Raw genomic sequence first — 50322 nt, 5'->3', positions numbered from 1 at the left:
ATTCAGCAACCTCAGTCTGGCCTCAGACCCGGTCGCTATCCACTCCCCATGGAATCTTCGCTGCGCTCGCAATGACGTGGATGGAGCCGAAGCCTACTTCTTCTTCGCTCCAACCCTTTCGATCCGCTCGATCTCCAGCGGCGGGCAGCCGCTCTTCTCCGCGATCTCGCGGTCCTGCTCCCTGATGAAGCTGCGCGCGGGTTCGTCGCCGTCGAGGCCGCCGAGCAGCTCGGAGGGGACACGGCGGTTGGAGCGTTGGTTTGAATATGTTGAGCAATTAACCTGGTAGGCGCGAATGTCGGCTTCCCACTTCACCGTCTGGTACAACACCCGCTGCCCCGTCTGCGATGCCGGCATCGACTGGCAGCGCAACAAGCTGCTCGCGCTGGTGCGGGCGGGCACGGTCGAGTTCAGGGACATCAATGAACAGCCCGATGCGCTGGCGCGCTTCGGCGCCTCGCTCGACGACATCAGGCGGCGCCTGCACGCGACCGATGAAGCCGGCCGGCTCGTCGTTGGCGCGGATGTCGCGATTGCGCTGTGGCAGTTGACGCCGGGCGAGAGGTGGCTTGCGGCGCTGTTCGGCAATTGCGTGGCGCTGCCGTTCACGCGGTTCTTCTATGACCGGTTTGCCGATCTGCTGTTTGCCTGGAACAAGTGGTGCGGGCGCTGGTGAGCGCCGGTCGATGTCTGCCTATTTCTTCTTCGCCCCCACGCGCTCGATCCGCTTGATCTCAAGCGCCGGCCGGCCGGACTTTTCGGCGATCTCGCGGTCCTGCTCTAGGATGAAGCCGCGTGCGGGTTCGTCGCCATCGAGGCCGCTGAGCAATTCGGCAGGCACGCGGCGGTTGGAGCGTTGGGAATCGTCTTCATAGACGACGTTGAAGAAGGCGAATTCGCCTTTGGGGTTAGTTCCGGGTTTTTTGGCCATGGCGGCTTGTCGTCGATCACCGCGCTATAGTCAAATGGCTTTGCGGGCTGCAGGCGGTGAGCGCGGCGCCCGTGGCCGCGCCATCGATCGACGAAACTGCTTGCAAGATGGAAGCGTCAAACGCCGCGTAAGGTCTGGTGCGGCCCTCAGCCTCAATAAACGGCGGGCCGGAAAGCCCGCCGTTTATTTTTGGTCTTCAGCGTCGCCCGGGGCTGGCAGGGACAACAACCTAAAATAGAACTCTATCGCCTGATCGATGTGTTGGCAAGATAAAATTGTGACAGGGCGATGTCGCAGGGAGTGCAACCCACATAAGTTAATCGCCATTCGCGTTTTACGTTTGATTCGAACGAACTTCGCCTCTTGAGCTATGCTGATCACAACGCCGCGATTGGAACTCGCTGCGATTGTGTAGGGCGGCAGCGAACTGCATCAGTTCCATCGCACGTCAATGGTGCATTCGGCTACGTATGCACGCTAACGCACCTCGTCGATCAGCTTCTGCGGTGCCAGGTGCAGCTTTCCGCCGCCGCCTCCGCCGTCATTCTCCTTGCGTCCTTGCGCCATGATGGCGGTCCCCATCGCGGCCGAGCCGAAAGTGACGAGGAAGGAGCCGAGCAGGAGGAGAATCGCGACGACCGGCGAACTGTCGGCGACGATGAGATCACGTAAGTGCGCGGGATTGATGAGCAGCAGCCCGCCGACAAGCAGCGTCGCGGCACAGGCGCCGATCGCGAGGTTGATGGCGAGCAGGCGGAACAGCGGCGCGCGCAGGAGCGCGGGGCGGGTTGGGTGAGCAGGTTGTTGGTCGTTGGGCATGACGTACAGCTTTGTCTGCACCGGTGGTTCGAGGTTAGCACCGGCGCGCGAAGCATCAAGCCGTTAGAGGCAGAGTTTCGCGCTCGCCATTCCGGGGCAACCCGAAGGGCCGAGCCCGGAATGACGAGAAAGTCGGTCGGTTTTCATGGCGCCACCAGCTCCACGCGGCGATTGAGGGCGCGGCCGGCGTCCGTCGCGTTGGAGCCGACTGGCGCGAGCAGTCCGACTCCTGCCGTGCGCAGCCTGGTCTGCGCGATACGAAAACTCTTCACGAGCTCGGCCGCGACCGCTTCGGCGCGGCGGCGTGACAGATCGAGATTATAGTCGTAGGCGCCCTGGCTGTCGGTGTGCCCGACAATGAACACGTTGAGCTGCGGCTGGCTGGTCAGCAGCTTTGCAATCTGCTCCAGCGTCGGGCGGCTTTCGGGCTTGAGCACGGCCTTGTCCGTATCGAAATAGATGCCGTAGAGCGCGATGTGTCCGGCCTCGCCAAGGCCCTTCGCCATCGCGGCGGCATCGACCATCTTGTTCTCGATTGCCCCCAACTCTGCGACAGTGAGCTGTGCGAAAATTTCCTGGTTGTTCTGGCTGACGATCACGCTGGCATAGATCTCGCGGCCGGCGACGCTCTTGTGGCCTGCATAATAGTGGTAGTTGAAGCCGTCGACCCACATCTGCGGGACCGGCAGCGTATCGATGCTTTCCGTGAAGGGAATGGCGCCGCAGGCATCGGTATCGCAGGCGAGCAGGGTCTCGAAGCCGGCCTTTGCAAGTTGCGTTTCGAAATTTCGGGACACTTCCAGGATCGAGGGGCCGGGACTGGTGCGGTAGGCGATGCGGACGACGCGGCCATCCAGCCGCCGCGCGTCGGTGGGCTGGCCGTCCCTGAATGCCGCTGCCTGCATCCGCGTCGCGTCGAAATCCTTTGTTACATAGCCCGTGATCACACTGCCTGCGAACCGGCCGACGCCGGGATAGTCTCGGGCACCCGTGACATCGCGCGTCTGCGCGTGCGTCGCGCCGGACATGCCGAGAGAGAGAGCAGAACAACGACGGCAGGCAATCCGAACGTCTGGCGCGGAATGGGCATGGGCATCTCGTGCGGTTTTGGAGGGCGGGTGGAAGCGCAATGCATTAGTCGCAGCCGCAGCGCGATTGGTTCTGGCGCGGAGCTGGTGCGCCGCTTTGACGCAAGTCCTGTTCCCGGGCATGATCGCGCGCTGCTTCGCGCGAAGATGAGAGGAATCTTTCAACATGCTGAGACTGGGCCTGGCCATCGCATCCGTTGTTCTCGTGGCCGGCGGTTCGGCTAAGGCCGCTCGCTGCGGCGGCGATTTCAACAGCTTCGTCGCCAGCATGGCATCGGAGGCGCAGGCGGCCGGCGTTTCGCCGAGCGTGACCAGTGCAGCCTTCGGCGGGGTGACCGAGGACGGCGCGGTGCTCGCCTTCGACCGGCGCCAGCGCTACACATTCAACAAGAGCTTTGAGCAGTATGTTTCGACCCGCGTCGGTCCCGGACGCATCAATGGCGGCCGCGCGCTGCTCCAGCGCCACGCCGCGCTGCTTTCGCGCATCGAGCAGCAATTCGGCGTGCCCCGGCAGATCCTTGTTGCGATCTGGGGGCTGGAGAGTGATTTCGGCAAGGGTGATATGGGCAAGCTGCCGGTGATCCGCACGCTCGCAACTCTCGCACATGATTGCCGACGCACCGAGCTGTTCCAGGGCGAACTGCTCGCTGCGCTCAAGATCGTGCAGCGCGGCGACCTGCCGCTGCGCGATCTGATCGGGGCCTATGCCGGCGAGATCGGGCAGACGCAGTTCCTGCCGTCGTCCTATATCAAGTACGGCGTCGATTTCGACGGCGACGGTCGCGTCGACCTCCGCCACAGCGCCGCCGACGTGCTCGCCTCGACCGCCAACCTGTTGCACACCAACGGCTTCAAGATGGGCCAGCCCTATGGCGAAGGCACCGCCAATTTCGAAGCCATGCGCGAGTGGAACAGGGCGCTGATCTATCGCAAGACCATCGGCTATTTTGCCGATCGGCTGATGGGGCAGTGAGGGCGCAGCTAGCCTCAACCACCATCATTGTGAGCGCAGCGAAGCAATCCAGATTCTTTCCGCGGAGTTAGTCTGGATTGCTTTGTCGCTTTGCTCCTCGCAATGACAACCTTGTGGCAAGCGACATCCACGAGATTAACTGTCATCGCCCGCGAAGGCGGGCGATCCAGTATTCCAGAGCGGTGACTGATACGGCGAAGCCGCGGCGTACTGGATTCCCCGCTTTCGCGGGGAATGACAATGGTGCGTGTGGCACTATCGTCGCGCCACTCGCTCACTTCCCCTGCGCCATCTTCTCCAGCCTTCGTTGCAACGGCTTCCAATACGTCCCCGGCCGGAAGCGTTGCAGGAGATCCATGAAGCGGGCGTCGTTGCCGATCAGGATGCGCCGCTCGTTGCGCTCGATGCCCCTGATGATCCGCAGCGCGGCGGCTTTCGGTGTCGTCTTCGCGGCATTCTCGAACCACTCGATCGACTGCGCGCGGCGGGTATTGTCGGTGACGCCAACGCCGGTGCGCGAATTGCGTACGATATTGGTGGCGATGCCGCCGGGGTGCACCACCGACAGCTTCACTGGGCTCCCCGCGACCTCAAGCTCATGGCGTAGGCTCTCCGAAAAGCCGCGCACCGCGAACTTCGCTGCCGCATAGGCCGATTGTCCCGGCGGGGCGATGATGCCGAAGCTGGAGGACAGATTGACGATATGTGCCTCCGGTCTTGCCTTCAGATGCGGCAGGAAGGCGCGCGTGCCGTGCACCACGCCCCAGAAATTGATGTTGAACAGCCACTCCATCTGCGCCTGGTCGATCTCCTCGAACCAGCCCAGCAGCGCGACGCCGGCATTGTTGACGAGGATGTTGAGCTCGGGGTGCGCCGCGACCGCCTCGATTGCAAACAGCGCGATCTCGCTCGGCTCTGCGACATCGACGCGATGCACGCTGATCTTGCTTATGCCGCCGATCTCGGCGGCCAGCGCCTTCAGTCCGGCCTCGTCGCGGTCAGCAAGCGCGAGATCGCAGCCGCGCTCGCAGAGCTCGATCGCTAGCGCGCGGCCAATGCCGCTCGCAGCTCCCGTGATGGCGGCGGCACCGCGGATCGCAGTCATGGTGGGCTCCATGGGTTCAAAGAAGGGAACACTACTTACAATATTTGGTCCGGAGCCGAACCAATTCGCGGTTCCTCTTTTAACCTACGATACTTAGGCCCATGACCAGCAATATCAGGAGCAGCCTATGGGACAGGCCCGGCCATTTCGTGCAGTGGCGCTGATTGTCGAGGATGATGCCATGCAGCGCGAGATGCTCAGCCTTCTCTTGGAAGAGAGCGGCTATCACGTCATCCAGTGCGCAAGCGGCGAAGATGCCCGGCACGTTCTCGACGTGGCGGCGGGTACGCTGTGTTTCCTGATGACCGACGTGCAGCTCGCCGGCCGCACAGACGGGGTCGAGCTTGCCCACATCGCGAAGGAACGCAACCCGGGACTGGACGTCGTCGTCACCTCCGGACGTCCGCTGACGCAGTCCTTGCCGGATGGTGCAAAGTTCTGGGCGAAGCCCTGGGCACCGCTCGACGTGCTGCGCGAGGCCGAGATCGCCCAGCTCTCCTGACGGCCGTTCAGGCGTCGTATTGTCACCGTCAGCCGCGGTGATAAGGTCGGGCCATGACCTGGCCCTTCCTGCTCACATCCCTGATCGTGGTCGCTTCGCCTGGCACCGGCGTGCTCTACACGCTGGCTGCGGCCCTGACACGCGGCTCGCGGGCGAGCGTCGCTGCTGCCTTCGGCTGCACGCTCGGCATCGTGCCGCATATGACGGCGGCGATGCTTGGGCTCGCCGCCGTGCTTCACACCAGCGCGCTCGCCTTTGCGACGCTGAAATGGTGCGGGGTCGTCTATCTGCTCTACATGTCCTGGCAGGCTCTGCGCGAAACCGGGGCGCTGGCGGTGGAGGGGCGGATCAAGGAGCGTTCGAGCTGGCGGGTGATTGTCACCGGCTTTTTGATCAACATCCTCAATCCGAAGCTCTCGATCTTCTTCCTCGCTTTCCTGCCGCAGTTCATTGCTGCTGATGAGGCGCATGTGCTGGCGCGGATGCTGGAATTGAGCGGGGTCTTCATGGCGATGACCTTTGCCGTGTTCGTGGTCTACGGCCTGTTTGCCGCCTCCGTCCGCGAGCGCGTCATTTCCCGCCCTCGTGTGATGGCCTGGCTCCGCCGCAGTTTTGCCGCCGGTTTTTCTGTGCTCGGCGCGAGACTGGCGTTCGCGGAGCGGTAGCGCTTCGCCTTTCCTTAGGGAGAAGGGAGCGAAGCAGCCGACGCTTAGCCAATGAAAAAGCGGGCCTTGTGCCCGCTGTTTTTCGTCTCGTCCGATCTGATGCCCGGGCGGAGCGAGGCTCCACCCGGGCAGAACAAGAAGTAGCGTTACTTCTTCTTCGCCTTCTTGGCCTTCTTCGCCTTCTTCGCCTTCTTCGCTTTCTTAGCCATAGTATCCTCTCAAGGGTTAATGGTGGAACGCGACACGAGGGATGCTCGGCGGAGGGCCAGCCTCGCAACATCCTCGACGCCAAACTCAGCAGATTCGCGGGCGCCTGCCCCGCGCTGTCACGCCGCTGTCATTACGTTATCCACAGCTCAAACGCTCTTATAGGTGATTTCCGTCCGCGAATCCGCCTGCAACCGTCCGCCAGATGCCCGCACGGCATGGCTAACGATCCGCCAACGCGCGCGGCGTTCATCAATCCAAAACCAAGGGCGCGCTTTCGCAGATCGCGGTGAGACTCCGTTAAGCGCGCCGCGCGCATTGTCCTCCGTAACAAGACGGGGATGGTCATGGACGGACGGCTGCCAAACGGAGAGGGCGAGACGACACGTGTCTCGCAGTCGCCATGCTGAGCGTGTCGACACTCTGGATCGTCATCGTCATCAATTTCCTGGCGCTGGGCCTCATCTGGGCCTACGTGGCCAACGCCTATCCCAAGTTCGAGGCGGCACGGTTCTGGACGGCGGCCGCGGTGCTCGCGGCGGTCGGTGCCGGCATCACCATGCTGCGCGGCGTGATGGATCCGCGCTTTCCGTTGATTGCCGGCGGCGGGCTGATGATCTTCTCGTCCTGGCTCGCCTGCATGGGCGTGGCGCGATTCTACAACAAGCCGGTGGCCTGGCGCACGGCGATCGGGATCTCGCTGCTGACCACGGCCGGCCTCGCCGGATTCCTTGTCGTGATCGACTACATGCCCGCGCGTGTCCTGATTTATTCATTGGGACAATCGACGCCGATCGTGATGGTGCTGCCGCTTCTCCTCGGCAAGCAGGATGGCCGGGAAAATCCCGGCGCGCGGCTCGCCGCGATCGTCGCCTTCATGCTGCTGTCTGCGCATCTGATCCGCTCCGTTGCCGCGCTGCTCGGCTTCGGCGGCGCCATCACCGCGATCAATTTCAACGGATTGCAGGCCGCGTTGATCCTGGTGCTGGTATTCCTGGCGATGGCCTGGAATTTCGGCTGCCTGTTGATGGCAATCGAGCGCCTGCGCAACGAGGTCGCCGATCTCGCGCTACTCGACGATCTCACGGGTGTCGCCAACCGGCGGCACCTGTTGCAGCGCCTCACCGAAGAGTGTGCCCGCTCGGAGCGCAGCGGCAAGCCGTTCTCGCTGCTGGTCATCGATCTCGACGGCTTCAAGGCCATCAACGACACCCATGGACATGCTGCGGGCGATGCCTGCCTGCAGCATTTCACCTTGATGGCGCAGACGCGCCTCAGGCCTGGCGACATGCTCGCCCGCACCGGTGGCGACGAGTTCTGTATCGTGCTGCCGTCCTCGACGCAGACCGAGGGCGCGCTGATTGCCCGCCGCGTGCTGGACGTTTGCCGCAGGGATGCCGAGACCTGCGCAGGAGGCGAGATTCCGATCGCGGTCTCGATCGGCATCGCGCAGTGGGAGCGCGGCATCGGTCAATTTCCCGACCGGCTGATGGCGAACGCCGATCATGCGCTCTATGCCGCCAAGAAAAGCGGCAAGAACGATTTCGCGATCTACGATCCAGCGCCACCGCTCCAGCCGGATGCGCTGCAGCTGCTAACGGAAGCGGCACGCAAATTCGCCTGACGCATGTTAGGCTGGAGACGCAACGGACCGCCCCGCCTCATGCTTTCCCGCTTTCTCGCGGCGCTGCTCGCCGCGCTTGCACTGCTGGCTCCGGCCGCCGCAACCGACCCCGACCTTGCCAGACTGGCGCGCTCGTCGGGCACGCCGACGATTCCCGGCCTGAACATGGTCTGGCTCGCGCCCTGGGGCGACGTCGCGGCAGCCCATGCTTGGCACAACATCATCGTGCACCAGACCGAGGGGCCTGCGGGATCGGCCCGCATGGGTGCCCTTGCGCAATCGAAGAACCCGACGCGGCGCGGCGTCACGATATGGGTCGAGACCGACGGAACGGTCTATTGGGCCGTCCCTGAGAACCTCGTTCCGACCCATGGCGATGGCGCCAATCGCAACGACAACACCTTCATCGACAACTCCGCGACTTACCATCGGGTCGTGCGCGACAACTCGATCGGTGTCGAGTTCGCCGGCAATTTTCCGGATGTGACGAGGGGGCCGACCGAGGCGCAGGTTGCGGCATGGCGCATCCTCGTGGCCGTCCTGCGGGCACGCTACGCCATCCCGCTCGACCACGTCTATGCGCACAACTGGATCGACTTCAAGGACGCCCGCTACTGCGAAGGCTGCCGGCTCGCGACCCTGGCGAGGGAGTGGGGCGAATAGGGACCAGCTTCGCGCGTTTTGTTGAGCGCAAGTAACGCCATCATCGCCTGGCTTGATGGCCCGGCGGGCGGGTCCGGACCAAAATGTCGAAAACAACCCCATGCAAAGTAGCCCGGCCGTCGCCGGTGGGGAGCCGCTGAGCGCACCGAAGAGTTTGACCTGTCGCGCAAATAGCCGCGATGGACGCATGGTCGAGCGTACTAGGCGGCGCCAGTGCAACTGGCGACGCCGGGCGAGGTGGACTCGCTCGCGGAGTATTTCCAGGCATTTTACTAACCACAATCACCGCCGTCATCGCCCGGCTCGACCGGGCGATCCAGTACTCCGAGACGGTCGTGATTGAATCGACAAGCCGCGGCGGCCGCGGCGTACTGGATGCCCCGGTCAAACCTGGGCATGACACCGCGAGATTGGTCGCGTTCCACCACACACAAAAAAGCCGGCGTTGCCGCCGGCTTTTAGGTCTCTTCGATCCGCCAATTTCTGGCGCCGGAAAGTCTCGCGCTTAGTGCGCGGCTTCCAGCGCTGCTTGTTCCTGCTTCGCGATGGTGCCCTTGACCGCGGCCTGCACCTTCTCGAAGGCGCGGACCTCGATCTGGCGGACGCGCTCGCGCGAGACGCCGAACTCGGCCGCGAGGTCTTCCAGCGTCATCGGCTCGTCCGCAAGGCGCCGCGCCTCGAAGATGCGGCGTTCACGCGGGTTGAGCACGCCCATGGCGCCGTTCAAGGCGTCACGGCGATGATCGTATTCCTCGTGTTCGGCCATCAAGGCTTCCTGGTTGGGCGAGGTATCGACCAGCCAGTCCTGCCATTCGCCGGCCTCACCGTCGTCGCGGATCGGTGCGTTCAGCGACGCGTCGCCGCCGAGGCGGCGGTTCATGTCGATGACGTCCTGATCGGTGACGCCGAGGCGGCTCGCGATCAGCTTCACCTGGTCGGGGTGCAGATCACCCTCGTCCAGAGCCGAGATCTTGCTCTTCGCCTTGCGCAGGTTGAAGAACAGCTTCTTCTGGTTCGCGGTAGTGCCCATCTTCACGAGCGACCAGGAACGCAGGATGTACTCTTGAATCGACGCCTTGATCCACCACATGGCGTAGGTGGCGAGACGAAAACCCTTTTCGGGCTCGAATCGCTTCACCGCCTGCATCAGGCCGACATTGCCTTCCGAGACGACCTCGGAGATCGGCAGGCCGTAGCCGCGATAGCCCATGGCAATCTTGGCCACGAGGCGGAGGTGGCTGGTGACGAGTTGATGCGCCGCGTCCCGATCGTCATGCTCGCGCCAACGCTTGGCGAGCATGTACTCCTGCTGGGGTTCCAGCATGGGGAATTTGCGGATCTCGGCGAGGTAACGGGAAAGGCCGGATTCTCCATTCAGAACCGGCAACGTAGCTGCACGGGCCATACTTGCGCCCTCCAAAGGTTCAGGCCCCCGATAGCGGCGGGCCAGGCAGACGACCGCTTGGTTAAAGCCAGTCGAGCTGCGATGTTCCGCGTCGATCTTTCAACGCAGGCGCAATATACCTCATCGGGAGGCAATTAGGGAAGGATTGTTGACGTCACGTCCCCGTGTGGCTGCTATAACTTTTTGTAATGTAAAGGTTTTCTGAAGTCGCCTGCGTCATAGCGCCGCTTTTAGTCTCCCTTCGAGGAGAAGCAAATCCTCCGGCAAAGGCTGTTCCCAGTGAAGGAGTTCTCCGCTTCGCGGGTGCTGAATTACCAGCAGATAAGCATGCAGGGCCTGCCGGCCAAGGCCGGCGAGGGCGCCTTGCGATTCCGGCCCGAGCTGGTTCGCCTTGGTCTTGAAGTGCGGGCTGTAGACGGCATCCCCCATCAGGGGGTGGCCGATATGGGAGAGGTGGACGCGGATTTGGTGGGTGCGCCCAGTCTCGAGCTCGCAGGCGAGCAGCGCGGCGACCGGCTTGCCGTCGCGTCCGGTAAAGCTCTCCAGGATCTCCCAATGCGTCACCGCTACACGGCCGCTTTGCCTCACCGCCATTTTCTCCCGCGCATGCGGGTGACGGTCGATCGGCGCATCGACCGTACCGCGCTGCCGGTTCGGCACGCCCCAGGCAAAGGCGAGATAGCCACGCCGCATTTCGCCGGTGCGACCATGGTCGGCGAATTGCGCCGATAGCGACTGGTGGGCGAGGTCGTTCTTGGCGACCACCATCAGCCCGGTAGTGTCCTTGTCCAGCCGGTGCACGATGCCGGGCCGGCGTACTCCGCCGATGCCGGACAGCGAGGTGCCGCAATGGGCGATCAGCGCGTTCACCAGCGTGCCCGTCTCGTGGCCGGCGGCCGGGTGCACGACGAGGCCCGCCGGTTTGTTGATGACGATGATGTCGTCGTCCTCGAACACGATATCGAGCGCGATATCCTCAGCCATGGGCTCGGCGGGGGCGGCTTCCGGCACGTCGATTATGATCGTATCGCCGGATGCGACGTGGTAAGCGGGATCGCGGATCGCGGCGGCTTTGAGGCTCACCGCGCCCGCCAGAATCAGGGTTTTCAGCCTTGATCGCGACAGCTCCGGCAGGCGGGCGGCCAGCACCCGATCGAGCCGGGCCGACCCCTCGTCGCCGGCGACGACAACCTCCAACCTTTGCGCTGACCCAGAGCTCTGCATGACGACCGAAACCGCTGTTCCCGAACCGACCTCCGAGCAAGCCGCGCTGTTCGCGCGGGTGCGGCGGATGATGCTGATCGCGGGGTTGACCACGGCGCTGGCAATCTGCGCCGTCCTGATCGCGGTGGGCTACCGCCTTTTCAAGTCCGAGGGAAGGGCGACCGAGGCGTTGAGCGACGTCACCGCCACCGTGCCGAAAGGCGCCAAGATCGTGTCGACCGCGGTTGCCGGCGATCGGCTGGTGGTGACGCTCGATATCGGCGGGGTCACCGAAATCCGCACCTTCGACGCCCACACGCTGAAGCCGGTAGGACGGCTTAAATTTGCCAACGAGCCGTAAGGCGAGCTCGCCGCTGCCGGCCAAGGCAAGCTCGAGAAGCGGCCACATCCTCAAACCGTCGTCCCGGGGCGCGCAAAACGCGCTCTCGTAAAGCGAGATGGTCGCCTGGGATTTGCCGCAACAATGTCTAGCCCGGGTAATCGCGACGAGCGCAAGCGCTCGCGCGGGGGTCCTGGCTTTCGCCAGAACGACACCGAGAAATTAAGCCCGTTCCAATCCGAGTTTCGCAAAGTCGCCCAATCACGCTTGCCGCCAGCGGAATTCGCGGCTATGTCCTGTCCCTCACGCTCCCTTCGTCTAGCGGTTAGGACGCGGCCCTCTCAAGGCTGAAACAGGGGTTCGATTCCCCTAGGGAGCGCCAGCGATTTCAACCGCTTATCTGATTTTTTGAGTTGCTGGCCCCCGGCTTCTCCAACTTTTCTCCAACTCACACCTGCTTCGCGACGTGGGGCAACTCCCCAAGCAGATGTGGGGTCCGGAATGCGGAGGCTCCGCACGAGGGTCTCTGTTCTCATGGTGGATACCTAGGGACGCGGCGGTTCGTGTTTGGATGCCCTGCCCGCGCGAAGGGCCCGTAGAAATTGGAAAACAAAAGCGCCGTATGGGCGGGAGCGCAGCGGAGGGTCCGCGCTGCGATCGCGTCGTGACGACGCATGATTCACCTTGTGGTGGTGTGGAACCGATCGTTGGGATATGCTGGTTGTGCATGCCGTCGATTTTCAGGGAGATGACGTGAGCTAGGATCTGTTTGCTTGGGGAGGACTGTCGTGCAGCCACGTCAAGAGCGTCAGATCGACAAGAGCCGAGAACTTTCCTGGTACGAACATCTGCTCGTGCTCTTGCAGATGGGGGCGTCGATCGAGCATGCCCTCATGGTGCAATATTTGTACGCGGCCTATTCGCTGCGCGACGATGTCGAGCAGGCGCGGCGCTGGCGCGAGGCTCTGTTGCTGATCGCGCGTGAGGAAATGGGGCATCTGCTGACGGTGCAGAACGTTCTCGCGCTGCTTGGCGGCCCCATCAACATCGACCGCGAGGACTACCCCTTTCACACGCCGTTCCAGGCCTTTCCGTTCCAGCTTGAGCGCCTGACCCACGGCTCCCTGGCCTGCTATTGCTATGCAGAAATGCCCGTGGGTTTGGAAAAGGAGCGCCGTGCAGAGTACGATGCAATTCGCGCGGCCGCGGAGACGCACGTCAAGGAGCACGGAGAAAACTTCGGGGACGAAGTCAAAGGGGACGAAGTCAAACACGTCGGGGAGCTTTACCACCGGATCGTCGGGATTCTCGGCGATCCCGAGAAAATCCCGGACCACTGCTTTGTCGATGCCGCTTTCGGCCAAATGAGTTGGGATGACTGGGGGCGCAGCTACCGCGGCGAACCTGCACCGAAGACGACAACTCCAGAGTTCGCAGCGCAAACAGGCTCCGAACGGGCCACCCTCTTCATCAGCAAAGTCACGACTCGAGAGCAGGCCATTCTCGCTCTCGCGGAGCTTTCCGAGCAGGGCGAAGGCCTCGTTGCGGTCGACGAATTGATGGGAGGCACCCCTATCCTGCGAGCGATCCGCCCCAGTATTCATAAGGTAAAACCTGAAGACAGCCATTACGGGCGCTTGCGCGCGATGTACGAGGAGCTTTGCAACTATAAGGATGCTAGTGAGTTCAGCTGGAACGTTCCGTACAACCCGTCGAGCGACTATTCGGAAGACCGCCCTTCGGCGCAGGGCACAACTGCAAGCAGCACCAAGATCGAAAGCAGGCGGTCGCGCCGGTGGGCGGGGCTTTTCAATGTTCGATATCGCATGCTGCTGACCTGGCTGCTGCACGCGCTCACGCTGACCAGACGGCATCCGCCGCCGGCGACGGCGCATCTGCGCGGACAAATCATCCACCGCGTGTTCGGCGAGATGTACAACATAAAGGCGATTTCAGAAATTCTCGTCAAGTCGCCGTTGAAAGACGATCAAGATCTGAGTGATCTGCAAGATCCGAAAAGTCCGCGCGCCGGGCCCCCGTTCCAGATGCCTTCCCGCCTGACGCTTCCGCCCAACGAGCGCGATACCTGGCGGATTCACAGGGAGGCGATCGCAACATCGCAGGAGCTTTGCAAGAAGCTGCTCAGCGACAAGAAATATGCATTCTCTGTGGAGACCAGACCCGCGGCGAGAAACTACCTCGCGGCATTGATGCAAGCCGACAGGGACGCGCTTAAATGGATCAACACCGTTTTTGAAGGGCTCCGGTAAACTTGGGGGGCTAGTTCGATGACGATCAAAAAAATTGCGATTCTGCCGCCTTTAGCTTTTGCGCGTTTTGGCTCGCACCCGGAACCGGTCGACAATTACACACTTGAACCGCCGAAGGCGGACGATGACCCGCTCGGGTATCGCCGCATCGTACCCGAGCCGACGTTCCAGGTTTCGGCGAACGGTGAGATCACGGGGGATAAGACGCCGGAGACGATCATTTTCAAGCAGGACGGCAAGGTCCGCCCGGTGGCCCCGTTCTTCGAGCTGTGGGGCGAACTTGATGACGGCCGTTTTGTCCACCTCGATCAAGACATGTTGAGGAAAGCCAAGCTGGAATGGCGCATCGAGGTCGAAAATCGCAAGGTGTTCCGGCGCACCAACAATGAACGGGATAAAGTCAAGGCAGAAACCAAATGGTTTTCAGACCATGCGGTTCAGAAGCTTGAGGGTAAGTGCAAGAACTTTGTTGCCGGCGCTTCGATCGGCTTCGGCGAGGTGCGCTACATCAAGCCCAACAGGAGGTATCCCCACATCCGCTTGCGCTTCACGCCGGCGGCGGGGCGCATCTACGGCCCCGAGCAGCCCGCGGGTGACCACCTGGACGAAGAGTTCCTGGCAGCGCGCGTCTACAAATACCCGGGTCAGAATGCCAAGCCAAAGTCCAACTCCAAGGCCAAGTCTTGGGTGCGCTGGGAGCATGAACCCCAGAACGAGAAAGAACATGATATCGATACCGTGCCCCCCGATCTGTTCGCGATCATTCCGCCTGCGCCGCCATGGCTCAAGCAGGAGAAGGCCGAGAGTCGAGGCTATTTCGATGATGCCTGCGACGGGTTCGTGCGAGCGAAACTCACAATACCCGGCAAGACTCTACACGCAAAGGCGCGCATCGGCGTCGCGCCGCCGCATTACGCGCCCGACACGTTGTTTGTTCGCAATCTTCTTGATGAGCTCGAACAGGCGCGCGAAGGCGTCGAGATCGAAGGCGATTCGCGCGAGCGCGCTTTGGAGATCGTGCGGCGGGCGTTCGAAACCGTCCGCTTCATGAACGTCGCCGTCATGAACGGCAATCCGTTCAGAGGTCGCGATGGCATCGATCTCGATACCATGCCGGCCGAAGAGGCGTTCGGCAATCAACGCCCGCTGCGGCCGGTGTTTTCGCCCCCGGCGGCGGACACGCGGGCCATCATGGCATTGCATCAACGTGTCTTCGCTGCGGTGACGAGCGGGACCGCCGCCTGGTTCGCAAAGCTGCTTCGGCAGCCCGAAGAGGTCGCCGATCTGACCGACGACGGACGGCGCAAGATGCCGGCGCTCATGTGTGGCGCCGACAGTAATTATCTCGCTCTGACGCGCCGACAGATCAGGGCGCTCGAAAAGATCGGGCCGCCAAAGATGGTTCCGCCCGCGTCGAAGGGGTCCACGCAGGAGCCTGGTGCGCCGCCAAAGCAAGAGCCGCCTCCACCTCCGCCGTTGCAAACAATCGACGCGGATAAGCTTGTCCGGCTGCGCCCGGTGAACAAGAGCGCAGAGCTGCTGTACAAGGCGGCGGGCAATCCAATCAGTTCACATCCGATCACGGCCATCGGCAACTGTTGTCCGGGTCTCGAGTTCGATTTTCGTGCGGTCTGGCGCCGGCTGTTTGTTGGAATCACGCTGGTCGAGCACGACAACCTGGTCGTCGACGCCGATCATCAGTTTCGGCAATTGCGGGGACGTCGGCTGCTCAAGATCGACGGTCACAAAGTGGTCACCAGGATCAAGGGACCAAAAACATCGAACCCGATCGGCTCCGCCGTCGAAACCAACGAGGACAACCCGCAGGGCGTAATATGCATGGAGTGGTCGAACAGTCTTGCGCGCATTCTGACCAAGGCGGGTGAGAAGGTTACCTGTATTTTTAGTGACGAAAAGTGGGGCCCACGCACTGCTCTCGGCAAATATCCTGAAGGTGATCCCGATGAGACCGAGGACTCCGAGGAGACCGAGAATCCCGAATATCGGGTGAAGACAATCAAGCAGCAATTGGAGATCCGCGATTTCTTTGAAGACGACTCTGCGGTCGTCTCGGAAAGGCTGGCGGAAGCAGGCGAATTGACCCAGGGCTTGTGCTCGCCCTGGCAGAACGATTTTCGCGAATGCTCCTGCTACTACTGGGCCTCCAGCCGGCCCGACTATGTCAATGTCACCATCGGGCCGGACGGGACGAGCCGCGGCGACAATTGGCTGCAGAAGAAACGCAACGGCGACTACCTTCCGGACGATTACCAGGACTCGCGGCTCATCCTGTACGACGATCTGTTCAAGGAATGGGAGCGCATCCTCAAATTCCAGGTGGGGGGATGGGACTACGAGCCCGATGAGGAATCCGAGCACGCCGACGAGCTCCCGAAGAAAAAGTGATCCCCATGGGCATGGACGCGTTTGCAATGCCCTCACCCGTCGCGATGCGTTTCATGGCCGCCGGCGCGCCGCGCTCACCCGACATCCATTTGCTGGAAACCGAGGCTGGCCATCATCTGTTCGTGGTCAACGGCAGCCGGCTGTTCGACGTCGAGCCTGACCTGTTCGCTCGCCTCGGCGCTGCGATCGCCGCCGACCGGGTGAGCGAGGTTTTGTCCGGTATCGGCGTCGGCGAGCCGCCGTTGATCGACGATGCGCCGCTTCCCGCGCCGCCGATTCATGCACTGTCGCTCGCCATCGCGCAGAAGTGCAATCTCGGCTGCACCTATTGTTACGCCCAGCAAGGTGAGTTCGGCGGGACCGCCAAGAACATGGAACTTGGCGAGGCACTTCGCGCGGTGAACTTGCTGGTGGGAAGCGCCCAACCGGGGGCGCGCCTCAATCTCGCGTTTCTCGGCGGGGAGCCGCTGGTCAATCGCAAAGTGTTGCGGGCCGCCACACAGCACGCCGTGCATCTGGCCGAAAGCCGCAAGGCAAAGATCACCTTCTCGATCACGACCAACGGTACGTTGCTGAGCGAGGACGACGGTCGCTTCTTCGAGGAGCATGGTTTTGCGGTCACCATCAGTATCGATGGCCCGCGGGAAGCCCATGACGCCTTGCGCCCTTTCAAGGGCGGCGGCGGCAGTTATGACGCGGTGATGAAACGCGTCGCGCCGCTGCTCAAGATGCAGCAAAGAATGCAGGTCTCCGCGCGGGTGTCGGTGACGCCCCGAAACCTTTCCCTGCGCCGGACGCTCGACGCGTTTATTGCCGCCGGCTTTCACAGCGTCGGCTTTTCCCCTGTGCTCAGCGCGCCCAACGCCGAAGGCGAAATGCAGTCCGAGGATCTCGAACGCATGCTGGGGGAAATGATCGATTGCGGGCTGGAGTTCGAGCGCGCTTTGCGCAGCGGCCGGCGCTATCCCTTCGCCAACATGGTCAATGCGATGCGCGAGATCCACCGTGGAACGCATCGCCCCTATCCCTGCGGCGCAGGCGCCGGCTACCTTGGTGTGTCCGCCGAAGGCGAACTTTCGGCCTGCCACCGTTTTGTCGGAGACGAGATTGGCGCGATGGGCTCGCTCGACGACGGCGTCGACCTTTCTCGCCAGGCTGACTGGCTGGCAACGAGGCATGTCCACCAGCAGGAGCCCTGCAATTCCTGCTGGGCGCGCTATCTCTGCGGTGGGGGCTGCCACCACGAGGTCATCCGGCGCGGGCGGCCGGCTTGCGACTACATCCGCGCCTGGCTAAATTATTGCCTCGAGGCCTATCTCCGGCTGTCGTCCGACCCGGGAGCGGCTAGGTTCGGCCTGACAGGAACGGCCCATGGCTGACGTCTGCGTCATCGGAGCGGGGCCAGCCGGTAGCACATTCGCTGCGCGAATGGCCCAACTCGGACATCGAGTTCATCTGATCGAACGGAAGCTATTCCCGCGCAGGCATCTGGGCGAGTCCTTGAGTCCCGGCGTCATGACGCTGCTCAGGGCGGCCGATATGCATGAGACGGTGGAGGCGGCGGGCTTTCCCAGAGTGAGCGGTGTCTGGGTAAAATGGGCTGACGGGCCGAGATTCCGTGAGGATCCCAGAGAGGAATGCCTGCTGGTCGATCGCGGCGAGTTCGATCTGCGCTTGCTGGAGCGCGCGCGGGCCTTCGGGGTGCGGGTTCATCAACCCGCGCATGTCCTCGAGCAAGTTTGGGACGGCGCGAAATGGCGGCTGACCGTCGACGCCGACGGTACCTGCGTGCATCTAGCTGCCGACTTCGTGGCGAATGCCAGCGGACGGCGCGGCGTTTCACCGCGCCGTCAAACCAAGACGGGTGCGTCCACGCTGGCGCTTTATGGCTATTGGCGTGGCGCGAGCGTGCGGACCGCGCCGTGGATCGAGGCGGGCGAGGACGTTTGGTATTGGGGCGTTCCCTTGCCCGACGGAACCTATAACACGCTGGTGTTTGTCGATCCCGACCGGTTCAGGTCGGCTCCGGGCTCCAATCTGTCGGAGCGCTTTCTGGGGCTCATCGGTCGCTCCGGTTTGATGGCGGACTGTCGCGACGCTGAGCTGGTCGCCCCCGCGCGCGCCATCGACGCGACACCCTATCTCAGCAGCGACTGTGTGGCGCCCACGCGAATTCAGCTAGGGGACGCAGCGCTTGCGATCGATCCGATTTCATCCAGCGGTGTTCAAAAGGCGATCCAGACGGCGCTTTCCGGCGCCATCGTCGCCAACACCCTGCTGAACCGGCGCGAAATGACCAAGGCTGCTCTGGATTTTTATGGCGCGCAGCTGAACGATGCATCGGATCGACATCGTCGCTGGGCCGCCGGGCACTATCGCGCTGTCGCGGATCAATGCGATCGCCCGTTCTGGCGGCAGCGCTCGGCGCCGTTCGAGACCGGGGAACCCCCACCGCTTCCGGCCTTCGACGCCGACGCTTTGGCAATGACGCCCGTGGAGCTGTCGCCCGAACTGGAGTTTGTCTCCACGCCCTGTCTGCGGGGTGACTTTGTCAGCATCGCCTCGGCCCTGCATCATCCGCGCCTTGGAAGCCCGCTGGTGTTCCTCGGGGGCCGGGAACTTGCGCCGCTGCTGCAGGACCTACCGCCGGGCAAGACGCCGCTGCAGATCGCGCAATCCTGGTCGAACCGCATGCCGCTCAAATCCGGCATGGCGATCGCAGGCTGGCTCGTCAATCACGGCGTCCTGGTCGGACAGTCTAAGCAGGGCGGAGCGCCGTCATGAGAGCTGCCCCCCTCTCGGAATGGCTCAAGTCACACGATCTCGAACGTTTCATTGAAGTGTTCGAGGAAAACGAGGTTGACCTCGCGACCCTTCGGGTGCTGACCGACAGTGATCTCAAGGAGCTTGGTATCCCGTTCGGACCGCGCAAGCGAATCCTCAGCGTGCTGGGCGAGGGAAGGGCGCTCAACGAATCGGCCGCGCAGGCCGGGACGGCGACGGGTGAGCGCCGCCAGTTGACGGTACTGTTCTGCGACATGGTGGAGTCCACCAAGCTTGCCTACAAGTTCGATCCCGAGAGGCAGCAGATCATCCTTCGCGCCTACGAAGAGGCCTGCACGACCTGTGTGAATCGTTACGAGGGCTACGTCTTCAGGATGCTGGGCGATGGCGTCGTCGCTTTTTTCGGATTCCCACTCGCGCACGAATCCGAGGCTGAACGCGCGATCCGCGCCGGGTTGGATATCGTCGAGGCCATCGCACGACTGAATATCAAAGGCGTTGGGCGGCTGCAGGTTCGCATCGGTATCGCTTCAGGCATAATTGTCGTCGCCTCCGGCGAACGGAACGCGTTCGGCGAAACCATGAACCTGGCCTCCCGCCTTCAGACGGTCGCCAAACCGAGCTCCGTCGTAGTGAGCGAAAGCGTGCGCCGGTTGGCGGCCGGGGAGTTCGAATATGAGGATCTAGGGGAAACGGATCTGAAGGGCGTCAGCGGCTCTACGAAGGTCTATCACGTACTCGGTCTGAGTCAGGCCGAGAGCCGCTTTGAAGCCGCAACGAAGCGTGGGCTCACGCCGATTGTCGGGCGTGATGCAGAGCTCTCGACATTGATAGACATGTGGCGGCAGGTGAAAGAGTCGCGTTCGGGGCAGGCGATCCTGCTGTGCGGGGAAGCCGGTATTGGCAAGAGCCGAATGGTCAGTGCGCTGCGCGAACGCCTCCAGAACGAACCCGTCCAAACTCGGCTGTTTCAATGCTCGCCATTCTTCGTCAATAGCGCTTTCTATCCTATTCGTTCGTCTTTCGAACGGGCGCTCCTTCCGGTTCGCAACAAGGGTGCGCAGATCCAATTGGGCCAGCTCGAGGCGCGGCTCGTCAACCGACTGGGCCTCGCCCGGCAAGACATGCGCTTTGTCGCAGCGTTGCTTTCGGTTCCTTACCAGGAGCGCTACGGGGTGATTCTCGTTTCCCCCAAGCTCGCCAAGGAAGAGACGATGCGAGTGTTGATTGAGATCGTCCGGGCTGAGGCGCGCGCGGGACCTACCCTTATCCTGTTCGAGGACGCTCACTGGGCTGACCCGACGACGCTCGACCTGCTTGGACGCTTTATCGATGTTCTGGCCGACATTCCGACTTTGCTAGTGGTCACGGCGCGCCCTGAATTTAGAGCGCCATGGACGAATCACTCTGCCGTAACCGCGATTGGTTTGGCGAAGTTCACCCCGGCGCAGAGCAGTTCGCTCGTCGCGAATGTCGTAGGGCGGAAGGCGCTGCCGCCAGGCCTTGCTGCTCAGATTGTTGCCAAGGCCGACGGCGTTCCCTTGTTCGTCGAGGAGCTGACGAAAACCATCATGGAGTCCGGCGACCTGATCCTCGAGGGCGATCGGTACGCCTATGCCGGATCGTCGGCCAACGTCACGATCCCCGAGACCCTGCGAGACTCGCTGATGGCGCGCCTCGATAGGGTAGCGGTGAGCAAGGAAATCGCCCAGGTGGGTTCGGTCATCGGCCGCGAGTTCAGTTATGAACTACTCGCCGGGTTAGAGCTGATGAGCGAGGAGGCGCTGAGCGACGGACTACGACACTTGACCTCGTCCGGGCTGGCGACCTGCCACGGTGAGACTCCCCACGCCGCGTATACGTTCTCCCACGCCCTTGTTCAGGATGCCGCCTATGAATCTCTCCTAAAAAGTCGACGTCGGCAGCTGCACGGTGATGTCGCCCATCTCCTCGAGGAACGTTGGCCAGCGACGCGCGACTCCGCCCCGGAATTGCTCGCCTTTCATCACACCGCGGCGGAGTGCCATCGTGTCGCCGCGCCGCTGTGGCTGCGGGCCGGCGAAGCCGCGATCGGGCGATTTGCCTTGCGCGAAGCAATCACCCATTTGCGGACCGGCATGTCGGCGGTATCGAAGCTTCGGCCCTCAAAAGCGCGCGACCTTATGGAAATCTCACTGAGAACCGCGCTCGGGCCAACGATCGTGGCGCAGCGAGGTTGGGGGCAGGCGGAGGTCAGTGATATTCTCGAACCAGCATGGCGGCTCGCGCAGTCGCTCAAGCACACGACGGCCTACTTGCCGATCCTGAACGCGTTGTCGGTGCACTATATGTGCATAGACCAGCTGACGGAATCCCTCCGCTGGGCTGACAGACTATCAAGGGCGGGGGCAGAACTCGGCGACGACGGCTTGGAAATTGTCGGACATCGCGCCACTTCCGCCTGCCATTACTGGCTCGGCGAATTCGAAGCGGCGCGCCGCTCTGGCGATGAAGTGCACAGGCTTTACGACCCGGAGCGGCATTGGGGCCTGGTGGCGCTCACCAACACCGACCCGTTCACCGGCGAAGGCATTTATCGCGCGCAGTTCCTCTGGATGATGGGTTATCCCGATCAAGCGCTCGCGGCGAACCAGGCTACCGAGGCCAACGCCCGGCGCCGGGGCCATCCGTTCGACCTTGCCTTCGCGCTCACGCTCGGTGCGCAATTGTTCGATTATCTCTGCGATTCCGATGCGCTGCTGCAACGTACCGACGAGGCCGAACGCATCGGTAAGGAGCGCGGCATCGCGTTGCTTGGCGAAATCATGACCGAGATCAGCCGCGGCGTCGCGTGGCTGCGCGCCGGCCGTTTGGCCGAGGCCTTGACGCAGCTGGATCACGGTATCGAGCGGCTGATGCAGACAGGGCACCGGATCTGGATCTGGTATCTCAGGGCTTTGCGCGCCGAAGCGCTGGCGCTAACCGGAGACATCGATGGCGCCTGGAGGCTCATCGAGGAGAGTGTCGTTCGCATCGAAGCCGGCGAGGAGCGGTCGCACTATGCCGAGGTGCTGCGCTTGAGGGGCTGGATATTGATCTTGCGAAGCGAACCTGAACAAGCCGCGGCGACCTTACGCAAGTCCTTGACGGTTGCCGGTGACCAGCGCGCAAAATCCTGGGAGCTTCGCACCGCGACCACGCTCGCCCGTCTTTTGGCGACCGGAGGCGATCAGGCTGAAGCGTTTGCGGTGCTGGCGCCCGTCTATGAATGGTTCACCGAAGGGCGCGACACCAGGGATTTGAGGGAAGCCGCCCAACTTCTGGCCGAACTTCGCGGCGCCCCGCCTGCGCGACAATCCCGAACCGTTCAAAAAGCCTGAGCCTAGCAGGGAGTATCACGATGTCTAAGAAACATGAGGCGGAGGAAGCGGCGATCAGGGAGCTCGATGCGCAATGGAGCAAAGCGGCAACCGCAAAGAATATGGATGATGTGATGAAGTTCTACGCAATCGACGGTTCGATAGTGTGGCCGGACCAGCCGCCCGCCAAGGGACACGCAGACATTCGCGACAGGTGGGAGGAAATCTTCAAGGCAGCGCCGAACATGTATCTGGATTTCAAACCGACGCACATCGAGATCGCCAGCGGATGCGACATGGCTTCTGACTTCGGCGTGGTGCATTTCGCACCGCATGCCAAACCCGATGATCGCAAGAACACCGCAAAGTATCTCGTGGTCTGGAAGCGCGAACACGGCAACTGGAAAGTGCTTTACGACTGCTGGAACTGGAACGCACCGGAAAAGGATCGCAAATGATCGATCCTGAGTGCGGGATTGATGGACGCGACAGTCGCACTGAAACCGGAAGAAGCGCCGAGGCTGGTCCCGAGAACTCGTTGGTCGACCACTGAATGAAGCCCGGAAATTGGGTTGGAAGGAACTGGTTTTATTCTGAATGGCGCGCCATTTTGCCATCTTTCAGAATAAGAACTCCAACCTCCAAATCCGCGTCCGGACCGGCTCCGGTACTCGACGGAGAGAAGCGAACGCGCGCGGCAATTCGGTGGAGTTCGAGATGAATTCGCGCCGCTTCATTTGATCACCTCGCCGGCTTGGCAAACTGCATTGCCGATGAGGCGACACACGCGGAGCGGCCGGATCGGCACGCTGTAGGCGAACCTGTGATTTCGTCACTTCGATTGAATCTCTCATGCCTCTTGTTGCTGGCACTGCTCGCGCTGAGCAGTAGCTTGGTTCGCGCGCAGGGCTTGGCGCCCGACCGCGAGCTGGTGGTGGCGACCAAGGAAGCCGCGCCTTTCGCCATGAAACAGACGGATGGGAACTGGGGCGGTATCAGCATCGAGCTCTGGAAAAGGATCGCCGATGGAGCGCATCTGCATTTTCGCGTGGTCGAGACCCAGAGCGTGCAGGATCTGCTGGATGGCGTCGCGAAAGGCAACTTCGACGTCGGTGTTGCGGCGATAACCGTGACTGCTGCGCGTGCGCGCAGCGTCGACTTTACCCAACCTTTCTACAACACCGGGCTCGGGATTGCAGTCCCGATCAATGAAAGCACCTGGGTCGCCATCGCCCGGGCGCTTTTTTCTTTCGGCTTCTTCCAGGCTGTCGCGGCGCTGCTTTGTTTTGCTATGGCGGTAGGCTTCCTGATTTGGCTGCTGGAACGCCGGAAAACGGAGCATTTCAGCGGAGGAGCCAGGGGGCTTGGCTCCAGCTTCTGGTGGTCAGCCATTGCAATGACGCAGGCGGGAGCCGCTCAGAACGCTCCGACAACCCTCCCCGGGCGAATCGTCGCGGTCGGCTGGATGATCGCGTCTGTCATCGCCATAGCGGTGTTCACCGCCGGCATCACCTCCACTCTCACGCGCAGAGAGCTCCAAGGCGCGGTCCACAGCTTCAACGACTTGCGATCCGTGCGGGTCGGCGCCGTCGCAAACTCCGCCACAAGCGACTACCTCACTCAGATGTGTATAAGAGACAGAGCTTCAACAGCGAAAGCTATGCGATCGTGCTGCCAAAGGACAGCGCATTGCGGCCGATGCTCGATCTCGCCGTGCTTGATCAAATCGAAAGTGAGTGGTGGCAACAGACGCTGTTCCAGGCCCTTGGAAATGCACGGTCTCGCTAGCACCAGGATGCATAGAGGGTCACCAGCTTGGCTCGATCATCCATCCCAGCCTCCCGTCTGTGCAACCCAGCTCTGAATTTCCGGACTGCGCGTTGGTGTTACGTTCAACACTCCCGGGAACCAGGCGTCACCTGCACTCGCGCCCCAAAATCCAGCGGCAAGCTTCCTGGCAACGTCTAGCGGCTGAGGAAAGCGGATGGCACGTTTGCTTTCAGTCAATGTCGGTCTGCCGCGTGACATCGCATGGCGAGGCGGGACCGTTCATACGGGCATCTGGAAAACGCCGATCACAGGCCCGCGCATGGTGCGCCGGCTCAACGTCGACGGCGACGGACAAGGCGACATCGCAGGCCACGGCGGCGAGCACCGCGCCGTTTTCGTCTATCAAATCGAGTCCTATCAATATTGGCAGAACCAACTCGGTCGGAAGGACTTCGCTTACGGTCAGTTTGGCGAGAATTTCACCGTGGAAGGCATGGGCGACACCGAAGTGTGCATCGGGGACCGCTACCGGATCGCGGACGCCCTGTTCGAGGTGACGCAGCCGCGCGTCACCTGCTATCGCGTGGGCATCCGTATGGACGAGCCGGAAATGGCCGCGCTGCTCGTCAAGCACGGCAGGCCTGGCTTCTATCTCCGTGTGATCGAGGAAGGGGAAGTAAAGGCCGGTGACGAGATTGTCCTGGTCGCAGTCGGCCCCGAGCGCATGAGCGTGTCCGAGATCAATGCGCTGCTCTACACGGCGGACCACCCCAGCGACCGCCTGGAGCGCGCGATGCGCATTCCGGCATTGAGCCCGGGCTGGCGCAATTCCTTTGTGGCACTGCTCGAGCAACAGCGCAGGGACGGCCCGGCACGCGGAAACCCGGGCCTTGTCGCAGCGTCCGGGCCGCCTCCGGCCTGGCGCGGATTCCGCCCGTTTCGTGTCGCGCGCAAGGTGCGGGAGAGCGACAACGTAACGTCGCTGGTGCTTGAGCCCACGGACGGACGGCCTGTTGCTGCCGCTCTCCCCGGACAATTCGTCGTGTTGCAGCTCGGGCCGGCTTCTGCGCCAGCACTGATGCGAAGCTATTCGTTGTCGGGAAAGCCTGACGATACGTCCTATCGCGTGAGCGTGAAGCGGGAAGCGCATGGTAAGGCCAGCACTTATGTCGCAGATGAGCTCGGGGTTGGCGACATCCTGCAGGCAAGTGCGGCGCGCGGCAGTTTCACGCTGCAACAAGGTAAACGGCCGGTGGTGCTGTTGAGCGCCGGCATTGGCGTGACACCCGTGCTCGCGATGCTCCACGCGCTGGCGGCGGAAGCCACGACGAGGGAAATCTGGTGGCTGCACGGCGCCCGCAACGGTCGGGAGCATCCGTTTATTGCGGAGACGCGTGGGCTGCTCGAAGCGCTGGTTCACCATCACAGCTACATCTGCTACAGTGCGCCGGATTCCGGGGATCGGCCCGGCGTGGATTTTGACGCTACCGGACACCTCGATCCCGCAGTGCTTCACAAGCTCCGCGTCCCTCGCGACGCCGACTTCTATATCTGCGGTCCGGCAAAATTCATGGAAGATCTGACCACGGGTCTTGGCGCAATGGGCGTGGCGCGGGATTGCATCCAGACCGAGATGTTCGGCGCCAAGCCCTCCCGGACACCTGGCATTGTTGCTTCACCTCGCCGGCATCCGCATCCGCCGGCCGGGACTTCGGATGCAGGACCGCTGGTTTCCTTCGCCCGCAGCGGTCTCGATGTCCGCTGGAGACCATCCTTCCAAAGCTTGCTCGAGCTGGCGGAGGCTTGTGACGTGCCTGTGCGGTGGTCGTGCCGAACCGGAGTCTGCCACGCCTGCGAGTCCGGACTTGTGTCGGGAACGATCGCCTATCGGCCAGACCCGATCGATGCACCGGCAGAGGGTAATCTGCTGATCTGCTGCTCACGCCCCGAGGGCGACATCGTGATTGATCTCTGATCGTGGTGAGGCAACGGCAAGAACGACGGAGGAACCGAGATGCGATCCGACATGACGCAGGGAGCCATTTTTCCGGACTATGAGCTCAGCGACCACACAGGCAAGCATCGCAAGCTCTCGGAATTGCAGGGCGACGATCCGATGGTCCTGGTCCTTGGCCGGGGCGGATACTGTCCAAAGGATCGCCGTCAGGCCGAAGGCCTGCTTCAACTCCATCGCGAGATGGAGGTTGGATATTGCCGAATGGTCACGATCACGACTGACAACATCATTGAAACGAATGAATATCGCAGCGGCGTAGGCGCCCACTGGCCCTTTCTTTCCGATGCACGGCGCATCGTGCAGAAGGATCTGGACATCGCAGAGTATACTGATCCCATTCACAATCCGATGATTCCGCATGTGATCGTGCTGGAGCCTGGGCTTGTCATCTACAAAATCTACAATGGCTACTGGTTCTTCGGGCGTCCAACCGTCGAAGAACTCCGCCAGGACCTTCGGGCCGTCGGCAAGAAATGCCGGCCGGATTGGGACATCACGACGGTCGAGCTGAAGGCGCTTTGGCAGCAAGGCCGGAAGGAACTCTTCTACCCATATGGCAAGCCTCGCGATGGATAGAGCGCAGCGCTCGCTCTGCGACAGATGAAGTACCGGCCGCATCCCCCGAGCATCACTCCCTCCTCCAGAACGAGTGTCTAAAGATTTCGTCTCACTCTTTCGAGAAATCGTTCTTTCTCGCCAGGCGCGTAAGCTTGGGAAGCTCCGTAATACGGCTCATTGTGCGGCACGCTCTCGGAGAGCATTTTTAGGCGCCGTGCAATAGCTACTCCTCCACCGCCAACCCCTCCCCATGCACATACCACTCCGCCCGTGACGCCCACTGCACGTGCCGGTCCGGCGTCATCCCAAGCGGTTCGTCGAATGCGCCGGCGTGGATGATCGCCTCGCGTCCGCTGCGGGTGAGGTGTGGCATGGGGCTGCCGCAAATCTTGCAGAATGCGGTTGCAAAGCTTCGCGCCGTCGGCAGGTCGTAGCGGGTGACGGATGCTTCTCCGCGCAGCCATCGCAGTGCGGAGGCCTCTACGATCACCTCGCAGGAATGCGCGGTCCCGGTCGCCTTCCGGCAGCGCGAGCAGTGGCAGTTCAGGAAGCGATCGAATGGACCCTCGACCTCGAAGGCGACTTCGCCGCAGAGGCAGCTTCCCTTAAACGCGGCCATCATGGTCTCCTCATTCTCATCCTAGCCCGCTTTGGCCGCGAACCCTTGCAGCGCATAGAGCCACCCCAGCAGCGTCACGACCGATAGCAGCGTCGTGATCGAGACCGTGGCTGCGACCAGCGAATGCTCCACCTTGTAGGCTCCGGCCAATATGTAGGCCGTCTTGGCTGTCGGCACGGCGGCGCAGATGACGGCGGCGATCGTGTAGAACGGATTGAGGCCGGAGGCGACACACAGGGCGTAGACGAGCAGCGGCATGAACACGAGCTTGACGGCCGCGAGCACGAGCGAGGCCTTGAGGTTCGCGCGCACGCCTTCGATCGAGAGGCCGAGCCCGATGGCGAAGAGGGCGCACGGCGTGAGCGCGGCCGCGAAAATGTTCAGATAATCCTTGAGCGGAGCAGGAATCGGCAGGCCCGTGATCGCCCAGGCAAGACCGATCAGGGTCGAGAGCACCATCGGGTTGAGCAGGATCTGCTTCACGAGCGTAGAGGGGGCTGCCGCGCCCGGCGCGCCCCGGCCGCTGCTCTCCAAGAGGATGACGGTCACCGGGAACATCACGGCTGCGACGAACACGGTTGCGATGGCCGCGGGCAGCACGGCCGGCTGCCCGTAGATCGAGTGCAGGACCGGCAGTGCAACGAAACCGGTATTGGTCATCGCGGCCGTCATGCCCTGCATCGTGCTGGAGGCGAGATCGCGGCCGAGGACCAAGCGAACGACGAGAAAGACCAGCGCGAAGCACAGCATCGATCCACCGCCAAAGGCGAACAGGAAGCGCCATTCCAGCAGATTGCTCGCCGGCTCCTGCGCGATGGTGACGACCAGCAGCGCTGGCATCGCTACGTTATAAGCGAAATGCACGAGCCCGTCGGCCAGCGACCGCGAGATGTAGCCGAGCCAACCGGCGAGCCAGCCAGTGACGATGATGGCAAATACGGGAAGGACGAGGCCGGCGACTTGCATCCTGGTTTCCCCCTGGCTGATTCCCTGATCAGGCCCCGTCATGTCATCTCGGGGCATGCGACCCCGGGTTGTTGAGGCTATACTAGTTCAGATTCCGGATCAGCTTCCAGGAAACCTCATGTGGGGTCCGCTCAGCCGGCGTGATGCGGTGCTGCAAACCGCGGGGCTTGCGGCCGCGAGCGTGGCCGCCGCCATTCCTGTGGCCGGCCGGGCGGTGTCGTCGCTGGCGCCGCTGCGCAGCCGGGAAATCGATGGTGCATTGTCGGCCGGCGTCAGCGCCCAAAGGATTCCCGGCGTGGTGGCAATGGCCGCGAACGAGCAGTCGGTGCTCTATGAGGGGGCCTTCGGCCTGCGCAATGGCGATGCGGCCTCGCGTATGTCGACTGATACGATCTTCCGCATCGCCTCGATGGTCAAATTGCTGACATCGGTTGCGGCGCTGCAACTCGTGGAGCAGGGCAGGCTGCATCTGGACGAGCCGGCCGCCGATATCGATCCGGCGCTCGCCGCTATTCAGGTGCTCGCCGGTTTCGACGCGAAGGGTGCCCCGCAACTGCATCCTCCCGAGAGGCCGCTGACGCTGCGCCATCTGTTGTCGCACACCTCCGGCTTCAGCTATCTGCTCTGGGATCCGAAGGTCGCCCGCTATCTCAAGGTCGCGCGCGGCGTGCCGAGGCTGCCGCGCATGCCGCTGATGTTCGAGCCCGGCGCAAGATGGGCCTATGGCGGCAGCCTCGACCGCGTCGGCCGGATGGTGGAGATCGCGAGCGGCGAGCCGCTCGAGCGCTACTTCCGCGACCACATCACCGGTCCGCTCGCCATGAACGACACCGTCGTCGCGCTCGACGACAAGCAGCGTGCGCGAGAGGCCAGCCTGTTCGTGCGGGATGCGCGGGGCAAGCTTCTGGAGCAGCCGCTGGAAAAGCCGGGCGGCAACAAGGCGTTTCTGGGTGGTGGCGGCATCTATTCCACCGCGTCCGATTACCTGACCCTGCTCCAGGCGCTGCTCAACGGCGGCAGCCTGCGCGGCAACCGTATCCTCCAGCCTGCGACGGTTGCCTCGATGTCCGAAAATCAGATCGGCAATCTCGAGGCCGGCATCCTCAAGACGACCAATCCGGCGCTCTCGAACGACGTGGACTTCTTCCCGGGTGCCCATCTGCGGTGGGGGCTGGGCGATATGATCAATCTCGATCCCGTCCCGGATGGCAGGAGCGCCGGCAGCCTGACCTGGGCCGGCCTGTTCAACACCTATTACTGGATCGATCCCGCGAAGCGCCTTGCTGGCGTCATCATGATGCAGATCCTGCCTTTCGCGGACCGCGAAGCGCTGAACGCCTATCGCCAGTTCGAACACGGGGTTTACCGCGCGTTGCGGCAGTCCTGATCTTTTATAACGCGGGAGCTTGCGGCATGATCTGCAAGTGCGCTCGCGCTTCGCGCTCACCTCGAGGTCAATCATGTCTCCCGAAATTCCACCTGCACCCGCCGACGCAGCCTCACGCCGGGCGGCCAAACCGACTGTCGTCTACCCCGCCGGTTCAATGCCAAGGCCTGATATGGCCATCCTGGAATCCGCGCGGCAGACGATGGTCAAGACGCAGGAGATCGCGGTGCCGCCGCGCGATGCCCGCGCGTTTCACGTCTCGCGCGGCCAGTTCTTCCGCATCGTCAGCATCGAGGGCCCGCAGGTCGGCGATCTCAATCTCTGGAATGCCCACGATCTCTCCGAGCGCTTCTTCAGCGGCAAGACCCGCGCGCTTCACGCAACGCATGTCGGCGCTGGCGACCGGCTCTGGAGCACCATGCCGCATCTGCGGCCGATGGCGACCATCAGCCATGACACGCTCGGCTGGTACGGCTTTGACGCGGATGGCGCCGGCATCCACGACGTGATCGGCACGCGCTGCGATCCCTACACGAACCTGCTGCTCAATGGCACGGCTTACGATTTCTGCTGTCACTCCAATCTGTCGCGCGCGCTGGCTGCCGAACTGAAGATGGACGCACGTGCGGTCGAGCATCACGTCCACGACGTCCTCAATGTCTTCATGTGCACCGGCTTCACTGGGGATACGCACCAATATTTCATGAAGGCCAGTCCGGTCCGTCCCGGCGACTTCATCGAGCTCTTCGCGGAGATCGATCTGCTTGGCGCCTTGTCGGCCTGCCCGGGCGGCGATTGCAGCGCGACCCATTCCAGCGATGTCGCGGCCTGTTATCCGCTCAAGATCGAAATCTTCGAGCCGGACCGGACGACGCTGGACGCCTGGAGCTGGCCGTTGCCGAATACCTACGATCGCGGCCATGGGAGTGATCGCTAATCGCCGGGAACCAAAGCCGCTGTCCGCGCGTCATTGACGGGTTCCCTTGGCTCCTGCCGATGGCAGGAGCCGGAGACAACCGGAAGGGGGAGATCATGAAAGCGCTCTTCGTCACAGCTTTGCTCGCCGCGACCGTTGCCGGCATTGGTCTTGCCAGCGCCGCCGATGGATGTGGCCCCGGCTGCCGCACCACCGTCTCCGGGGCGTGTGTCGTCGATGGATGGGGGAGCGGCGCGCGCGGCTGGAACGAGTGCCCGGCGGGCGCACAGCCCCGGCCGCCCTGTCCATCCGGCTACACCTGGAGCCCGCGTAAACGCGCCTGCTTTGCCAGCTATTAGCATTGCTTCTCGCCAAACGACTGTCTGGCCAGCCGTTGGCTCGGTGCGATCGCGCTTGGCTAAGCTGCTTTGCTCGAAATCAGGACCGCGACCGATCGCGGGCCGACGCCGTACGCGTTGGAGATGTATGGCTGTGCGCCCGCCTCCTCGACGATATCGTTCGGACTCTCCAGCGACGTATCCACCACGCGCTTCCAGATCGACGACGTCGGGAGTTCGAAGCTCAGTGCTTCCCAATACGCATTGAACATCGCGAAAATGTCGGCACCGCCCGTCGACGCGCCGCTTAAGTGGAGCGCCAGCGAGCGCGAGCCGCTGCCGAGATCGGGATCGCCGTCTGTGCCGTGCCACGTGCAGTCGGCACCCCATCCCGTGCTCCCAGCGATCACCGGATGCGCCTTGCGCAAGCCGATCATCATGCGGAAGAAGCGGAGCACGTCGGCGTTGGTTACAGTGAGGTCCCAGTCGAGCCAGGTGGTCTCGTTGTCCTGGTCGTAGACGTTTGGATTGCCGTTCTGGCTGTGCATGAATTCGTCGCCCGCAACGAACATCGGCACGCCATTCGACAACATCAGCAGGCAGCAGAAGTTCTTGACCTGCCGCTTCCTCAGCGCGGCGATCTCGGCGGGCACGTCTTTCGTGCCCTCGTAATCGCAGCCCCAGCTGCGCTGGTCGTCGTTGGTGTAGCTGACGAGGTCGCACAGATTGAGCCCGTCGTGGCAATCGACGAAGTTGATGCTCTGCGTACGCCGGTCGGCATCAGTGAGCGTGTCCGGAAACAGGTCCGTGCTGCCGTAGAGGCGGGTCATGAGATCGGCGACCAGACCACCATCGCCCTTGACGAAGCCGCGGACGGTGCTGCGGAAATGATCGTTCCATTGGCACCAGGAGCGGCCCGGAAAGGCACGGCCCATCTGATAGCCGCCGCCCGCGTCCCACGGTTCTGCGATCAGCCTGACATCCGCGAGATCGTGATCTCCGGAGATTTCCACCACGATCGGCGGATCGTCGGAATTGAGCGATCCATCCTCGTTGCGGGCGAAGATCGAGGCGAGGTCGAAGCGGAAGCCATCGACGCCGATCGATGTCGCCCAATATCTGAGACTGTCGACCACCATCAGCCGCGGCGCCGGATGTGCGGTCCTGAGGTCGTTGCCGCATCCGCTGAAATTGACGTAGCTGGAAAAGTCGGTCGGCGACAGCGCGTAGTAGGTCGAGTTGTCGATGCCGCGGAAGGAATAAGTCGGACCGCCTTTGCCCATCTCCGCGGTGTGATTGTAGACGACGTCGAGCAGCACCTCGATGCCGGCCTTGTGCAGCTCGTCGACCATGGCGCGAAATTCACGAAGCGCCCCTTCCGGCGTGCCGGCCACGCTGTAAGGCGTGTGCGGCGAGAAGAAGTTGAGCGTCATGTAGCCCCAGTAATTGTTCGTCCCCGGCTCGAACTGGTGCACCGGCATAAGCTCGACGGCAGTGATGCCGAGTTCCTTCAGGTACGGGATTTTTGCGACGACGCCGGCAAAGGTGCCGCGCTGCTCTTCGGTGACGTTCGAATTGGCCCGTCGCGTGAAGCCGCGCACATGCATTTCGTAGATGATCAGCTCGTGGTTATGGCGTGGCGCCGGCGGCCGGTCGGGGGGCGGGGCCGTCGCGCCATCAGCGAGCAGGCCGAGCGGCGCCTTGCCCGCATTCGATCCGGGCACCATCGCCGCATCACGGCTGAAGGCGGGCGGGAAGAACACGCCTTTCGCATAGGGATCGAGCAGGATCTTGTCGGGATCGAAGCGCTGCCCGCTGGCGGGATCGAAGGGACCATCGACCTGATATGCGTAATATTTTGCGTCCGCGATCACATCGGATGGCACCCGCATGTGCCAGACGCGGCCGGTCTTGTTGACTGGAAATGTGAAAGGCAGAACGCGAAGCGGTGTCGCGAACTCGCCGGCACGAAAGAGCAGGAGCGTGACCGCGGTCGCGTGCTTGGAATAGAGTGCGAAATTGCAGCTCTGGTCCGCCTCGTTGCGGGAACAGCCGAGCGGCCAGGGCAAGCCCTCGCTGCCTTCCAGATCCGCCATGACGATCTCCAATACACCTGCCGACGGCTGGCTTCATGCTCACATCAAGAGGGCGTCTTGCGGAGATAAGAGCCCACCGGGATGACAATGTCGAGACCGAGGGATAACAGCGTACTGCTCACCTCAGGTTCGATTTGTGCGAGGCTTTGCCTCGGTGGCACGGCGAGCCGTTTCGTGTCATATTCCGAGCCAGGCGGCCGGTGCGCGTCGGCAGTTGCGGCGCCAATCAACCAACAAGCGCTGGAGGAGCGTTGGGGATGTCGAAGCGGACGACGGCCGCGGTCTGGGTGCGGAGCATCGCGGAGATGCTCGCCGCCGAGGGGCTGGATGTCGCGAGCCTGTTTGCGGCCGCCGGCATCGATCCGCACGAACTCGAAGGTTCGAGCGCACGGCTCTCCACCGAGAAGATCAGTCATCTCTGGGAGCTCGCGGTCGAGCGTTCGAAAAATCCGGTCCTGTCGCTCGCGCAATATCAGATGGCGCGACCGGCGGCGTTCGACGTCGTCGGCTACACCATGATGTCATGCGCCGATCTGCGCGGTGCTTTCGAGCGGTTGAACCGCTATCTGCTCATCCTCAGCGACGCGCTGACAATGAGCATGACGGAAGAGGGTGATTGCTGCCGTATCGATTTCGTGCTGTTCGGCGGTAACCGGCCGATCCCGCGCCAGCGCATCGAGTTCATCTTCGTCACCGTGATCGGCTTCTGCCGCTGGATCGCGCGCAGTGACGTCAATCCGCGCGCCATCGCGCTGACCTATCCCCCGCCCGCGGATATCTCGCCCTATCACGCCGCGTTCCGCTGCCCGGTCACGTTCAACGCCGAGCGCAACAGCGTCGTGCTCGCGCGTAGCGACATGAACCTGGCGCTGCCGACTTTCAATCCGCAGCTCGCCGAGCTGCACGAGCGTTATGCCGGTGAATATCTGCGCCACTTCGATCACGCACTGACCAGCTTTCGCGTGCGGGAGGCGATCGTGCGGCGGCTTCCCGACGGCGAGCCGCGGCGAGACGATGTCGCGGTCGAGCTCTGCATGAGCGAGCGCACGTTGCAGCGGCGGCTGGAAGAGGAAGCGACCTCGTTCGTCCAGCTTTTGGACGATACGCGGCGAGAACTGGCGGACCAGTATCTCGGACGCCTGCATCTGTCGCTCGGGCAGGCAGCCTATCTGCTCGGCTTTGCCGACCAGAGCAGCTTCTTCCGAGCCTGCCGGCGCTGGTTCAAGGCCTCGCCGGGCGAATATCGCAATCGCCTGCTGCACGGGGTACCGGCAACCTAGTTAGCGCGTGCGATCGAACCCGAATGCTTAAATCTTTGCTAAGCGGTTCGGGATAAATTGGCATTTCAGCATTCTGCCAATTCATGCGAGCACCAAGATGTTTTCCCGCATCAGTTTCAAGCTTGTCCTGATTGTCGCCATCAGCCTCCTCGGCATGATCGTGCTGGCGCCGATCGCGCTTTACACCATGCGCGCGCAGATGGTTGCCGACCGCCAGGCCAAGACCCAGCAGATGGTCGACGTCGGCTATGGCATCCTGTCGCACTACCAGAAGCTCGAGAGCGAGGGGACGCTGACGCGCGAGCAGGCGCAGGCCGCCGCTCAGGCCGAGATCAAGAGCCTGCGCTACGACAAGGTCGAGTATTTCTGGATCAACGACATGGCCCCGAAGATGGTCATGCATCCGATCAAGCCCGAACTCGACGGCAAGGATCTCTCCGGCATGAAGGACCCTGCGGGCAACGCGCTGTTCATGGGTTTCGTCAACGTCGTGAAGGGGCAGGGCGCGGGCTTCTACACCTACCTCTGGCCCAAACCGGGCTTCGAGCAGCCGGTCGCGAAAATCTCCTATGTGAAGGGCTTTGCGCCGTGGAGCTGGATCATCGGCACCGGAATCTATCTGGACGACGTCGACGCCGTGTTCCGCCAGACCGCGATGACCTTCGCATGGGTATGTCTTGCCGTGTTCGCGCTGGTTCTCCTCGCCTCCTTCGTGATCGGCCGCAGCGTCACCAGGCCGCTCGCGAATATCACCGCGCTCACGGAGCGGCTCGCGTCCGGCGACAGCGCATTCGACGTGCCCTATACGAATCACCGTGGTGAAGTCGGCGGATTGGCCAAGGCGCTCGCCGTGTTCAAGGACAATGCCGCGGCGGTGCACCGGATGCATGCCGAGCAGCAGGAGCTGAAGCAGAAGACGGACGCCGAGAAGCGCAAGGTGATGGTCGACCTCGCCGGCAAGTTCGAGGCCAGTGTCCAGGCCGTGGTCCGCGACGTCTTCAACGAAGCGCAACAGATGCAGCAGGCCGCGCAGGGCATGTCTGAAACCGCCGACAAGGCGAGCGCGCGTGCGAGCATCGTCGCCGATGCCTGCCAGCAGGCTTCGAGCAACGTGCAGACGGTGGCCTCCGCCGCCGGCGAGCTATCGTCGTCGATCACGGAGATCAGCCAGCGTGTCGCGCAAGCCGCACAAGTCGCCGACAAGGCGGCGGCCGACGGCCAGCGCACCAACGACACCGTGCAGGGGTTGGCCCAGGCGGCCCACAAGATCGGTGAGGTCATCGACCTCATCAACCAGATCGCCTCGCAGACGAACCTGCTCGCGCTCAACGCCACCATCGAGGCGGCGCGCGCCGGCGAAGCCGGCAAGGGTTTTGCCGTGGTCGCAAGCGAGGTGAAGTCGCTGGCGAGCCAGACCGCGAAGGCAACCGACGAGATCGGTGCGCAGATCTCGGCAATCCAGGCCGAGACCGATCAGGTGGTCGGCAACATTCAGAGCATCCGCGCGACCATCATGGAGGTCAACGAGATCTCCTCCTCGATCGCAGCGGCCGTGGAAGAACAGGGCGCCGCGACGCAGGCCATCGCGCGCAGCGTGCAGGACGCCGCGTCCGGCACCAACCAGGTCTCGCAAAACATCTCCGGCGTCACGGAGGCAACCTCCGAGACCGGCCATGCCGCAGGTCGGGTGCTGCAATCGAGCGGCCGGCTGACGCAGAAGCTGCAGGCGTTGCAGCACGAGGTGACGACCTTCGTCGCCGGCGTAAGGGCAGCGTAGGACTCTACTCCTTCATCGTCACCCTGAGGTGGCCGCTAAGCGGTCCTCGAAGGGCGACGGCCCGGCTGTTGCCGCGAGGACATCACAGTGCGCTGCTATACCTCGGCCGCTCATCCTTCGAGGCTCCCAGCGCAGTGCGAATGCACTGCGCTGCTTGCGCCTCGGGATGACGGTGTGAGGTCGGTACGCAGGGAGAGACCGTTTATTCCGCGTCGCGGCACCGGGCCCGCGTCACGCTTGACTCCACCCCCGCTTGTCGTTGACGTCCTTCCATGCCTGCCGCAAATAGGCGCGGTGCACGGAGGCCCGCTCAAATGTCGTTCCGAAAGCTCCTGATCGCCAATCGCGGCGAGATCGCCATCCGCATCGCGCGGGCCGCGGCGGATGCCGGCATTGCGACGGTGGCGATCTTTCCTGCCGACGATGCGCTGTCGCTGCACGTCCGCGTCGTCGACGAGGCCGTTGAGGTTCCCGGCCGCGGGGCGCGTGCCTATCTCGACATCGAAAGCGTGGTGAAGGCTGCGAAGGGCGCCGGCTGCGACGCCGTGCACCCCGGCTATGGCTTCCTCAGCGAGAACGCCGACTTCGCCAAGGCTTGCGCCGCCGAGGGCATCGCCTTCGTGGGACCGAAGGTGATCGCGCTCGAGCTGTTTGGCGACAAGGTCGCCGCGCGGCAGCTTGCAAAACGCTGCGGCGTGCCGATTATCGCCGGCACCAGCGGGCCGTCCTCGCTTGGCGAGATTCAGGCGTTCTTCGACTCGCTCGGCAAGTCCGCCGCGATCGTGATCAAGGCGATGGCCGGCGGCGGCGGCCGCGGCATGCGTATCGTGGAGAAGGCTGCGGATCTGGCGGAGGCCTATGCGCGCTGCCAGTCGGAGGCGAAAGCGGCCTTCGGCTTTGACGGCGTCTATGCCGAGCGCCTGATCCGCAAGGCGCGCCACATCGAGGTGCAGATCATCGGGGACCATCATGGCGCGATCAGCCATCTCTGGGAGCGCGAATGCACCGTTCAGCGCCGGCACCAGAAGTTGATCGAGGTGGCGCCCAGTCCCTCGCTCAGCGACGGCTTGCGCGGCCGCATCATCGAGGCGGCAAAGCAGCTCGCCACGCACGCGGGCTACGACAATCTCGGCACCTTCGAGTTCCTGGTCGATGGCGCCACTGAAGACAGCTTCGCCTTCATCGAGGCCAATCCGCGGCTTCAGGTCGAGCACACAGTGACGGAGGAGGTGCTGGGCGTCGATCTCGTCCGCGCGCAGCTTGCGGTCGCCTCCGGCGCCTCGCTCGCTTCGCTGGGCCTCGACCAGGCTTCGATCCCGACGCCGCGCGGCCACGCCATGCAGCTCCGTATCAACATGGAGACGCTGGACGAGACTGGTGCGACGCACCCGACCGGCGGCGTGCTTGCGGTGTTCGAACCGCCCTCGGGCCCTGGCGTGCGCGTCGATAGCTTTGGCTATGCCGGCTACAAAACCAGCGCCGCCTTCGACTCACTGCTTGCCAAGGTCATCGTCCATACGTTGGGTGAGGCTTGGCACGACGTGGTCGCGAAAGCCTCGCGGAGCTTGCGCGAATTCCGCATCGATGGCGTCGTGACCAACATCCCCTTCCTCCAGGCGGTGCTCGCTCATCCCGACTTCAGGACCAATCGTATCGCGACCGACTTCATAGATCGCAATGTCGCAAAGCTCGTAGAGGCGGCCGACGGCGCGGCGCGGCCGCTGTTCTTTGCACCGACTGACAAGTCCGGCGATCACGCGGCGCAAACCCACGTGGCGCAGGAGGTGCCGGAGGGAACGGTGATGGTCGCGGCGCCCTTGCAGGGCACCGTCGTGACGATCCAGGTCAAAGAGGGCGAGATCGTGCGGCCCGGCCAGCAGCTCGCGGTGATCGAATCCATGAAGATGGAGCACCTGGTAATGGCCGAGCAGGGTGGCCGGGTCATGAGGCTCGTGGCCGGCGACGGCGTCACGCTGCTGCATGGCGAGCCGATCCTCTATCTCGAGCCGCTCGACGTCGCGGCCGACAGCGCTGCCAAGGAAGCCGAGATCGATCTCGATCACATCCGCCCCGATCTCGCCGAGATGTTGTCGCGCCAGGCCAACACGCGCGACGAAAATCGCCTGGCGTCCGTCGAGCGCCGCCGCAACACCAATCAGCGCACCGCGCGCGAAAACGTTGTGCAGCTCGTCGACGACGGCTCTTTCATGGAATATGGCAGCCTCGCCATCGCCGCGCAGCGTCGCCGCCGCAAGCTCGACGATCTCATCAAGAACACGCCGGCGGACGGCCTGATCACCGGCGTCGCAACCGTAAATGCGGACAAGTTCGGCCCCGATGATGCGCGCTGCATGGTGGTCGCCTACGACTACACCGTGCTTGCGGGCACGCAGGGCCACATGAACCACAAGAAGATCGACCGCATGCTGACGCTCGCCGAACAATGGCGCATGCCACTGGTGTTTTACGCCGAAGGTGGCGGTGGGCGGCCCGGCGACACCGATCGTCTCGGCATGACCGGCCTCGATGGTCCTTCCTTTTTGCAATTCGCAAGGCTTTCCGGCCTCGTGCCTGTCGTGGGCGTTGTCTCAGGCTATTGTTTTGCGGGCAATGCGGCGATGCTTGGCTGCTGCGACGTCATCATCGCCACCAAGAATGCCTCGATCGGCATGGGCGGGCCGGCCATGATCGAAGGCGGTGGTCTTGGCGTCTATCATCCCGCCGAGGTTGGCCCGGTCTCGTTCCAGTCCCCGAACGGCGTCATCGACATCCTCGTCGAGGACGAGGAGGAAGCAACGCGCGTTGCGCAGAAATATCTGTCCTATTTCCAGGGCGCGGTGAGCGGGTGGCAGGCGGCCGATCAGCGCCTCCTGCGCCGCGCGATCCCCGAGAACCGGCTGCGCGTTTACGACATCCGAAGCGTGATCGATCTCATCGCCGACAAGGGCTCCGTTCTCGAACTCCGCCGCGACTACGGCGTCGGCATGGTCACCGCCTTCATCCGCATCGAAGGCAGGCCGTTCGGCCTGATCGCCAACAATCCCCGCCATCTCGGCGGCGCGATCGATGCGGATGCCGGCGACAAGGCGGCGCGCTTCCTCCAGCTCTGCGACGCCTTTGACATCCCGATCGTCTCGCTCTGCGATACGCCCGGCTTCATGGTCGGCCCGGAGGCCGAGAAGACCGCGATCGTGCGCCACGTCTCGCGCATGTTCGTCACCGGCGCGAGCCTCTCCGTCCCGCTGTTCGGCATCGTGTTGCGCAAGGGCTATGGTCTGGGCGCACAGTCGATGATCGGCGGCGGCTTCCATGCCTCCTTCTTTACCGCGGCTTGGCCGACCGGGGAATTCGGCGGCATGGGTCTCGAAGGTTATGTGCGGCTCGGCTTCCGCAAGGAGATGGAGGCGATCGTCGACCCGGTCGAGCGCGAAACCTATTATCGCAACAAGGTCGCCGAGCTCTACGCCAACGGCAAGGCGGTCTCGATTGCCTCGGTGTTCGAGATCGACAACGTCATCGATCCCGCTGAGACGCGGCGGTGGATCATGGCGGGCCTGCGCTCCGTGCCGAAGCCGCCCGAGCGCACGACCAAGAAGCGCCCCTGCATCGACGCGTGGTGAGCAGGCGCAGCAACGGCAGCGTGCCGGTTCCCGATTGACATTCTCGCCTCAGCGACGGTCATGTCGGGACCGGACGATCGAATCAGAGGACGTGGTTTGTCATGACGGAAGCTGCCTATGTTGCGGTTGATTGGGGCACGACGAGCTTCAGGCTCTGGCTGATCGACCGTGACGGCCAGGTTCTGGCCGAGCGCCGCAGCGGCGAGGGCATGATGGCGGCGGCGAAGACTGGCTTTGCCACCGTGCTGCAATCGCATCTGGATGCGGTGGGGGCGGGAAGCGAGCTGCCTGTGCTGATCTGCGGCATGGCCGGCGCCCGCCAGGGCTGGGTTGAAGCCGGCTATGTCGATACCCCGGCTCCGCTCGCCGCGATCCTCGCGCGCGCGGTTCCGGTCGCCGGACAGTCGCGCGACATCCGCATTCTGCCGGGAATTGCGCAGCGTGACGCCGGCGCGCCGGACGTGATGCGGGGCGAGGAGACCCAGTTGCTCGGCGCGCTTGGTCTTGAGGCCGCCGGCGAGGCGCTGGTCTGCATGCCCGGGACGCATTCGAAATGGGTGAGCGTCAGCGGTGGAACGGTCGCACGTTTTGCCACCTTCATGACGGGCGAGCTGTTCAGCGTCGTCTCGCGCGAGACGATCCTCTCGCATGCGGTTACTGGAGCCGATGATGCTGAAGACCGCGAGGCGTTCAGGTCAGCGGTTGCGGCTGGGTTCAAGACCCCGGCATCGGCAGCCAACCTTCTGTTCCAGGTGCGGTCGCGGCAGCTCCTGTTCGGCGGCACGCCGGCCGCGGCGCGCGAAACCATCTCGGGCACCCTGATCGGAATCGAGCTCGCGGCGGGGCTCGCCCACGGCCGGCCGCAGAGCGGTATCAGACTGGTTGCATCAGGGCGGCTTCAGATGCTGTATCGGCTGGCGTTTGAAACACTTGCGGTGGCGGTTGAGCCAATCGATGCCGACGAGGCAGTGCGCAGCGGCCTTGCGATGGCGGCGCGCGCCATCTGGACGAGATAGAAGGATTTTTTGCATGAACGTGCCATTTCCGACGATGAAGCGTCCGCTGGTCGCAATCCTGCGCGGCGTGAAGCCCGACGAGGCCGACGGCATCGTCGGCGTGCTGATCGAAGCCGGCATGACTGCGATCGAGATTCCCTTGAATTCACCCGACCCGTTCCGCTCGATCGAGATTGCGGTCAAGCGTGCGCCCACTGGCGTGCTGGTCGGCGCCGGTACTGTGCTTACTACCGCCGATGTCGACCGGCTGAATGAGGCCGGCGGCAAGCTGCTGGTGGCCCCGAATGTCGACACGCAGGTGATTGCGCGTGCGCATGAGCACGGCATGGTGACCATGCCCGGCGTGTTCTCGCCGACTGAAGCGTTGCTGGCCGCACGCGCCGGCGCATCGAGCCTGAAATTCTTTCCAGCCAGCGTGCTCGGCGCCGCGGGCATTGCCGCGATCCGCGCCGTGTTGCCGGAAAGCGCAATGATCGCTGCTGTCGGTGGGGTCTCCGAGCAGAATTTTGCCGAATATGTCAAAAGCGGCGTGCGCGCCTTCGGCCTCGGCAGCAGCCTCTACAAGCCGGGCATGACCGCGGCCGATGTCGCCGCGCGCGCCAAGGCGACAATTGCGGCCTACGATCTCGCAATTCAGGACGCGTGAGAGCGGAGCGTCAGCTTCGTCTTGCCGAGGGCCACACCAGCCGCTCATGGCGGCGCGCAAAGCGCTGCCAGTGCAGCACCGCGCCGACCAACAGCGCAGGTACGAAGCCGAGGATGATCAGGAAGTTTGGCAGCGGCTTCGGCGAGATGAACTCGATGGCGATGTCCGAGATCAGCCATAGCGCGGCGAATAGCACGGCAAAGTCGGTTCGCGGAAAACGCAGGTAATAGAAGATCGCGGTGATGATCACCGCGGGTCCGATTGCAACGCCGATCATGACCGCGGTCAGCTCTTTCGGCGTCAGCGCGTCCAGCACCATCGACGCCAACAGCCATATGGCGGCGAACATGGCGATGATGTCGATCGGATGCCGCACTGCGGTTCCTCTGGTGGAAGCCGCGTTATCGTTGTGGCGCTTGCGCCGGCCGTCAAGCCCCCAATGCGCCTATTCTTCCTCGCTTCCAGGCGTCGGCCGCAGCATGAAATGACCGAAGGCGGACGCGATCGGCTTGTCCGGGTCGTCCTGCCATGCCCTTGCCTCGAACGCGACGATGCGCCGGCCCTGCTTGACGATCGAGACGTTGGCAAAGCTGTCGAGCGCGCGGCCGGAGCGCAAATAGTTGATCGTGAGTCCGATCGGCTTGGGCGGCCTGGAGATGCCGAGCTCGCGTGTCACGCCGACGATTGCCGTGGTCTCCAGGAATGCGCCGGTCATGCCGCCATGGATCGCGGGCAGGATCGGGTTGCCGATGATCTTTGGCGAGAACGGCATCATCAGCGTGCCGTCATCCTGGAAGCGGATGCCGAGGCAGCGCGCGAAGGGGCTATTGGCGAAGGGACCGGCCGGATCCTCCGGTGCGTCCAGCGTCGGGATGCTGCGCTGGTCCGTCGCGCGCTCGGCCAGCATGTTGGTGCGGTTGGCGCCGATCATGAAGCAGGCGGTCGCGGTTGCAACAGGGTCGTCCTCCGACTCTTGGTAGGCCGTCGCGCGCACGAAGGCGATCGAGCGCGTTGTGCGATAGCAGATCGAATGCGCTCGGATGTCGAGGCCGGGCGTGGCCGGCTTCTGATAGTCGATGCGCAGATCCAGCGTCGCGATCGCGTGCGTGCCGTCGAGCGCGAGTTGCACCGCCATGCCGCAGCACTCGTCCAGCATCGCTGTGACCACGCCGCCATGCAGCACGCCGGTTTCGGTATCGCCGACGAAGACTGGGCGGTACGGCAGGCTCGACCAGGCTTCACCAGGTGCTGCGCGGTCGAGCCTGAGCCCGCTGATATAGCCATAATCGGAGCGGCGTCCCCTAATGGCCTCGGCGAGCACGTCGAACGGAAGAGTCGTGTTTTGCGATCTGGACATGACCATATTTTAGACCGTTGTCGCGGCTCGCGCAAAAATCTCCTGCTTCATTCGGGGCTCGACAGGCGAGGACGAAGCAACGATGCTGCGGGATCATCTGTTTTGAGAACGACGAGGAACCCCATGGCAGACCCCGACGCGCCGGCGACCAGTTCAGGGGGCGTGACGATTTCGACAGGAAGCGCCGAGCGGGCGCCGTTCATCTATTTCGACGGCGTGTCCTGCTTCGGCCATCACAACGGCGCGATCCAGATCGAGCTCGCCGCGAACCTTTTGATGCCGGTGGGTCCGGGCGTCCGGGTCGACGTGATCCAGACCGGACACATCCGCTGCAGTCCTGCCGCCGCCATCGCCCTGCGCGAAGCGCTCGACAAGGCGCTCGCCATGATGCAGCAGGGCCAGCAGCAGCCGATGGAGACGATTCCGGCCATGAAGAATTGATCGCTTCGTAGGGTGGGTTAGTTCTACTGCGTCAAAGACCCTCATGGTGAGGAGCGCGGAGCGCGTCTCGAACCATGAAGGCCCGGATCTCACCCGCGGCCATCCTTCGAGACGCGCGTTCCGCGCTCCTCAGGACGAGGAAAGAGTGCTTGTGACGCAGTAGAACTAATCCACCCTACGCAGGTCAAGCAGTCGCGCGCTCATCCCTTCGTCACGTGCACCTTCGGCTTCTTGCCGGCATTCCACTTGCCGTCGATGGCGCGCTCGATCTGCGCGGCGAGTTGAAGCAGCAGGCCGTCATTGGCCTGCTTGGCGATGGCCTGGATGCCGAGCGGCAGGCCGTGCTCGTTCTCGGCGAGTGGCAGCGAGATCGCCGGCATGCCGCAGAGGTTCGCCAGCGGCGTGAAGGCAAAATTGCGCCAGAGATTGCCGAACCAGTCCAGCACATCCGGATTGTCGGAGATCGTGAGATACTCCTTGGTGCCGACCTTCGGCGTCGGAAGCCCGGTGATCGGCGTCAGGATGACGTCCCACTGCTCGAAGAAGCCGCCGAAGCCGCGCGATGTCGTGTTGAACACCGCCTGCATTTTTGCCCGCTCGGCAAAGCTCGTGTGCCGGCCCGCCTCCCAGATCCGGATGTTCATCGGCTCGATCAGATCCTCCGGCGGCCGCTCCAGCCCGCGCGCGGCGAGCATGTTGGAGATCACGACGGCGAAGTTGGAGATGTAGCAGGTCGTCTGCGCGTCGAAAGCGGCGCGAAAATCGAGCTCGGGCAGGGCAAAGTCGACGTGATGGCCGAGGCCTTCGAGGAAGCGGCCGACTTTCTGCAGTTCGGCTGCGATGTGCGGCGTCGCGCGATAATCGCCCCATTGATGCGACAGCGCGATGCGGAGCTTGCCCGGATCGCGCTTGATCATATCGGTATAGGGCTGCGCCGTGGTCCAGAACGGCATGAACTCGCCGGGCGCAGGTCCCCGGGCATGATCGACGAAGGCCGCGGTGTCGCGCACGCTGCGCGACTGGCAGCCCTGGATCGAAACGAGGCCGGTGAGATCGGACATGTGCGGCGCGAGCGAGAACACGCCGCGTGACACCTTCAGCCCGATATTGCCGTTGACCCCTGCAGGAATGCGGATCGAGCCACCGCCGTCGGTCGCATGCGCAATCGGCACGATGCCGGCGGCGACCGATGCGGCGCTGCCTGCCGACGAGCCGCAGGTGGTGTAGTCGGTGTTCCAGGGGTTGCGCGTGACATAGACGGCCGGGTTGTCGGCGGAGCTGCATACCCCGAACTCCGGCGTCGTGGTGCGTCCGATCAGGTTCAATCCGGCCTGGCGGAATTTCGAGGTCAGGAAGGTGTCGGCGCCTGCGCGATTGCCGCGCATCAGCAGCGAGCCCATTTCCTGCAAGCGGCCTTTCATGGTGGGCCCGAGATCCTTCATCAGGAAGGGCAGGCCGGCGAACGGGCCGGTGAGGTTGGCGCCGTCCTTGGCGGGATCCGCGATCACGTCGTCGAACAGCTCGACCACGCCGGACAGCGCGGTATCGACCTTCGCCACCGCGGCCGCGGCCTGGCGCGCCAATTCGGCAGGCGTGAGGTCGCCTTTCTTGACGCATGCGGCCAGCGCTACGCCATCGTGTTGCGCCCATTCATTCCAGCTCATCGGCAAGGTCATCGCGATTCAATCCTCTCGTTCGGCGGCGAACATAGTTTCGCGAGAGGGTGTGTCAATCGACAGGACCCGCATGGCTGCGCCGCCGAATCCGGAGATTTTGCGGCGGTCCTGGCGGCACGCGCGCGTGACTAAATCCTGAGATTGAAGACCCTCGACGAGTCGCGCCGTAAGCGTTGACGACCGGGCAAATCGGGTGGCCCGGATTTCGCTTCGCTCCGTCCGGGCTACAAGTGCTCCGCGGCGCAAATGGCTTGGTTTGTAGAGCTTCGGAATCTCGATAGTCTGGAGTGTCGGCGCCCACGCTCGCAATGAAGGGCGCGCCAGCCGCGGCAACCAGCCGAATGTGGCGAGATCGCATCAGCGCAACAAAAAAATCCCTTGTCGACTGTTCGGTGTCGTACCTTGATGAATCAAGTCGGGATGGTCCATAAGCGGCGTCCCGCGGGCCGTCGGTTCGGTTCGCGTCGCGTGCTTTGATTAGAGGAAACTGGCGTGGCAAACATCAACCAGAAGATTGCGCAGGAGCTCGGGGCCCGGGAGGAGCAGGTTCAGGCGGCGGTGGAGCTGCTCGACGGTGGCGCCACGGTTCCCTTCATCGCTCGCTACCGCAAGGAAGCCACCGGTGCGCTCGACGACGCGCAGCTCCGCACGCTGGAAGAGCGCCTTGTCTACCTGCGCGAGCTCGAAGACCGCCGCAAGGCGATCCTCGAATCGATCCGCGAGCAGGGCAAGCTCGACGCGACGCTGGAGGCCACCATCATGGGCGCCGACAGCAAGGCGCGCCTGGAGGACATCTACCTGCCGTTCAAGCCCAAGCGCCGCACCAAGGCGGAGATTGCCAAGGAGGCCGGCCTCGAGCCACTCGCCGACCAGTTGATGGCGGAGCCCACCAACGATCCGAAGCTGGTGGCGGAAACGTTCGTCAACGCGGAGAAGGGCGTCGCGGATGCTGCTGCCGCGCTCGATGGCGCCCGCGCCATCCTGGTCGAGCGCTTCGACGAGGACGCCGATTTGATCGGGAGCTTGCGCGAGGAGATGTGGACCAATGCGCGGATGGCCTCCAAGGTGCGCGACGGCAAGAAGACCGAGGGCGAGAAATTCGCCGACTACTTTGAGTTCTCCGAGCCACTGACAAAACTCCCGTCGCATCGCATCCTCGCGATGTTCCGCGGCGAGAAGGAGGAGATCCTCGATCTCCAGATCCAGGCCGAGGCCGAAGTGCCGCCGGCGGGCGTGCCGAGCGCCTATGAATTGAGGATCATGAAACGGTTCGGCATTGCCGACCTCAAGCGCGCGGGCGACCGCTGGCTGATCGACACAGTACGCTGGGCCTGGCGTACCAAGATCCAGGTGCATCTGAATATCGATCTGCGCATGCGGCTGTGGAACGCGGCCGAGACCGAGGCCGTGCGCGTGTTCGCCTCCAATCTGCGCGATCTCCTGCTGGCCGCGCCCGCCGGCACTCGCGTCACCATGGGACTGGATCCCGGCTACCGCACCGGCGTCAAGGTCGCGGTAATCGATGCGACCGGCAAGGTGGTCGACACCACCGCAATCTATCCGCACGAGCCGCAGCGGCAGTGGAACGAGTCGCTTGCGACCCTCGGCCGGCTCGCGCTGAAGCATCGCGTCGAGCTGATTGCCATCGGCAACGGCACCGCCTCGCGCGAGACCGACAAGCTCGCGACCGAGCTCGTCAAGGGCCTGGCCGAGCTGAAGATGACCAAGATCGTGGTGTCGGAAGCCGGCGCGTCGGTCTATTCGGCCTCGGCCTTCGCCTCGCAGGAATTGCCAGGCCTGGACGTTACCTTGCGCGGTGCGGTCTCGATCGCCCGGCGCCTCCAGGATCCGCTCGCTGAGCTCGTCAAGATCGAGCCCAAGGCGATCGGCGTCGGCCAGTACCAGCACGATCTGGGCCAGGCCAAGCTCGCCAAGTCGCTCGATGCCGTGGTCGAGGACTGCGTGAACGCCGTCGGTGTCGACGTCAACACCGCCTCCGCGCCGCTGCTCGCGCGCGTGTCGGGCGTCGGTGCGGGCCTTGCCACAAGCATCGTGCAGCATCGCGACGCCAACGGTCCGTTCAAGTCGCGCAAGGCGCTCAAGGACGTGCCACGGCTGGGACCCAAGGCGTTCGAGCAATGCGCGGGCTTCCTGCGCATCCTCGGCGGCGAGGATCCGCTCGATGCTTCCGGCGTGCATCCGGAAGCCTATCCAGTGGTACGCAGAATCCTCGGCGCCACCAAGAGCGACATCAAGGCGCTGATCGGCAACAGCGACGTTGTCCGTACACTGAAGCCGAAGGACTATGTCGACGAAACCTTCGGTCTGCCGACCGTCACCGACATCCTGCGCGAACTTGAAAAACCCGGCCGCGACCCGCGTCCGGCGTTCAAGGCGGCGGTGTTCAAGGAAGGCGTCGAGGAGATCAAGGACCTCAAGAAGGGCATGATCCTCGAGGGCACGGTCACCAACGTCGCCGCCTTCGGCGCCTTCGTCGATATCGGCGTGCACCAGGACGGCCTCGTGCACATCTCGGCAATGTCCAAGAATTTCATCAAGGATCCGCGCGAGGTGGTGAAGCCGGGCGACATCGTCAAGGTGAAGGTGCTGGACGTCGAGGTCGCCCGCAAGCGCATCTCGCTGACGCTGCGCCTCGACGACGAAGTCGGAGCCACGAAGGACGCGCCCGGCATGCAGCGCGACAATTCGCGCAACTCCGGCCGCATGACCTCCTCGGCGCCGCGCAAGCAGGAATCCTCCGGCGGCGGCGCGCTCGCCGAAGCGCTGCGTCGCGCCGCTGAAAAGAGTGGCCGCGGCAAACCGGCGTAAGGCGAGCCGCGCAAATTAACTTCTGCGTTAGAATCTGGCGCATTTGTAAGTTGAAGGAGCCCGTCTATTCTCATCTCCTGAGCCTCCTCGGGCGGCGAGGCATGTCGCCGCACTGCAAGGAGGTTTTCCGATGAACAACAGGCTTCTCACAGGCCTCGTCGCAGCGGCAGTCGCCGCGACGCTGGCGGTTGCGTCGCCCGTCCTCGCACAACGCGGTGGCGGCGGCGGGCATGGCGGCGGCTTCGGCGGCGGTGGCGGCCATATGGGTGGTGGCGGCATGGGCGGCGGTGGCTTTCGTGGTGGTGGCATGGGCGGCGGTATGGGCGGCGCTCATTTTGGCGGCATGGGCGGCGCGCGCTTCGCTGGCGCGAGTTTTGGTGGCGCGCGCTTTGCCGGCGCACCGATTGCAGGCCGTGCGGCCTTCGCATCGCGCTTTGCAGGCAACCCAATGGCCGCCCGCGCTGCCTTCGTCGGGCCGCGCTTCGCCGGTGCCGGCTGGCACGGCAGGCCCTTCATCGGCCGCCACGCCTTCTTCTTCCGGCACCATCGTCGCTTCGCCTTCTTCGGCGCGCCTTTCGTCTATGCTGGCTTTTACGGTGGCTGCTGGCGGCAGAGCTGGACGCCCTGGGGCTGGCAGTGGGTCAATGTGTGCGGGGACGATTGGTACTAGCATCGCGTAACCGCACCGTTGTCGCGATCGCCGCCGGGCAGTTCCGCCCTGCCCCGGAACGGGATAGTCTGGTGGCGATCGTCGCAAGAAGTTGAGCCACGGGTTGAGCCATGAGCGGAGGTCACCGCCGCATTCTCGTCGTCGAGGACGACCTGGAGACCGCAGGCCAGCTCGCAGAAGAGCTGACGACCAGCGGCTACGAGGTCGATCTCGCCGCGACCGGCCGCGAGGCGATCAGCCGCGGCAGCGAGCGCGACTATGCCGTGATCACCATCGATCGCATGCTGCCCGACATCGACGGCATCACGGTGATGCGCCAGCTGCGCGATGACGGTATCGCGTCGCCTTTCCTGATCATCTCCGCGCTCGGCGAGGTCGACGACCGCGTGCGGGGCCTGCGCGCCGGCGGTGACGACTATCTCGTCAAGCCGTTCTCCTTCGTCGAGTTGCTCGCGCGCCTCGAAGCGCTCGGCCGCCGCAGCGAGACGATCGCCAAGGAGACGATCTTGCGCGTCGGCGATCTCGCGGTTGACCTGATCTCCCGCAGCGCCAGCCGCCGCGGCAAGAAGATCCCATTGCTGCCACGTGAATTCCAGCTGCTCGAATATCTCGTCCGCAACGAGGGGCGCGTCGTCTCCCGCGCGATGCTGCTCCAGCACGTCTGGGACCTGCATTTCGATCCCTCCACAAACATCATCGACGTCTATGTCGGCCGTGTCCGCCGCAAGGTCGACGACAGCCAGGCCTATCCGCTGATCCACACCATCCGCGGCATCGGATATTGCCTCCGTGCTCCTCGCTAACACGCTCAAATCATCGACGTTCCGCCTGGCGCTGATCGCGATCGCGGTCTTCGGCCTGATCGTCGCGGCGATCATCGCCTATGTCTACTATGGGACGCTCGCCTATGTGCAGAGCCGGGTCGGCGATGTCGGCGATCACGACGGCTTCACCGGAATGATCGAGCTTGCCATGATCGCGGTCGCCCTGCTGCTGCTGGTGCTCGCCGCGGTCGCCGCGGTACTGGTGACGCGGCGTACGGTCGGCCGCATCGAGCAGATCAACGCCACCAGCCGCGCCATCATGCTCTCGGGCCTTGACCAGCGCATTCCCTTGCGCGGCAGCCACGACGAATGGGACAGCGTCGCTGAAAACCTCAACCAGATGCTCGACCGCATCGAGACCCTGATGGGCGAGGTCAAGCAGGTCAGCGACAACGTCGCGCACGATCTGCGCACGCCGCTGACGCGCATGCGCGGCCGGCTGGAAAAGGCCTATCATGCCCCGCGCAACAGCGAAGCCGACGCTGCGCTGATCGGCGATACCATCGCCGACCTCGATGCCGTGCTCGGAATGTTCGCCTCCATCACGCGGATATCCGAGATCGAGACCCGCGCGCGCAAGGGCGCGTTCCGCGAGCTGAACCTCGTGGAGATCGCCGGCGAAGTCGTCGAGCTCTACGATGCCGCCGCCGAGCAGGTGGCAACCCGTCTCAATTTGACGGGCGACCGCGAGGTCAGGGTCACCGGCGACCGCGACCTGCTGTTCGACGCCATCGCCAACCTCGTCGACAATGCGATCAAGCATGGCCGCGCGAACGGGCAGGTGACCGTGATCTGCAAGTCCAGCGACGGTGGCGCGCTGATCTCGATCGAGGACGACGGGCCCGGCATCCCGAAAGATCAGCGGGACCACGTATTCAAGCGCTTTTACAGACTCGAGCAGAGTCGCTACACGCCAGGCAACGGCCTAGGCTTGAGCCTCGTCGCCGCGATCGTGCGGCTGCACGGTGCTGAGATCGTACTCCATGACAACGCGCCGGGGCTGACGATCCAGGTCCGTTTTCCGTCGTCCGCACTGTAGGCGTACAAATTTGCTGGAGCATGATCAGGAAAAGTGTGGAGCGGATGACGATTCATCCTAATCTCATGGCGTTTTAGTCCTACTGTGTCATAAAATCATCCGCACGGTACGTCTTTGGATGAGAGCAGTACAGCACGGACATCGTCGCAGGCGACTG

Annotated in this window: 42 protein-coding genes and 1 tRNA gene; 30 read left to right on the top strand and 13 right to left on the bottom strand. The window is 63.4% G+C overall.

Going from position 1 to position 50322, the window contains the following annotated elements; translation table 11 throughout:
- Positions 1–93: 93 nt before the first annotated feature.
- Entirely contained in the window at positions 94–315 is a 222-nt protein-coding gene (locus SO180_RS30160; RefSeq protein WP_449382465.1) for a hypothetical protein, read from the bottom strand.
- Between SO180_RS30160 and SO180_RS30155 the strand changes: the two genes are divergently transcribed.
- Positions 296–676, top strand: a complete 381-nt coding sequence (locus SO180_RS30155; protein WP_449382464.1) for a thiol-disulfide oxidoreductase DCC family protein — start codon at positions 296–298, stop codon at positions 674–676. The two genes, SO180_RS30160 and SO180_RS30155, sit on opposite strands and share 20 nt — an antisense overlap.
- Positions 677–694: 18 nt before the next feature.
- Here the strand turns inward: SO180_RS30155 and SO180_RS30150 are convergent, their stop codons facing one another.
- From SO180_RS30150 to SO180_RS30140, 3 genes are all read right to left on the bottom strand, one after another.
- A complete protein-coding gene (locus SO180_RS30150; protein ID WP_449382463.1) occupies positions 695–931 on the bottom strand; it encodes a hypothetical protein in 237 nt (78 codons plus the stop codon).
- 477 nt (positions 932–1408) lie between these two features.
- Complete coding sequence (locus tag SO180_RS30145) at positions 1409–1750, bottom strand: hypothetical protein (RefSeq protein ID WP_449382467.1); 342 nt, start codon at positions 1748–1750, stop codon at positions 1409–1411.
- Positions 1751–1893: 143 nt separating this feature from the next.
- A complete protein-coding gene (locus tag SO180_RS30140; RefSeq protein ID WP_449382462.1) occupies positions 1894–2778 on the bottom strand; it encodes an OmpA family protein in 885 nt (294 codons plus the stop codon).
- A gap of 226 nt (positions 2779–3004) precedes the next feature.
- Here SO180_RS30140 and SO180_RS30135 point away from each other — a divergent pair, with 226 nt between their 5' ends.
- Positions 3005–3811, top strand: coding sequence for a lytic murein transglycosylase (locus tag SO180_RS30135; RefSeq protein WP_449382461.1), 807 nt, complete (start codon positions 3005–3007; stop codon positions 3809–3811).
- 274 nt (positions 3812–4085) lie between these two features.
- On the opposite strand, the gene SO180_RS30130 is transcribed toward SO180_RS30135, so the two are convergent.
- Complete coding sequence (locus tag SO180_RS30130) at positions 4086–4916, bottom strand: SDR family NAD(P)-dependent oxidoreductase (protein ID WP_449382460.1); 831 nt, start codon at positions 4914–4916, stop codon at positions 4086–4088.
- 127 nt (positions 4917–5043) lie between these two features.
- Between SO180_RS30130 and SO180_RS30125 the strand changes: the two genes are divergently transcribed.
- From SO180_RS30125 to SO180_RS30110, 4 genes are all read left to right on the top strand, one after another.
- Positions 5044–5418, top strand: a complete 375-nt coding sequence (locus SO180_RS30125; RefSeq protein ID WP_449382459.1) for a response regulator — start codon at positions 5044–5046, stop codon at positions 5416–5418.
- A 53-nt stretch (positions 5419–5471) separates the two neighbouring features.
- On the top strand, positions 5472–6083 hold the full coding sequence (locus SO180_RS30120; protein ID WP_449382458.1) for a LysE family translocator: 612 nt from the start codon (positions 5472–5474) through the stop codon (positions 6081–6083).
- A 610-nt stretch (positions 6084–6693) separates the two neighbouring features.
- Entirely contained in the window at positions 6694–7914 is a 1221-nt protein-coding gene (locus SO180_RS30115; RefSeq protein WP_449382457.1) for a GGDEF domain-containing protein, read from the top strand.
- Between the two features lie 39 nt (positions 7915–7953).
- Positions 7954–8577: a peptidoglycan recognition protein family protein gene (locus tag SO180_RS30110; RefSeq protein ID WP_449382456.1), complete on the top strand. Its 624-nt coding sequence runs from the start codon at positions 7954–7956 to the stop codon at positions 8575–8577.
- 505 nt (positions 8578–9082) lie between these two features.
- On the opposite strand, the gene rpoH is transcribed toward SO180_RS30110, so the two are convergent.
- Together rpoH and SO180_RS30100 are read right to left on the bottom strand one after the other, a co-directional pair.
- Positions 9083–9982 (bottom strand): RNA polymerase sigma factor RpoH, encoded by a 900-nt coding sequence (rpoH, locus tag SO180_RS30105; protein WP_449382455.1) that lies wholly within the window; start codon positions 9980–9982, stop codon positions 9083–9085.
- Between the two features lie 216 nt (positions 9983–10198).
- Positions 10199–11206, bottom strand: coding sequence for an RluA family pseudouridine synthase (locus SO180_RS30100; RefSeq protein WP_449382454.1), 1008 nt, complete (start codon positions 11204–11206; stop codon positions 10199–10201).
- On the opposite strand from SO180_RS30100, the gene SO180_RS30095 reads away from it, so the two are divergent.
- The 11 genes from SO180_RS30095 (at position 11205) to SO180_RS30045 (ending at position 26686) form a co-directional block, all read left to right on the top strand.
- A complete protein-coding gene (locus tag SO180_RS30095) occupies positions 11205–11546 on the top strand; it encodes a hypothetical protein (RefSeq protein WP_449382453.1) in 342 nt (113 codons plus the stop codon). The genes SO180_RS30100 and SO180_RS30095 overlap by 2 nt on opposite strands.
- A gap of 286 nt (positions 11547–11832) precedes the next feature.
- Positions 11833–11907 (top strand) — tRNA-Glu (locus tag SO180_RS30090).
- Positions 11908–12313: 406 nt separating this feature from the next.
- On the top strand, positions 12314–13795 hold the full coding sequence (locus SO180_RS30085; RefSeq protein WP_449382452.1) for a ferritin-like domain-containing protein: 1482 nt from the start codon (positions 12314–12316) through the stop codon (positions 13793–13795).
- A gap of 18 nt (positions 13796–13813) precedes the next feature.
- Positions 13814–16201: a hypothetical protein gene (locus SO180_RS30080; RefSeq protein WP_449382451.1), complete on the top strand. Its 2388-nt coding sequence runs from the start codon at positions 13814–13816 to the stop codon at positions 16199–16201.
- Between the two features lie 26 nt (positions 16202–16227).
- Positions 16228–17580 carry a radical SAM protein gene (locus SO180_RS30075; protein ID WP_449382450.1) on the top strand — a complete coding sequence of 451 codons (1353 nt, stop codon included), beginning with the start codon at positions 16228–16230 and terminating at the stop codon, positions 17578–17580.
- Entirely contained in the window at positions 17573–18985 is a 1413-nt protein-coding gene (qhpG, locus tag SO180_RS30070; RefSeq protein WP_449382449.1) for a flavin-dependent monooxygenase QhpG, read from the top strand. Before SO180_RS30075 ends, qhpG begins: the two co-directional genes overlap by 8 nt.
- On the top strand, positions 18982–22344 hold the full coding sequence (locus SO180_RS30065) for an adenylate/guanylate cyclase domain-containing protein (RefSeq protein ID WP_449382448.1): 3363 nt from the start codon (positions 18982–18984) through the stop codon (positions 22342–22344). Before qhpG ends, SO180_RS30065 begins: the two co-directional genes overlap by 4 nt.
- A gap of 20 nt (positions 22345–22364) precedes the next feature.
- Positions 22365–22781 (top strand): YybH family protein, encoded by a 417-nt coding sequence (locus SO180_RS30060; protein ID WP_449382447.1) that lies wholly within the window; start codon positions 22365–22367, stop codon positions 22779–22781.
- Positions 22782–23185: 404 nt separating this feature from the next.
- The gene (locus tag SO180_RS30055) at positions 23186–24187 is read left to right on the top strand and encodes a transporter substrate-binding domain-containing protein (RefSeq protein ID WP_449382446.1); all 1002 of its coding nucleotides are present in this window, start codon (positions 23186–23188) and stop codon (positions 24185–24187) included.
- Between the two features lie 120 nt (positions 24188–24307).
- Entirely contained in the window at positions 24308–26068 is a 1761-nt protein-coding gene (locus SO180_RS30050; protein WP_449382445.1) for an MOSC domain-containing protein, read from the top strand.
- A gap of 39 nt (positions 26069–26107) precedes the next feature.
- Positions 26108–26686, top strand: a complete 579-nt coding sequence (locus SO180_RS30045) for a redoxin domain-containing protein (protein WP_449382444.1) — start codon at positions 26108–26110, stop codon at positions 26684–26686.
- A gap of 205 nt (positions 26687–26891) precedes the next feature.
- Here SO180_RS30045 and SO180_RS30040 read toward each other — a convergent pair whose 3' ends face one another.
- Entirely contained in the window at positions 26892–27287 is a 396-nt protein-coding gene (locus SO180_RS30040; RefSeq protein WP_449382443.1) for a GFA family protein, read from the bottom strand.
- A 21-nt stretch (positions 27288–27308) separates the two neighbouring features.
- Complete coding sequence (locus SO180_RS30035) at positions 27309–28253, bottom strand: AEC family transporter (protein WP_449382442.1); 945 nt, start codon at positions 28251–28253, stop codon at positions 27309–27311.
- Between the two features lie 118 nt (positions 28254–28371).
- Here SO180_RS30035 and SO180_RS30030 point away from each other — a divergent pair, with 118 nt between their 5' ends.
- The 3 genes from SO180_RS30030 to SO180_RS30020 all read left to right on the top strand — a co-directional run bounded on the left by SO180_RS30030 (position 28372) and on the right by SO180_RS30020 (position 30915).
- Positions 28372–29640 carry a serine hydrolase domain-containing protein gene (locus tag SO180_RS30030; RefSeq protein ID WP_449382441.1) on the top strand — a complete coding sequence of 423 codons (1269 nt, stop codon included), beginning with the start codon at positions 28372–28374 and terminating at the stop codon, positions 29638–29640.
- A gap of 73 nt (positions 29641–29713) precedes the next feature.
- The gene (locus SO180_RS30025; protein ID WP_449382440.1) at positions 29714–30577 is read left to right on the top strand and encodes an urea carboxylase-associated family protein; all 864 of its coding nucleotides are present in this window, start codon (positions 29714–29716) and stop codon (positions 30575–30577) included.
- Between the two features lie 95 nt (positions 30578–30672).
- Complete coding sequence (locus SO180_RS30020) at positions 30673–30915, top strand: GCG_CRPN prefix-to-repeats domain-containing protein (RefSeq protein WP_449382466.1); 243 nt, start codon at positions 30673–30675, stop codon at positions 30913–30915.
- 59 nt (positions 30916–30974) lie between these two features.
- On the opposite strand, the gene SO180_RS30015 is transcribed toward SO180_RS30020, so the two are convergent.
- A complete protein-coding gene (locus tag SO180_RS30015) occupies positions 30975–32990 on the bottom strand; it encodes a glycogen debranching protein (RefSeq protein WP_449382439.1) in 2016 nt (671 codons plus the stop codon).
- A 257-nt stretch (positions 32991–33247) separates the two neighbouring features.
- Between SO180_RS30015 and SO180_RS30010 the strand changes: the two genes are divergently transcribed.
- From SO180_RS30010 to SO180_RS29990, 5 genes are all read left to right on the top strand, one after another.
- Complete coding sequence (locus SO180_RS30010; RefSeq protein WP_449382438.1) at positions 33248–34270, top strand: AraC family transcriptional regulator; 1023 nt, start codon at positions 33248–33250, stop codon at positions 34268–34270.
- Positions 34271–34367: 97 nt separating this feature from the next.
- Positions 34368–36047, top strand: a complete 1680-nt coding sequence (locus SO180_RS30005; protein WP_449382437.1) for a methyl-accepting chemotaxis protein — start codon at positions 34368–34370, stop codon at positions 36045–36047.
- A gap of 314 nt (positions 36048–36361) precedes the next feature.
- Entirely contained in the window at positions 36362–39667 is a 3306-nt protein-coding gene (locus SO180_RS30000; RefSeq protein WP_449382436.1) for an acetyl-CoA carboxylase family protein, read from the top strand.
- 101 nt (positions 39668–39768) lie between these two features.
- The gene (locus SO180_RS29995) at positions 39769–40683 is read left to right on the top strand and encodes a 2-dehydro-3-deoxygalactonokinase (protein WP_449382435.1); all 915 of its coding nucleotides are present in this window, start codon (positions 39769–39771) and stop codon (positions 40681–40683) included.
- A 13-nt stretch (positions 40684–40696) separates the two neighbouring features.
- Positions 40697–41329 carry a 2-dehydro-3-deoxy-6-phosphogalactonate aldolase gene (locus SO180_RS29990; protein WP_449382434.1) on the top strand — a complete coding sequence of 211 codons (633 nt, stop codon included), beginning with the start codon at positions 40697–40699 and terminating at the stop codon, positions 41327–41329.
- A gap of 10 nt (positions 41330–41339) precedes the next feature.
- On the opposite strand, the gene SO180_RS29985 is transcribed toward SO180_RS29990, so the two are convergent.
- Positions 41340–41705 (bottom strand): hypothetical protein, encoded by a 366-nt coding sequence (locus SO180_RS29985; RefSeq protein ID WP_449382433.1) that lies wholly within the window; start codon positions 41703–41705, stop codon positions 41340–41342.
- 69 nt (positions 41706–41774) lie between these two features.
- Complete coding sequence (locus tag SO180_RS29980; protein WP_449382432.1) at positions 41775–42686, bottom strand: PaaI family thioesterase; 912 nt, start codon at positions 42684–42686, stop codon at positions 41775–41777.
- A 123-nt stretch (positions 42687–42809) separates the two neighbouring features.
- Here SO180_RS29980 and SO180_RS29975 point away from each other — a divergent pair, with 123 nt between their 5' ends.
- On the top strand, positions 42810–43127 hold the full coding sequence (locus SO180_RS29975; protein WP_449382431.1) for a hypothetical protein: 318 nt from the start codon (positions 42810–42812) through the stop codon (positions 43125–43127).
- A gap of 200 nt (positions 43128–43327) precedes the next feature.
- On the opposite strand, the gene SO180_RS29970 is transcribed toward SO180_RS29975, so the two are convergent.
- The gene (locus SO180_RS29970; protein WP_449382430.1) at positions 43328–44803 is read right to left on the bottom strand and encodes an amidase; all 1476 of its coding nucleotides are present in this window, start codon (positions 44801–44803) and stop codon (positions 43328–43330) included.
- Positions 44804–45295: 492 nt separating this feature from the next.
- On the opposite strand from SO180_RS29970, the gene SO180_RS29965 reads away from it, so the two are divergent.
- From SO180_RS29965 to SO180_RS29950, 4 genes are all read left to right on the top strand, one after another.
- A complete protein-coding gene (locus SO180_RS29965; RefSeq protein ID WP_449382429.1) occupies positions 45296–47632 on the top strand; it encodes a Tex family protein in 2337 nt (778 codons plus the stop codon).
- A gap of 130 nt (positions 47633–47762) precedes the next feature.
- Entirely contained in the window at positions 47763–48302 is a 540-nt protein-coding gene (locus SO180_RS29960; RefSeq protein WP_449382428.1) for a hypothetical protein, read from the top strand.
- Positions 48303–48412: 110 nt separating this feature from the next.
- The gene (locus SO180_RS29955; RefSeq protein ID WP_449382427.1) at positions 48413–49105 is read left to right on the top strand and encodes a response regulator transcription factor; all 693 of its coding nucleotides are present in this window, start codon (positions 48413–48415) and stop codon (positions 49103–49105) included.
- The gene (locus tag SO180_RS29950) at positions 49092–50165 is read left to right on the top strand and encodes a sensor histidine kinase (RefSeq protein WP_449382426.1); all 1074 of its coding nucleotides are present in this window, start codon (positions 49092–49094) and stop codon (positions 50163–50165) included. The genes SO180_RS29955 and SO180_RS29950 overlap by 14 nt, the downstream gene beginning before the upstream one ends.
- The last annotated feature ends 157 nt before the right edge of the window (positions 50166–50322 follow it).

It is taken from the genome of Bradyrhizobium sp. UFLA05-112 (assembly GCF_053572325.1).
The sequence above is the reverse complement of the archived record's forward strand: the minus strand, read 5'-3'. Positions and strand labels throughout refer to the sequence as shown.

Bases quoted from the DNA above. Each gene is read 5' to 3' on its own strand.
- SO180_RS30155 (WP_449382464.1), top strand. From the start codon at position 296: ATGTCGGCTTCCCACTTCACCGTCTGGTACAACACCCGCTGCCCCGTC.
- SO180_RS30150 (WP_449382463.1), bottom strand. From the start codon at position 931: ATGGCCAAAAAACCCGGAACTAACCCCAAAGGCGAATTCGCCTTCTTC.
- SO180_RS30145 (WP_449382467.1), bottom strand. From the start codon at position 1,750: ATGCCCAACGACCAACAACCTGCTCACCCAACCCGCCCCGCGCTCCTG.
- SO180_RS30140 (WP_449382462.1), bottom strand. From the start codon at position 2,778: ATGTCCGGCGCGACGCACGCGCAGACGCGCGATGTCACGGGTGCCCGA.
- SO180_RS30135 (WP_449382461.1), top strand. From the start codon at position 3,005: ATGCTGAGACTGGGCCTGGCCATCGCATCCGTTGTTCTCGTGGCCGGC.
- SO180_RS30130 (WP_449382460.1), bottom strand. From the start codon at position 4,916: ATGACTGCGATCCGCGGTGCCGCCGCCATCACGGGAGCTGCGAGCGGC.
- SO180_RS30125 (WP_449382459.1), top strand. From the start codon at position 5,044: ATGGGACAGGCCCGGCCATTTCGTGCAGTGGCGCTGATTGTCGAGGAT.
- SO180_RS30120 (WP_449382458.1), top strand. From the start codon at position 5,472: ATGACCTGGCCCTTCCTGCTCACATCCCTGATCGTGGTCGCTTCGCCT.
- SO180_RS30115 (WP_449382457.1), top strand. From the start codon at position 6,694: ATGCTGAGCGTGTCGACACTCTGGATCGTCATCGTCATCAATTTCCTG.
- SO180_RS30110 (WP_449382456.1), top strand. From the start codon at position 7,954: ATGCTTTCCCGCTTTCTCGCGGCGCTGCTCGCCGCGCTTGCACTGCTG.
- rpoH (WP_449382455.1), bottom strand. From the start codon at position 9,982: ATGGCCCGTGCAGCTACGTTGCCGGTTCTGAATGGAGAATCCGGCCTT.
- SO180_RS30095 (WP_449382453.1), top strand. From the start codon at position 11,205: ATGACGACCGAAACCGCTGTTCCCGAACCGACCTCCGAGCAAGCCGCG.
- SO180_RS30100 (WP_449382454.1), bottom strand. From the start codon at position 11,206: ATGCAGAGCTCTGGGTCAGCGCAAAGGTTGGAGGTTGTCGTCGCCGGC.
- SO180_RS30080 (WP_449382451.1), top strand. From the start codon at position 13,814: ATGACGATCAAAAAAATTGCGATTCTGCCGCCTTTAGCTTTTGCGCGT.
- SO180_RS30075 (WP_449382450.1), top strand. From the start codon at position 16,228: ATGCCCTCACCCGTCGCGATGCGTTTCATGGCCGCCGGCGCGCCGCGC.
- qhpG (WP_449382449.1), top strand. From the start codon at position 17,573: ATGGCTGACGTCTGCGTCATCGGAGCGGGGCCAGCCGGTAGCACATTC.
- SO180_RS30065 (WP_449382448.1), top strand. From the start codon at position 18,982: ATGAGAGCTGCCCCCCTCTCGGAATGGCTCAAGTCACACGATCTCGAA.
- SO180_RS30060 (WP_449382447.1), top strand. From the start codon at position 22,365: ATGTCTAAGAAACATGAGGCGGAGGAAGCGGCGATCAGGGAGCTCGAT.
- SO180_RS30050 (WP_449382445.1), top strand. From the start codon at position 24,308: ATGGCACGTTTGCTTTCAGTCAATGTCGGTCTGCCGCGTGACATCGCA.
- SO180_RS30045 (WP_449382444.1), top strand. From the start codon at position 26,108: ATGCGATCCGACATGACGCAGGGAGCCATTTTTCCGGACTATGAGCTC.
- SO180_RS30040 (WP_449382443.1), bottom strand. From the start codon at position 27,287: ATGGCCGCGTTTAAGGGAAGCTGCCTCTGCGGCGAAGTCGCCTTCGAG.
- SO180_RS30035 (WP_449382442.1), bottom strand. From the start codon at position 28,253: ATGCAAGTCGCCGGCCTCGTCCTTCCCGTATTTGCCATCATCGTCACT.
- SO180_RS30030 (WP_449382441.1), top strand. From the start codon at position 28,372: ATGTGGGGTCCGCTCAGCCGGCGTGATGCGGTGCTGCAAACCGCGGGG.
- SO180_RS30025 (WP_449382440.1), top strand. From the start codon at position 29,714: ATGTCTCCCGAAATTCCACCTGCACCCGCCGACGCAGCCTCACGCCGG.
- SO180_RS30020 (WP_449382466.1), top strand. From the start codon at position 30,673: ATGAAAGCGCTCTTCGTCACAGCTTTGCTCGCCGCGACCGTTGCCGGC.
- SO180_RS30015 (WP_449382439.1), bottom strand. From the start codon at position 32,990: ATGGCGGATCTGGAAGGCAGCGAGGGCTTGCCCTGGCCGCTCGGCTGT.
- SO180_RS30010 (WP_449382438.1), top strand. From the start codon at position 33,248: ATGTCGAAGCGGACGACGGCCGCGGTCTGGGTGCGGAGCATCGCGGAG.
- SO180_RS30005 (WP_449382437.1), top strand. From the start codon at position 34,368: ATGTTTTCCCGCATCAGTTTCAAGCTTGTCCTGATTGTCGCCATCAGC.
- SO180_RS30000 (WP_449382436.1), top strand. From the start codon at position 36,362: ATGTCGTTCCGAAAGCTCCTGATCGCCAATCGCGGCGAGATCGCCATC.
- SO180_RS29995 (WP_449382435.1), top strand. From the start codon at position 39,769: ATGACGGAAGCTGCCTATGTTGCGGTTGATTGGGGCACGACGAGCTTC.
- SO180_RS29990 (WP_449382434.1), top strand. From the start codon at position 40,697: ATGAACGTGCCATTTCCGACGATGAAGCGTCCGCTGGTCGCAATCCTG.
- SO180_RS29980 (WP_449382432.1), bottom strand. From the start codon at position 42,686: ATGTCCAGATCGCAAAACACGACTCTTCCGTTCGACGTGCTCGCCGAG.
- SO180_RS29975 (WP_449382431.1), top strand. From the start codon at position 42,810: ATGGCAGACCCCGACGCGCCGGCGACCAGTTCAGGGGGCGTGACGATT.
- SO180_RS29970 (WP_449382430.1), bottom strand. From the start codon at position 44,803: ATGACCTTGCCGATGAGCTGGAATGAATGGGCGCAACACGATGGCGTA.
- SO180_RS29960 (WP_449382428.1), top strand. From the start codon at position 47,763: ATGAACAACAGGCTTCTCACAGGCCTCGTCGCAGCGGCAGTCGCCGCG.
- SO180_RS29955 (WP_449382427.1), top strand. From the start codon at position 48,413: ATGAGCGGAGGTCACCGCCGCATTCTCGTCGTCGAGGACGACCTGGAG.